Source organism: Amycolatopsis sp. NPDC041971 (assembly GCF_055588925.1).
In genome coordinates this window covers 120739-178409 of the sequence record NZ_JBVJCE010000003.1, presented here as the reverse complement: position 1 = coordinate 178409, position 57671 = coordinate 120739, and the positions used below count along the sequence as shown (strand labels likewise).

The window sequence follows — 57671 nt, the reverse complement described above, 5'->3', positions numbered from 1 at the left end:
GGCGAGCGCGCACCGCGTCAAGGTGCTGGCGGGCAACGGCAAACAGGACCAAGGGGTGCTGGCCGACGTCGTCGCCCCGCGGATGCGGTCGCTGCACGCGGCCCTTTCCGACGGCAGGCCGCCGTCGCGGGTGCTGCTGCTCGACGGCATCACCACCCCGGCGAACGTCGGGATGATCCTGCGCACGGCGACCGCCGCCGGGCTGGAGGGCGTCGTGGTGCCGCGGCGCGGGGTCGCCGCCCTCGACCCGATGGTGGTCAAGGCGTCGGCCGGGGTCGCGTTCCGCGCGCCGGTGCTGCGGTGCGGCAGCGCGCGCGAAGCGGCCGAAATGCTCACCGAAGCCGGGTACGGGATCTACGCGCTGGGCGCGTCGGCACGCAATTCGGTGTTCGACGTCGAGCTGCCGCGGCGCGCGGCCTTCGTGCTGGGCGGGGAGACGAACGGGGTCGGTGCCGAGGTCGGCGAACTGGTGACCGAGTGGGTGTCGATCCCGATGCCCGGCGAGGTCGAATCGCTCAACGTCTCGGCCGCCGCCGCGGTGCTGTCCTTCGAGCTGGTGCGCCGCGCTAAGGCTTCGGGAACAAAGCGCTGAGCTCGATCAGCGTCTCCTCGACCGACGTGTGGTGCACTCCCGCCATCCCCGCCGCCACCGCGGCGCGGACGTTGTGCGCCGCGTCGTCGACGAACACGCACCGGTCGGCGGGCAGGTCGAGCAGCCCCGCGGTGAGCAGGTAGACCTCACGTTCGGGTTTGGCCACGCCCACCTCGCCGGAGAAGACGAGCGCGTCGAAGAACGGGTCGAGTGACCGTTTGGCCTCGTCCGACGCGCCGGGAGCGTTCGACAGCAAGGCCGTTTTGATACCGCGTCCCCTGGCCGACCGCAGGTACGCGTACAGCTCGTCCGCGCCGTCGTCCGTGAGCACCCCGACGTAGTCGATGACCAGCCCTTTCAGCACCGGCCCACCGTACACAAGCGATCACCGCCCAGTTCATCCTCTCGGGCGGTCCCTGTCGCCGGTCGGCCCACCGCCGGTCCCTTACTTGCTGGGCGTGGCCGAGGGGCCGCGGAGGGGACACTCCGATGAGTTCGTACGTACTGAGGCGACTTGAACCATTCGAACCGCCGTACCGGCTCGCCGGCAGGCCGGGCAGGGCGGTGCACCGGGTGGCGCCGCCGGACAACCAGCTCGTGCTCGATCTGCCGCTGTCCGGTGAAAAGATCGTGGAGGTGCCGGAGCCACGGCCCGACACCCTGGACGGGCGGCAGGTCGGCAGGCTGCTGACCACCATCCTCGAAGCCTGCGACGGACGCCGTCCGGCGGTCCAGGTGCGGCCGATCCTCGATCCGGCGCTCCACAGCGCACTGCTCGACAGGGGCCGACGCCGTCCACCGGGCGGCTACCGGCCGAAGTCGATCCACCTGTGCCATCCGGCGGACGGCGTCATCGAGGCCTGCGCGACCGTCGAACAGAACGAACGCTGCCTCGCCTTGGCCGCACGCTTCGAGCGGACGTCGGCGGGCTGGGTGTGCACCCGCTTCCACCTGCTGAAGCCGCCGCGCCGCGTCTCCGCGCTCGCGGCCTGATGCGCGTGAAGGCCCCTTCCCTCGTTGATCCGGGGAAGGGGCCTTCACGCAGTGGGGTTCTTAGCGGCGCGGGCCCTTCTTGCCCTTCTTCTGGGAGGCGCGCTGCGCGGCACGACGCTCCCGGCGGGTTCCGCTCTGGTCACCGCCGTCGCTCGCGCCACCGTCCGAATGCGACTCGACGCCGCCGTCCTCGGACGGGCCCGACATGGTGAGCCCGGACTGCGAGCCACCGCCGAGCCCCTTGCCCCGCAAGGCGGACGGCACGGATTCGGTGTCGGTCGCCGGAGCCTGCGGCGGCGTCGGGCGGGCGTGCCGTCCGTCGCCGTTGGCGGCCTGGCCGTTCCCGGAGCCGACACCGGCGGGCAGCGCGGACGCGGACTCCGGCGACGGCGTGGCGGGCTCGGCCTGCTCGACCTGGAGGTTGAACAGGAAGCCGACGGCCTCCTCCTTCAGCGACTCCAGCATCGCGCGGAACATGTCGTAGCCCTCGCGCTGGTACTCGATGACCGGGTCGCGCTGCGCCAGGGCGCGCATGCCGATGCCCTCCTTGAGATAGTCCATCTCGTAGAGGTGCTCACGCCACTTGCGGTCGAGCACGGTGAGCATCACCTGACGCTCCAGGCTGCGCATCGCGCCTTCGCCGACCTTGGCGTCGATGTCGGCCTCACGCTCGTCGTACGCGCGGTGGGCGTCTTCGAGCAGCGCCTCACGCAGCTTCTCGGCGTCCAGGTCGTCGTCCGCGTTGAGCTCTTCCCAGCTGACCTTGACCGGGTACAGCGTCTTGAGCGCCGTCCACAGCTTCTCGTGGTCCCAGTCCTCGGCGTAGCCCGAAGAGGTCTCTTCGGTGACGTACGCGTTGATGACGTCGACCAGCATGTGCTCGATCTGCTCGCGGAGGTCCTCGCCCTCGAGGACGCGCAGGCGCTCGGCGTAGATCACCTTGCGCTGCTCGTTCATGACCTCGTCGTACTTGAGGACGTTCTTGCGGATCTCCATGTTCTGCTGCTCGACCTGCGTCTGAGCGCTCTTGATCGCCTTGGAGACCATCTTGTGCTCGATCGGCACGTCGTCCGGCAGCCGCATGGTGGTCATGACCCGCTCGACCATCGTCGCGTTGAAGCGGCGCATGAGCTCGTCACCGAGCGAAAGGTAGAACCGGGACTCGCCCGGGTCGCCCTGACGGCCGGAACGACCGCGGAGCTGGTTGTCGATGCGGCGGGACTCGTGCCGCTCGGTGCCGAGCACGTACAGCCCGCCCGCCTCGCGAACCTCGTCGGCCTCGGCCTTGGTCTCCGCCTGGATCTGTTCGAGCACCTTCGGCCAGGCGGCCTCGTACTCCTCGGAGTGCTCCACCGGGTCGAGACCGCGGGCGCGCAGCACCTCGTCGGCGATGATGTCCGGGTTGCCGCCGAGCACGATGTCGGTACCGCGGCCCGCCATGTTGGTGGCGACGGTGACCGCGCCCTTGCGCCCCGCGCGGGCGACGATCAGCGCCTCCCGGTCGTGGTGCTTGGCGTTGAGGACCTCGTGCGGAACACCCAGCTTGAGCAGCAGCTTCGACAGGTGCTCGGACTTCTCGACACTCGTGGTGCCGACCAGCACCGGCTGGCCCTTCTCGTGCCGCTCGGCGATGTCCTCGGCGACGGCCTCGAACTTGGCCTGCTCGGTCTTGTAGATCAGGTCGGCCTGGTCGGCGCGGACCATCGGCTTGTTGGTCGGGATCGGCACCACACCCAGCTTGTAGGTCTGGTGGAACTCGGCCGCCTCGGTCTCGGCGGTACCGGTCATACCCGACAGCTTGTCGTAGAGCCGGAAGTAGTTCTGCAGCGTGATCGTGGCGAGCGTCTGGTTCTCGGCCTTGATCTCGACGCCTTCCTTGGCCTCGATCGCCTGGTGCATGCCCTCGTTGTAGCGGCGGCCGTGCAGGATGCGGCCGGTGAACTCGTCGACGATGAGGACTTCGCCGTCACGGACGATGTAGTCCTTGTCGCGCTTGTAGAGCTCCTTGACCTTCAGCGCGTTGTTCAGGTAGCCGACCAGCGGCGTGTTCGCGGCCTCGTAGAGGTTGTCGATACCGAGCTGGTCCTCGACGAACGCGACACCCTTCTCGGTGACACCGACGGTGCGCTTGCGGATGTCCACCTCGTAGTGGATGTCCGGCTTCATCAGCGGGGTCATCCGGGCGAACTCGACGTACCAGCGCGAGGACTGGTCGGCCGGGCCGGAGATGATCAGCGGCGTCCTGGCCTCGTCGATGAGGATGGAGTCCACCTCGTCGACGATCGCGAAGTTGTGGCCGCGCTGCACGCAGTCTTCGAGGCTCCACGCCATGTTGTCGCGGAGGTAGTCGAAGCCGAACTCGTTGTTCGTGCCGTGCGTGATGTCGGCGGCGTACTGCTGACGGCGGACCTCGGGCGTCTGGTCGGCCAGGATGATCCCGACCTCGAGACCGAGGAAGCGGTGGATGCGGCCCATCCACTCGGCGTCACGTTTGGCGAGGTAGTCGTTCACCGTGATGACGTGCACGCCGTTGCCGGACAGCCCGTTCAGGTACGCGGGAAGCACCTGGGTCAGGGTCTTGCCCTCACCGGTCTTCATCTCCGAGACCTGGCCGAGGTGCAGCGCGGCGCCGCCCATCAACTGGACGTCGTAGGGGCGCTGGCCGAGCACGCGCCAGGCCGCCTCCCTCGCCACCGCGAAGGCCTCCGGCAGGAGGTCGTCGAGGGACTCGCCGTCCGCGTGCCGTTTACGGAACTCGTCGGTCTTGGCCCGCAAAGCGGTGTCCGAAAGTTCCTTGACGTCGTCTTCGAGGGTGTTGATGTGATCGGCGATGTGTCGCAGCCGCTTCACCATTTTGCCCTCGCCCGCGCGGAGCAGGCGGTTCAGCACCATCCGGTCGACCTCACTAGCTGATTGTGATCGCACCCGAGCCGGTCCCGGGCAATCTCGTACGCGGTGATGCCGGGTAACGCACCACCGTCCGCCCCCATCGTAGGGAACACCTCGGTGTTCGCGCACGCACCGTCGGTCGGTACCTGACCGGACGGGGGCGTATCCCGCCTGATCCGGACACGACGGCGGCCCGCACAGGGCGCGTGCGGGCCACCGTCGTGGACGTAGGGGCCGGCTAACTCAGCCGGATGACGCCGTAGTCGAAGCCTCGCCTCCGGTAGACGACGCTCGGGCACCCGGCGTCGGAGTCGTTGAACAGATAGAAGTCGTGACCGACCAGTTCCATCTCATAGAGAGCCTGGTCGACCGTCATGGGTTCCGCGTCGTGTTTCTTCTCGCGGACGATGCGACCGGGCTGGTGTTCGGTCACCCCGTCATCCCAGCGCTGCTGGGGCATCTCGAAATCTTCACCGCTCTCGGCAGCGAAACCGTTGGCCGGCGGTCCGGCCTCAGGCGCTTCGAGTACAGCGGTTCCCGCCAGCTGCCGGGTATCGGTGGTCATGCCACCGGCGGCCGCCATCGAAGTCGCCTCGGCGACGGATTCCGGGCGGCTGCGGCCGTAGTGCACGCGCCGGCGGTCGTGTGTCTTCCGCAACCTGTTTTCGAGCTTGTTCAGTGCGGAATCCAGCGCTGCGTAGAAGTCGCCGGCACACGCTTCGGCGCGTACGGCGGGGCCTCGGCCCTTCCCGGTGATTTCGACGCGCTGGCAGTTCTTCGACTGCCGGCGATTGGGCTCGTGGAAGAGCTCCACGTCGTAACGGATGACCTTCTTGTCGTAGCGCTCTAGCCGGGCCAGCTTTTCGCTGACGAGTGCCCGATAGTGATCAGGCACCTCTACGTTGCGGCCCTTAACGACGATGTCCATACACGACCTCCCTCGCTGAAATGACTGCGAGCTGTAGATGTGTTCACCAGGGCGCCGGTAAAGCGGGGACGAAGCCCGGGATCGCGGGCGATGAGAGAACTCGGCATACGGTCACGACGTCTCGTGTCGGATGTCCGAGCGCGGACTCAGCGCGGCTCCGGCGCCAGGGACATGGGCTGGTCACCTCCCTGCCTGCCGGGATTGCTGATAGCGCTGCACGTTAGCTTCAACACGCCGCGAGCAACAGCCCCCGAGCCGGGGGATGTCAGGACGTGAGACCTCGTCACCGCATGCGACGACGACCGTGCGGCGATCGGCACGATCCGGCCTGTCGGGCGCCGTCCCCGTGCTTTGTTTTCACGCGGACGGCGCAAACCTTCGGACAGGAAAAAGCCGAGGGTGCCCGGGGCGCCGCAGTCGGGTGAAACCGCCGCCACCCCCGTGGAGTGGCGGGCCGGCGAAGCGTTCCCCGGAAGGTCCCTCATATCCCGTCAACGCCCATGTACCCATTCCCGTTCCCGAGCATTCATCACTCTTGTAGGTGACGCCGCGATCACCCGGCGGCGGCCAGTGCGAGCACCGCGGAAACATGAATTCCGTTTACCCCCAAAAGGCGCACACAAGCGGCGGCGGTCGCTCCGGTGGTGATCACGTCGTCAAGAAGAACGACCTTCTCCGGGCAGTCCCCGGGGAGGAGGCGAATGCGACCGTCGAGGTTGGCCGCCCGCTCGGCGCGGGTGAGCCCCACGGCGTCGCGGACCCCGGCCCCGAGTTTGAGCACCGGCGCCACCGTCGCCGATCTTCCTTCGCTCGCATGCACTTTCACGCATTCCTCGGCGACGCGCTGGACGTGGGGTCCACCTCGGATACGCGAAGCGTGCCGTCTCGACGGGACAGGGACGAGACAAGGGCCTCGTGGTTCGCCTGGCAGCTGCCGCAGGGCGTCGGCGACCGCCCGCCCGAGGGACGGCGCGAGATCGCGGCGGCCGCGTTCCTTGTAGGCGAGGATCAGGCGACGGGCTTCGTCGGCGTAGCGGGCCAGGGTGTAGACGGGTACGAGACCCGCCGTCGGACCCCGGGTGATCTCGCTGAGCGAACCCCAGACGGTCTGACAGGTCGCGCAACAGGGCGCGCCCGGCACTCCGCAGGACGCGCAGCGGGCGGGGATGAGGAGATCGAGGATCTTGGACATGGGGCGAGTGTCGGCCGGGGCTCCGACAGTTCCGGGGCCCGCTGTGGCGTGACAGGTCCGGTTTGGTCACTTTTCGTCCTGAAGGGGCCAGTCATGACCGCAGTTCTGGAGAAGACCGCGCCTGTTGTGGCGATGCTTCTCTACACCCCTTCGCACTCCCGGCCCTCGGTCCGTGAAGGCCTCTTTGCCCACCCTCAAGGTCAGGGCCCCGGCAAAGTCTCATAGCCGCTGGTCGAGTGGGTGTTGCGGTGACAGAGGCGGGCTCGTCACAGTCGCCTGACATCTTTCTCGACTGTCCACATAGAACACCTCCACGGCTACGGTGCCCGATTTGGGCGTTTTTCGACCGGGTCGTGAGTGACAAAGAGGGTTCTAGCCCTAAATTTCACTCACGACCCAGTCGAAAAACGTACATAAATGCATCAAATGGACATTCAGCGGCCGAATGGTGTCCTTTGTGGACACTTGACGCTTAAGGCACCCTGTCATCCGCTCTCGTAGGAAGTCCAATTCGGATCACCGAAAGCGCCACCGACCAGCGGCTATGCGACTTTGCCGGGACCCCGACCCTCAAGGTGCCAACTGGGCCTTCACGGACTTCCGGCACCCAAGGATGGCTAGCGCCACTAGAAAATCTAGCGATACCAAAGGTCCCTTGCTCCCGCCGGAGAGCGTGAAGGATGAGGTGGCACGTCGCGAAAGTGGCTTCCGCGACGTGCTGCCCACCCGAAGTACCGCAAAGCGACCACCACGCCTGCCCAGTACATGAAGGCCCCCTTCCTTGCGCCTGGCGCAAGGAAGGGGGCCTTCATGTACTTCCGGAGAAACGCTCAACCCGGGTAGAACGGGTCCGCGTCGGTGACGGTGTGCGCCTGCGGCCGCCAGACCTCGCCCAGTTCGGACGCGACCCACAGCCCACCCGCGTCCGCGACCAGGTTCTGCCTGCTCGGGGCCGCGGTGACGCCGTGCACCGGCGGGGTCAGGTTCGAGCCGCTGAAGGGGTCCATCCGCTGCCCGTCCAGCGGCACCTTGACCACCGGCAGGGTGCTCGACGACGTCGCGGCGATCAGGTGGTCCTGGGTCGCCCAGTCGACGTCGACGACGTCCTTGAGGTCGCGTTCCTGCAGTTTCCGCGGCGCCCGCAGCGCCACCGAATCCGCCGTCCGCACGATCGAGGCGACCACCAGCTGCCCGTTGACGACCGCGGCCAGCCGTGAGCCGTCGCGCGAAAGCCGCAGTTCGGTGATCTGGCCGAGGCCGGTGAGCATGGTCGCGTCGACGCCGGCCTTCACCCAGCGGCCGTCGGCGGCCAGGGTGACCCTGGCGACGGTGTTGTGGTCGACGACCGTCCAGACCTCGCCCGAAACCCCGCCGCCGCGCGCGACCGGCCGCCAGGTCGGGCGGCTCAGGCTGCCGCCGAACAGGTCCACCGAACCGAGTTCGTGCCCCAGGTCGCCGACCCGCAGCCACTGCCTGCCGTCGCGTTCTTCGACCACCGCGAGCCGTTTGCCGTCGACGGACTGCGCGGCGCTGACGACCTTGTACCCGCCGTTGCCCGCGGGCCCGCCGACCGGTGCCCCGTCGCCGAGCGACCGCACCCGCCCGTTCACGGTCATCAGGCCCAGCAGCTCCGAGTTGGGCGCGATGTCCACGTTGTAGTTGGGCAGTTCGCTGGAGCGCCAGTATTCGTGTTCGGGCACCAGCGGGGTGCCGTCGGCGAGCAGCCGGATCCGGCTCAGCGTCACCGTCTGCAGCGAAAGGACGATCTGCGCGGCGATCAGGTTCCGGTCCGCGAGGCTGGCGCCGCCGACGCCGGTCAGGTTGATGTCCAGGGTCCCGTCGTCCGTGCTGCGGACGTTGGACTCGGTGGTGACCTGGTCGCCGAGGAGGTCCTTGACCGCGCCCTTCAACCCTTCCGACGGTCCCTGCAGCACCAGGTCCATCACCCGGCCGGGCAACCCGGCCTGCGGTTTCGCCGCGACGTACCGGAGGTCGGGGACGAAGGCGCCGGAGTCGGGCGAGTAGAAACTGATCGGCACCCGGAAGTAGTTGGTCGCGAAATCCTCTTCGATGACGGCGAGTTCCTGCGGCGGGTCCACGATCCGCCACTGGCCGTTCGGCTGCTTCCGCAGCTTGAACTGCTGCGAGTACTCGGCCTTCACCGGGATGAACGCGCTGTCGGGGCTCAGGTTGCCGAGTTTGAAGCCGCGGACGTTCACCATCTGCTCGTCCGGGTTCGCCGAGAGCGACGAAGTGTCGTAAACGGTGCCGAAGGTGTTGTCGATGATCGTCAGCCCCGGCGACGGCTTCCAGTTGCGGCGGGCTTCTTCGTCGAGGTAGACCCGCGCGTCGGCGTTCGCCGTGCCCGGCGTCGCGGAGTTGCGGATGAACTGGCGGGTGACGGTCAGCGGGTCGATCCCCGCCGCCGGTTCGGCGACGTCCGCCGGTGCCTGGCCGGGTTTTTCCCCGGGCACGGCGACGGGCTGGGATTCGAGCGGGATGTTCGCGCAGCCCGCAACCAGCAGGAACGCCGCGAGCAGGGGTAGCAGCCGCTTCACCGGCCCACCTCCTCGGGCTCGGCGAGGATCGCGTCGGGCGCGGGCCGGACTTCGAGCAGTCCGGACGACCCGTGCGGATCGGTCCCCTGGTGATCGGGCGGTGGCAGGACCAGCGGGCTCTCCCCCATCGGCGTGTCCTGTTGCCTCGGCAGCACGAGCCGGAAGCAGGCACCATCGCCGGTCTCGCCCCACGCGTCGAGCAGCCCGCCGTGCAACCGGGCGTCCTCCTGGCTGATCGCGAGGCCGAGCCCGGTGCCTCCGGTCCGGCGGTTGCGGGACGGGTCGGCCCGCCAGAACCGGTTGAACACCAGTTCCGCCTCGCCGGGCCGGAGCCCGACACCGTGGTCCCGCACCGTGATGGCGACCGCGGTCTCGTTGACCGCCAGTGTCAGCACCACCGGGTTCCCTTCGCTGTGGTCCACCGCGTTGGCCAGCAGGTTGCGCAGGATCCGCTCGACGCGGCGCGCGTCGACCTCGGCGAGCGCCTCCTCGTCCGGCAGGATCAGCTCGACCGAACTGCCCGCGTTGCCCGCGATCACCCGGACCTGTTCCACGGCCCTGGTCGCGATCGGCCGGACGTCGATCAGCTCGGCCGAAAGCTCCTCGACGCCGGCGTCGAGCCTGCTGATCTCCAGCAGGTCGCCGAGCAGCGCCTCGAACCGGTCGAGTTCGTCGACCAGCAGTTCGGTGGATCGGGCGAGCCCGGCCGGGAACTGCTCGCGCGACGCGTGCAGTACGTCGGCGGCCATCCGGACGGTGGTCAACGGAGTGCGCAGTTCGTGCGAGACGTCGGAAGTGAACCGGCGCTGCAACCCGCCGAACTCCTCCAGCTGGCGGATCTGCCGCTGGATGCTCGCGGCCATCTCGTTGTAGGACACGGCGAGTTTGGCGAGATCGTCCTCGCCGAGCACGGCGAGCCGCTGGTCGAGCTCGCCGCCGGCGAACTGCTCGGCCGCCGCGGCGGCCTGCCGGACCGGCCGGACCACCTGTCTGGTGACCAAGTTCGTGATCCCGGCCAGCAGGAGAAGCAGTACGAGACCGCCGACGAGCAGCGTGTTCTGCACGGTCGAGACGGTGTTCTGCTCGCTGGTCAGCGGGTACAGCAGGTAGAGCTGGAGCGGGTTGATCACCGTGGTCACCGGCGCGCCGACGATCAGGTACGTCGTCTTGCCGCCGTCGGCCTCGGTGACCGTGTGCATCAGGAAGCTGACCTGCTCGGTCTCCACGAACTGGCGCAGCCGCACCGGCACGTTGTCGTACGGGCCCGCGGCGGCGGGCCTGCTCGACTGGTCGCGCCCGCCCGCGGCCAGCACCGGTTCGAAGGTGCCCGCGGCGGATCCGGCGGCGTCCTGCGCCGTCGTGGTACTGGTGATCTTCTTCAGCGCGTTGTTCAGCCGCGCCGTCATCGCTTCGGAGGATTCGGTGCCGACGCCGACCAGTTCACTGGCCGCGGTCTCGACGACCGCCCTGGTCTGCGCGATCGCCGCGTTCTGCTTGGTCTCGAGCAGCCGTTCGGTGATCTGGTTCTGCAGCACCATGCCCAGTACGAACACCACGGCCGACGACAGCGCCAGCGTGGAGACGGTGACCCGGAACTGCAGCGAATGCCGCCACAGTTCGTTGAACGAGACGATCTTGCGGCGCACGAAAACCACGATGCGCCGAAGGTGGCGCATCGTGGTTTGGGCAAGCCTTCGCAAGCGTCCGCTCATGGGGTGATCACGGCGGGCCTGCCTTGTACCCGACACCGCGAACGGTCAACACCACCTCGGGGTGTTCCGGGTCCTTCTCCACCTTCGAGCGCAGCCGCTGGACGTGCACGTTCACCAGACGGGTGTCGGCGGCGTGGCGGTAACCCCACACCTGCTCGAGGAGCACCTCGCGGGTGAACACCTGCCGCGGCTTGCGGGCGAGCGCGACCAGGAGGTCGAACTCCAGCGGGGTCAGCGGGATGGCCTTGCCCTCCCGCGTCACCTCGTGGCCGGGGACGTCGATCGCCAGGTCGCCGATCGTCAGCGACTCGGCGGGCTCGGCCTCGGTGCGGCGCATCCGAGCGCGGACGCGGGCCACGAGTTCCTTCGGTTTGAAGGGCTTGACCACGTAGTCGTCGGCCCCCGACTCGAGCCCGAGGACGATGTCCACGGTGTCGCTCTTGGCGGTGAGCATGACGATCGGCACGCCGGATTCGGCCCGGATCGCCTTGCAGACGTCGATGCCGTTCATCCCGGGCAGCATGAGGTCGAGGAGGACCAGGTCGGGTTTCAGCTCACGAAGCGCGGGCAGCGCACGAGAGCCGTCGGCGACGACGGCTGTGTCGAACCCCTCCCCACGCAGCACGATGGTGAGCATCTCCGCGAGAGCAGGGTCGTCATCGACGACCAGAACGCGTGCCTTCATAAACCTATGTTCGCACTAGTTTCCCCGCGCAGGCGCGCGACCCGGCGATGTGACCACCAGAAAGATCATCGAATCGGGCAAATTGCTCCATCCGAGTAGGGTCTTCGGGCCCTGGAGCCCTGGTAGCGGAGCTGAAGATGTACCTCGCAAAGCGACCACACGCGTGAACCCGCACCGGCCGAAAGCCCGCTATCGCGGTGGCAGGGCGCCTGACCCGCCGCCGTGACAGGGATTACCGAGCAGCGCCCTGCCGACGTCGATCGGAGGCGGGTTCACCAAGAGATGCTCAGAGCGCGCCGGAGCCGGGTGAACGGCCGTGGGGAGTCGATCGCGAAGACACCGGTCAGGACGTCGTCGCGGTGATAGGTCGCGACGAACCGCTTCGAGGTGACGTCGCCTTCCACGATCCGCACGTCTTCCGTGGCCACTCCGGCGCATTGGAGCCGCCGTCCGTACTGATCGGACCAAAAGTAACCGTGTCGTGCGAAATGCGTGACGGTCGAACCGGCGAGCAGGTTCGCGACCGCGACGCGCGGTTGTTCGCCCGCCGCCGTCCAGTGTTCGGCCCGGACCCGCCTGCCCCGCAGACGGCAGCGGTACCTGGCGACGTCACCCACCGCGATCACTCGGGGATCCGCTGTGACACAGCCGGAATCGACCAGCACCCCGTCGTCGACGGCGATCCCGGAACCGGTCAGCCAGTCGGTGGCGGGCCGCGCCCCCACTCCGGCGACGACGAGATCGGCGCGGATCTCCCTTCCGTCGGCGAGGCGTACACCGGTGACGCGACCGGTCCCGGTGAATCCGGCGACGGGAACGCCGGTGATCAGCCGGACGTCGTTTTCGGCGTGCAGTTCCCCGCAGACCGCGCCCATCCGCGCGCCGATGACGGAGGCGAGCGGCACGGGAAGCGCCTCGATCACGGTGACTTCGTGGCCGAGCAGGCGGCACGCGGACGCGACCTCCGCGCCGATGAATCCCGCGCCGATGACGGTCACCGAAGAAGACCCCGCCGCGAGATCGCGTTTCAGCGAGACGGCGTCGTCGAGCGTCCGCAAAGTGTGCACGCCGTCCAGATCCCTTGCCGCGCCTAGGATTCTGGCCGCCGCGCCGGTCGCGATGACGTAACCGTCGGCGGCGATCGTGGTGCCGTCGCCGAGCGTCACGCCTTCGCGGCCGAGTTTCCGGGCGCGGACGCCGAGGTGCCATTCGGCGGCCAGCGCGTCGAGGTCGTCCTGTTCGGCGAGCGCGAGGTCATCGGCGGAAGCCTTGCCCAGCAGGAACTCCTTCGACAACGGCGGCCGGTCGTACGGCGGTTCGGCGCCGATCATCACCAGCCGCCCGTCGAAACCCTGACCGCGCAACTCCTGTGCCGAACGAAGTCCCGCCAGCGAGGTGCCGACGACGGCGACCGTTCTCAAGCCACTTCCCGGCGCGCCTCGATGTCGACGTAGATCACGTCGTCGGCGACCACGACCGGATAGGTGCGCACGGCGTTCTTGGCGGGCAGGCGGTCCGGGGCGCCGGTCCGCAGATCGAACCGCGCGGCGTGCAGCGGGCATTCGACGAAACAGCCCTCGATCCAGCCGTCGGCGAGCGACGCGTCCTGGTGGCTGCAGGTGTCGTCGAGGGCGTAATAACCGTCCTCGGAGTGGAAGACCGAGACGGGCACAGGGCCATCCAAGCGGAGGGCTTCGCCTTCGGGCAGTTCGGAAACGGAGCAGGCACGGAGCATCGGGGCCTCCGGGGAACGGACCGGCGGTTGTTGATGTTGCGTATTACGAGACGAGACGTGCTCTGCGCAACAATCACCCCTGAGGGGCCGACGCGTCAAGGGATTCGCCCACTCAGCCGAGCGGATTCGGGCGAACCGGCTACTGTTGCGCCATGCGGAACCAGGACGCGGGGAACGCAACGCCCAGTCAGGTACAGTCCGTCGACCGCGCGATCAGCGTGCTGGAACTGCTGGCGCGCAACGGGGAAACGGGGATCACCGAGATCGCGGGCGAGCTCGGCGTGCACAAGTCGACGGCGTCGCGCCTGTTGAGCGTCCTGGAGAACCGAGGCCTCGTCGAGCAGCTCGGCGAACGCGGCAAATACGCGATCGGCTTCGGCATCGTCCGGCTCGCCGGCGCCGCCGCCGGCCGGATGGATCTGGCGAAGATCGGCAGGAAGACCTGCCTGAGCCTGGCGGAGACCCTCGGCGAGACGGTCAACATCGCGATCGCCGACGACGGGGTCGCGATCAACATCAGCCAGGCCCGCGGCTCGGCCGCGATCTCCACGCAGAACTGGACCGGCCAGCGCACGCCGCTGCACGCGACGTCCAGCGGAAAGGTGCTGCTCGCGTACCTGGGCGACGCCGAGCGCAAACGTTTGCTCCGGCGGAAACTCGAACGGTTCACGCCGCGGACGACGACCGATCCGGAGCAGCTGACCGCGGAACTCGAGCGGGTCGCCGAGGACGGGTACGCGGCCTGCTTCGAGGAGCTGGAGCTGGGGATGCACGCGGTCGCGGTGCCGGTGCACGGCCCCGGCGGCGAGGTCGTCGCGGCGATGAGCGCTTCGGGTCCGTCGTACCGGCTCTCGAAACAGCGGGTGCGGCAGATCGTGCGACCGCTCACGGAGGCGGCGGCGGATCTTTCGGCCCAGTTGGGTCACTTCGCGGATTGACGCGACCTGCCCTGTCACGCCCTTACGCGCGCTAGGAACGGTCCTTTCCTTGCGAAATTTGCCAGGAAAGGACCGTTCCTAGCACGCGGGGTTGACAAAGGCGACCGTTTCGGCTCTTGACAGCGAACCGGCACGTGCCGCACTTTGTTGCTGAGGACGGAACAACGTGCCTCATCCGCAACAACGCCTGTCACTCCGATGCCCGCGTGTCCTTTGTGGACTCTCCAGGGCAGGCAGGAGGTACCCCGCACCATGCCCTCAGGACCCCGCGTCGTCGTGATCGGCGCCGGCATCGTCGGCTGCGCGCTCGCCGATGAGCTCACCGAACGTGGTTGGACCGACCTCATCGTGCTGGACCAGGGCGACCTGTTCACCACCGGCGGGTCGAGTTCGCACGCGCCCGGGCTGGTCTTCCAGACCAGCGCCTGCCGCACGATGACCTCGTTCGCCCAGTACACCGTCACCAAATACGGCGCGCTCGAACTCGACGGGAAGCCGTGCTTCCGGCCCGTCGGCGGGCTGGAAGTGGCCACGACGCCGGAGCGGCTCGCCGACCTCGAGCGACGGCACGGCTGGGCGACCGCGTCGGGCGTCGAAAGCAGGCTGATCGAACCGGCCGAATGCGCCGCGCTGCATCCTCTGCTCGATCCGGCCAAGGTGCTCGGCGGGTTCCACATCCCCTCCGACGGGCTGGCCGAACCCCTGCGGGCGGCCGAGGCGCAGGCCCGCCGCGCGATCGGGCGCGGGGCGAAGTTCCTCGCGCGCCAGAAGGTCGTCGGAATCGAACGCTCAGGCGGCCGGGTCACCGGCGTCACCACCGGGACGGGGAGCTTCCGCGCGGACATCGTGCTCTCGTGCGCCGGGATGTGGGGCCCGTTGCTCGGCGACCTGGTGGACCTCGCGATCCCGCTGGTCCCGATGGCGCATCAGTACGCACGCACCAGCCCGCTGCCGTCACTCGCCGGGGTGACCGAGGCGGCCACCCGGCCGATCCTGCGGCACCAGGACGCCGACCTCTACTTCCGCGAACACGTCGACCGGATCGGCATCGGCGCGTACGGGCACCGGCCGATGCCATTGCCCGCCGAAGAGATCGGAGCGGGCGAGGGCATGCCGTCGGAACTGGCGTTCACCCCCGAGGACTTCGAGCCGTCCTGGGCCGCCGCCGTCGACCTGCTGCCATCGCTGGGTGAGACCAAGGTCGAGGAAGGCATCAACGGCCTGTTCTCCTTCACCCCGGACGGCATGCCGCTGCTGGGCGAGCATCCGGACCTCGACGGGTTCTGGGTCGCCGAAGCCGTCTGGATCACGCATTCGGCCGGGGTCGCGCGGGCCGTGGCGGGGTGGCTGGTCGACGGTCGGCCCGACGCGGATCTGCACGGCTGCGACCTCGCCCGGTTCGAGCGGGTGCAGCTGGCCACGGACTACGTCATGGCGCGTAGCTGCCAGAGCTTCGTCGAGGTCTACGACGTCGTCCATCCCTTGCAGCCCATGGAAGAACCGCGGCCGCTGCGGACAAGTCCCTTCTACGAGAGGCAAGCGGAACTCGGTGCGTACTTCCTCGAAGCGAGCGGCTGGGAACGGCCGCACTGGTACGAGGCGAACTCGGATCTCCCGGAGGTCGATCTCATCCCGGAGCGCAACGACTGGGCCGCGCGGTACTGGTCGCCGATCGGCGGTGCCGAAGCACTGGTCGCACGGCAGCGGGTGGCGATGTTCGACATGACGTCGCTGAAACGCGTCGAGGTCACCGGGCCTGGCGCGTTGCCGTTCCTGCAGACGATGACCACGAACCAGCTCGACAAGAAGCCCGGTTCGGTCACCTACACGCTGTTGCTCGACGAGGACGGCGGCGTGCGCGGCGACCTGACCGTCGCCCGGCTCGGCGCGGAGCGGTTCCAGGCCGGGCTCAACAGCCCGATCGACATCGACCGGCTGCGGAGGCATCTCCCCGGCGACGGCGCCGCGCAGATCCACGAGACGACTCCGGGCACCTGCTGCATCGGCCTGTGGGGCCCGCTCGCCAGAGCGGTACTGCAACCACTGTCCACAACGGACTTCTCGCACAAGGCGATGGGGTACTTCAAGACGAAGCAGGCGTATGTCGGCCAGGTGCCGGTGACCGCGATGCGACTGTCCTATGTGGGCGAACTCGGCTGGGAGCTGTACACGAGCGCGGACCTCGGCCGACGGCTGTGGGACACGCTCTGGGAAGCCGGGCAGGCATACGGGATCATCGCCGCCGGACGGGACGCCTTCTCCAGCATGCGCTTGGAGAAGGGATATCGGCTGTGGGGCACGGACGTCACCGCCGAACACGATCCGTACGAGGCCGGGCTCGGTTTCGCCGTGCGGATGGACAAGGGGTACTTCATCGGGCGCGACGCGCTGGCGGGCCGCTCGGCGGACACGATCACCAGGAAGCTGACCTGTCTCACCGTCGACGATCCGTACTCCGTCGTACTCGGCAAGGAACCGGTGTACGCCGACGGCCGTCCCGCCGGATACGTCACCAGTGCCGCGTACGGCTACACCGTCGGCAAGAACATCGCGTACGCCTGGCTTCCGGTGGAGTTCGCCCAGCCGGGCAGGCCAGTGGAGATCGAGTACTTCGGCGAGCGGATCCCCGCGGTCGTGGCGCGTGAACCGCTGTTCGACGCCGACATGAGCCGGATCAGGAGCGCCGCATGAGTCATTACGACGTCATCGTCATCGGCCTCGGCGGGATGGGCAGCGCGGCCGCGTACCGGCTCGCCCGGCGAGGACAGCGAGTGCTGGGCATCGACCGGTTCGCACCGGTGCACAACCTCGGGTCCAGCCACGGCGGCTCGCGGATCACCCGGCAGGCGTACTTCGAGGATCCCGCGTACGTCCCGCTCCTGCTGCGGGCGCACGAACTGTGGGACGGCGTCGAACGCGACTCCGGCCGGAAGATCTTCACCCGCTGCGGCGGGATCATGCTCGGCGGCCCCGATTCGCGGACGGTGGCGGGCAGCCTGGCCAGCGCCCGGAAGTGGGGCCTGCCGCACGAACTGCTGGACGCGGCGGAGATCCGTCGCCGGTTCCCGACGATGACTCCGGCGGACCACGAAATCGCGTTGTACGAGGAGAACGCGGGGTTCGTGGTGCCGGAAGGCAGTGTGGCGGCCCATCTCCAGCTCGCCGCACGGGCCGGCGCAGAGCTGCACCATGAGGAGCGGGTCCTTTCGTGGCGGCAGACTTCCACCGGTGTCCGGGTCGGGACGTCGCAGAACTTCTACACGGCGGAACAGCTGGTGATCTGCCCCGGCGCGTGGGCGCCGGAACTGCTCGCCGGACTCGGGATCGGTTTCACCATCGAACGCCAGGTCCAGTACTGGTTCGCACCGTCGGGAGAGGTGGAGCCGTTCCGCGCCGGACGTCATCCGATCTACGTCTGGGAAGGCGAGAACGGCCGCCAGTTCTACGGATTCCCCTCGCACGACGACGCCGGGAGCGTGAAGGTCGCGTTCTTCCGCGGCGGCGAGACGTGCACGCCGGAGACCATCGACCGGACGGTGCACGCCGAGGAGGTCGACGAGGTTTCAAGTTTCGCCGGGCGGAAGATGCCGTCGCTGCCCGGCGCGTTCCTGCGCGCGGCGACCTGCATGTACACGAACACCCCCGACGAGCATTTCGTCATCTCCCGCCATCCCACCCGCGAACGCGTGGTGGTCGCCTGCGGCTTCTCCGGGCACGGCTTCAAGTTCGTCCCGGTGGTCGGCGAAATCCTTGCCGACCTGGTCGTGGACGGCACGACCGAGCATCCGGTCGCCCTGTTCGATCCCGCCCGGTTCGCCGGAGTCCCGAGATGACGAGTCTCATCCCGACGCTGGGCGGCGGCTATTACACCGATCCCATGATCTTCGCGGCCGAGCAGGAGAAGATCTTCGAGCGCAAGTGGTTCTGCGCGGTCAGGGCGACGGATCTGCCGTCGGCGGGTGACTTCAGGACTGTCCGGATCGGACGGGAGAGCGTGATCGTCAGCCGGGGGCGGGACGGCGGCCTGCGGGCGTTCCTCAACGTCTGCCGCCATCGCGGCGCGCGGCTGTGCACCGAGGAGTCGGGCACGGTGAAACGCGCGTTCCAGTGCCCGTACCACGCGTGGACCTACGGGCTCGACGGGAAGCTGATCGCGGCGCCGAACCTGGCGAAGCTCCCCGGCATCGACCGCGCCGAGTACGGACTGCACGCCGTGCGGCTGCGGGAATGGCTGGGCTACGCGTGGGTCTGCCTCGCCGCGGACCCGCCGTCGTTCGAGGCCGACGTCGAGGGCGCGGTGCGGGAACGGCTGGGCGATCTGGAATCGATCGAGCGCTACGGCCTCGACCGGCTCTCGGTCGGCCGCCGGATCACCTACGACGTCAAGGCGAACTGGAAGCTGATCGTCGAGAACTTCATGGAGTGCTACCACTGCGCGACCATCCATCCGGAGCTGACCGAGGTGCTGCCGGAATTCGCCGGCGGGTACGCGGCGCAGTACTACGTCGGGCACGGCGCCGAATTCGGCGAGGACGTCGACGGGTTCACCATCGACGGCGGTTCGGGTTTCGACCGGCTCGACGGCGTCGCGACCGAACAGGACAGGCGGTACTACGCGATCACCATCCGGCCGCAGGTGTTCGTGAACCTGGTGCCGGACCACGTGATCTTCCACCGGTTGTACCCGCTCGCGCCGGACCGGACGGTCGTCGAATGCGACTGGCTCTATTCCGAGGAGGTGGTGGCCTCGGGCCGGGACGTGTCACGCTCGGTGGAGTTGTTCCATCGCGTCAACGAGCAGGACTTCGGCGCTTGCGAACGCTGCCAGCCCGCGATGGCGTCCCGTGCCTACCGCGGCGGCGGGGTGCTGATGCCGTCCGAGCACCACATCGGCGAGTTCCACTCCTGGCTACTCACGCATTTAGAGGACGAAACGCGGTAGTTGCGCACACAAGGACCGCATCCAGAGGACTAATTGCGAGGCAGGTGAGTGGCGATTCGTGCTCTGACCCGAATCGCCGCTCACGACCATCGCGCCTGACCAGGGCCCAAGGCGTCCCTCGTCGCATCAATAAGCGCGAAGGAGGGAGGTGGCCAGCGCGGCGGTCTCGACACCGGCGACGCCGTCGAGAACGTGCCAAGGCGCGAGCCAGCCCGTCGCGGCGAGTTCGTCGTAAACCACCGAGCACCGTTTCTGAAGCGCGTCGTCGGTCTCGAAGGAATCCCGCGCGCGGTCGGCGTCGCTCTCCGCGCGGCGCTGCGCGCGACCGGCGGCGACGTCCGCGGTGACCCGGAGCAGCAGATGCGCGGCTGGCACCGGCAGGCCGAACCGGTCGATCTCGAGTTCCTTGAGCCAGCGCACGAACTCGCCGTCCGCACCCTGGTGGAGCCGGGCGGCACCGTACGCCGCGTTCGACGCGACATACCTGTCGAGCAGTACGACGTCGTGTTCGCCGAGACGAGCGCGGATCTCGTCGGCCGCGCCCCGCCGGTCGAGCGCGTAGAGCATCGCCATGCCGTAGACGGAATCGGCGAGGTCGCCGTGGCCGCGGTGCAGCGCTTCCTTCACGAGGTCGGCGTGCACGCTTTCGCCGTAACGCGGAAAAGCGATGGACGCGACGCTCGCCCCGGCCGCGTTCAGCGCGCCGGTCAGCGCGTCGGCGAGGGTGCGCTTGCCGGCGCCGTCCAGACCTTCGATCACCACGAGTCGTCCCACGGGCCCAGAATATGACCAGCACCGCGAAGTGGTTCGCTCGAGGGCGGGGCATGGCTGGAAAGCGCCGTGGTCGACCGGCGGGCCAGACGGGGTCAGCACACGTCCGGCCCACCGGTCCGCTAGGGGACGCGCCTCTTCGAGTGCAGGAAGAAGCCGGCGACACCGATGAGGAGCAGGCCGCCGAAGATCAGCAGCGGCACGAAGCCGGTGTCCTGCGCGTCGGGCGCGGGGCCGCCGTCGCCGCGGGGCATCACCTGGGCGTTGTAACCGCCGGCCTTGCCCTCCTGGGCGTACGGCGAGTTCGCGAGCAGGTCGCCGTACCGGCCGGAGACCGTCTTCTGGTACTCCGCGAGAGTGACCGAAGCACCGGCCGCGGAACCACTGACGCCCGAGTCGAGCAACGTCACCCGGCCGTCGCGCAGCGCGTACCAGGCGTCGACCTGGGGTTCGTGGAGCAGTGCCGCGCCGGCGGGCAGCCGCCGGGCCAGTGCGCTTTCCCGGTCACCCGAAGCGATGTTGCCGACGCGCCAGGCGCCGTCGTCGCCACGGACCGACCAGATGGTCGCGGTCTGCCCGTCGGACGCCGTCACCGGGACCGCCACGTAGGCGAGCCGTCCGGCGACCGTGCCGTCACCGGCGACGAAGTCCCTCGAAAGCTCGTAAACCGGGAAGGATTCGTCGATGACGCTGACCGACGGCGTTTGACTCGCATCACTCGTCCGAGTGAAGAAGCGACCGATTTCGACACGCAGCGTGGGGTCGTCCGCAACCGCCTTCGCGGCCGCGAGATCTTCACTCGACAGATGGTCCGCGCGCGCTCCGGGCGCCGAGACCAGCAGCGCGACCGCGACCAGCCCGGCAAGCCCGAGGAAACGCCGCGCGCTCATCGCCGGATCCCGGAGAGCGTGTGGGTCCAGGTGAAGGACTTGTTGCCGGCGTAGAAGTCGTAGGTCGACCAGTGGTGGCGGCTCCCGGTGGGCAGTGGATCCCCCCACGAGATCCACTTCCGGCCGGCGTCGGCGCCATAGAGCACGTGCATGTGACCGCCGCCCGCGGCCCAGCCGACCCGCGTCTGGACCGGCTTGCCCGCACCGGTCTGCGCCTGGACGGCCGCGTAGGAGATAGGGCCCTTGACGTAGTCCCCCGGAGCGGAGAAGCCGAGCTTGCCGAAGGCGCGCCGGACGTCGCCCAGCGTTCCCGGCTTGTCGGCGCACTCCCGGCGTCGCTCGTCGTGGGCGATCCGGCAGAATTCGTTCTGAGTGAGGGTCACGCCGTGGTGTGCCGCGACGGTGTTGCCGGAAGCCACCCAGCACCACTGGGACTTTTCCTGCACCTGCATGGCGACGGGGTTCCGCTGGGCGGGCGGTGAGGGCAGCGCGCTCGCCGGGGTCTGTACCGCGAGCCACGCCACGAGACTCGCGGCGCCCGCGGCGCAGACCCTCCTCGAGAACTCAGGCACGACGGGCCTCCTGGTCACCATGGCGAACCAATGTGGTCACAACGGTGAACAGCAGGCTCACACAGAGCAAGATGGGCACCCGGCGGAACGGACCGTTCCGGGGCGTTTCCACACCCCGGAACGGTCACTCTTCCGGGGTCAACCACCCCGAACGGGGGACGTAGTGTTCACAGTGCGCTGCTACCGTGAACGTTCCGCGGTGTTCACGCTCAGCGCACACACTGGTCTGGTGAAGGGACGAGCGGTGACACGAGACGGTGCTGATGCGTCCTCGGCGGGAAGGCTTGCCTCGGACGTGGACACCCCGACGATCATCGACGGCACGCGTCGTCAACCGTTCGAATCCCTGCCGAAAGAGCTCGTCGAGGCTCTGCGCAGCGGCGAGTTCCACCACGCCCTGCGCCAGGCGATCGCCTATCGCGGCCTCTCGCTGGCCCGGCTCCGGGCCCACCTCGGGCTCCGCGGCGTCCAAATCGGACAGTCGACGCTGAGCTACTGGCAGCGCGGATTGCGCCAGCCGGAGGTACCCAAGGCACTCCCGGCGGTCCGCGCGCTGGAATCGGTGCTGCAACTGCCCCCCGACGCGCTCGTCGTACTGATCGGGCCGCGGACGGCGCGGGCTCGCGGGCACCAGATGGCCGCTTCGTTCCACGACATCCGGTCCGGCGACATGGGCTCGATCGTCGACCAGCTGCTGGCCGAACTGGGCGCGTACCCGTCCTCCAACCGCTACAACGCCGACCTCGAAATGCTCGCGGTACACGACACGATCACCTTCGACGCCGCGCACCGGCAGGTCGGCCTCCAGACCCGGCTGGTGTGCCGGGCACGGCGGCACGGCCCGGACCGGTACGTCACCGTCTACAACGGCGACCCCGGCTGCAATATCGGCGACGTCGACCTGATCACCGCCGAGGGCTGCCGCGTCGGCCGGATCCGGCGCAACGCCGAGGCCGAGACGATGGCCACCGAACTGCTCTTCGACCGGAAGCTCGCCGAGGGCGAGATCCACGTGTTCTGCTTCGAGGTCCGCGACGATTCCGGCACCGCGTCGCCCGGCTACTTCCGGATGTTGCGGGACCAGTGCTCGAGCTATCTGGTGCAGCTCAAGTTCGCGCTCGGCGCGCTGCCCGCCCGCTGCACGCGGCAGTTCCGGACCCGCGACGACGCCGTGCCCGTCGAGTCCGAGGAGTTGCCGCTCGACATGGGCGGCGTGACGAGCGGTTTCTTCAGCGACGCCGGGCCGGGGCTGGCCGGCATCGAGGTCGAGTGGCGCTAGCGCGTGCCATGAACGGTCCGTTACTTGCGAATTTCGCAAGTAACGGACCGTTCATGGCAGCCGTCAGTACCGGTAGTGGTCGGTCTTGAACGGACCTTCGACGTCCACGTCGATGTACTCGGCCTGCTCCTTGGTCAGCTTCGTGAGCTCACCGCCGAGCGCGTCGAGGTGGATCTTCGCGACCTTCTCGTCGAGCTTCTTCGGGAGACGGAAGACCTCCTTGTCGTACTCCTCGTGCTTGGTGAACAGCTCGATCTGCGCGATCACCTGGTTGGAGAAGCTGTTCGACATCACGAACGACGGGTGCCCGGTCGCGTTGCCCAGGTTCAGCAGACGGCCCTCGGACAACACGATGATGCTCTTGCCGTCCGGGAAGACCCACTCGTCGACCTGCGGCTTGATGTTGATCCGCCGGATGCCCGGGTAGCGCTGCAGGCCCGCCATGTCGAGTTCGTTGTCGAAGTGGCCGATGTTGCCCAGGATCGCCTGGTGCTTCATCTGAGCCATGTGCTCGACGAGCACGACGTCCTTGTTGCCGGTCGTCGTGATGATCATGTCGGCCTCGCCGAGGACGTTCTCCAGCTTCTTGACCTGGTAGCCGTCCATCGCCGCCTGCAGCGCGCAGATCGGGTCGATCTCGGTGACGATCACCCGCGCGCCCTGGCCGCGCAGCGATTCCGCCGCGCCCTTGCCGACGTCGCCGTAACCGCAGACGACCGCGACCTTGCCGCCGATGAGGACGTCGGTGCCGCGGTTGATGCCGTCGATCAGCGAGTGCCGGATGCCGTAGCGGTTGTCGAACTTCGACTTGGTCACCGCGTCGTTCACGTTGATCGCCGGGAACAGCAGCTCGCCTGCCGCGGCGAGCTGGTAGAGCCGCAGCACGCCGGTGGTGGTCTCCTCGGTGACCCCGCGGATGCCTTCGCCGATCTTGGTCCACTTGCCGGTGTCGGCCGCGACCGAAGCGCTCAGCAGCTGGAGGAACACGCGGAACTCGTCCGAGGTGTTCTCGTCCGGCGCGGGGACGACGCCTGCCTTCTCGAACTCGGTTCCCTTGTGCACCAGCATGGTGGCGTCGCCACCGTCGTCGAGGATCATGTTGGGACCCTCTCCGTCCCAGGTCAGCATCCGCTCGGTGCACCACCAGTACTCCTCCAGCGACTCGCCCTTCCAGGCGAACACCGGAACGCCCTTGGGCTCCTCGGGAGTGCCGTGCGGGCCGACGACGATCGCCGCGGCCGCGTGGTCCTGGGTGGAGAAGATGTTGCAGGAGGCCCAGCGCACCTCGGCACCCAGTGCGACGAGGGTTTCGATCAGGACCGCGGTCTGTACCGTCATGTGCAGCGAGCCCGCAACCCGGGCTCCCCGCAAGGGATACACCTCGGCGTATTCGCGGCGCAGCGCCATCAGGCCCGGCATCTCGTGCTCGGCGAGGCGGATCTCCTTGCGGCCGAATTCGGCGGCCTCGAGATCGGCGACGGCGAACTCGATGCCGTTGCGGGTCTCGTGCCGCTTGGCAACGCTTTCGGGGGTCATATGCGCGCTTCCTCCAAGGTTGGATGACATCGGAACAGTACCGTTGTCGGCTCAGTCCCCACTGAACGGTTTGGAGGCCTTCACCGTGGTCATGCCGGGTCCCGACACCCGCGTCGTCGAAATACGCGTACCCGGGCTAGTGGGCACGAGCGGTGAAAGCCTGCTGGATTCGACGTCGGTGGTCGACGTCGCGGGCGACGGGATCGGCAGGCTGATCCGGCCGTCGGACCGGCTGCGCCGTCCCGCTCCCGGTCCGGTACTGCCCGCGCTCGGCCGTTCGATCCCGCGCATCCTCGAAGGCTACCTGTGGAGCGGGATGACCTCCGGTGGCGCCGCGAAGGCGACCTGGGCGCTGCTGTTCCCGTTCTCGCTGGCGAACGTCGCGCATTGGATGCTGCCGCCGGTCCCGGAGGGCAGGCGGTCCGCGGCGGTGCTCGGCGCGGTTTGCCGGGGGCTGCTGCGGGTGGCCTCGCTGCTGCTGACGATGTTGCTGATCAGCCAGCTCGCGGTGGTCTCGCTCGACCTGTTCGCCGCGCAGTGCCTCGCCCCCGGTTCGACCTGCCTCGCAGGGGCGCCGTCGTTCCTGCGGGACTTCGCACCGCTGCGGATCGCGATCGGGGTGCTTCCGCTGCTGGTGCTGATCTTCGTGCTCGACCGGATCCCGTCCTCGGACTGGCGGTCGCGGAACAGGCTGCACCGCGCCCACAGTTCGAGCCCGCTGCAACCGCAGGATCTGCCGCGGACGCCGGGCCTGCGCACGCTGCACACCGTCGCCGCCTTGACCTGTGTCGCGCTCCCGTTGCTCGGCGGGCCGTTCCGGCTGCCGACGGCGACGTTCGACCTGATCGTCTGGATCTGCGCGCTGGCGCTCGTCTTCGCCGCGCTGGTGGCCTCGACGGTCGGTTTCTCGGCCGGGCCGGTGATCCGGGGCGGGGTGATCGCGGTCGCCGTCGTCCTGGTCGGGATCGCCGTCGTGCGCCGGACACCGCTGCCCGCGGGTCTGCCGGGCGGCGGGCTCGGCGGAGCGGACGGGACGGTCGAGGCGCTGGGCGCGGCGATGGTCGCGGTGACCGTGCTGTTCGCGCTGGTGCTCGCCCCGGCGGCCCTGCTCGGCCGGCCGGCCTGGAAGCAGCTGCCGCACCGGTTGCGGCCCTGGCTCGGAGGCTGGGCGGCGGCGCCGGTCGTCGCGCTGGCAGGCCTGCTCGGCGGCGGTTTCGGCGCGGGACTCGCGGTCGCGCTGCGGCAGCTGGTCGGCGCGACCGATCTCCGGCTGCCCGACACCTATTCGCTGGTGACCGTGCTGTGGGGCGCCGGGCTCGCGCTCGCCGTCGTACTCGGCGTGCTGGGCTTCGCGGTGGCCGTCCCGCTGCGCCGGTTGCGCCGCGGCGTCCCGAAGATCGTCGCGCTGATGGAGATCGACAAGGCACAGGAAGAGGAAGCCGCGGGGGCTTGGGCCCGCGCTTCGTGGGAACGCAAGCATCTGCACCATCTCGCGCTCACGGTGGCGCTGGCGATGGCGGCGGGCGGCGGCGCGCTCCTGGTGCTGCGCTTCGGTTTCGGCCCGCTGCCCGACTGGTTCAAACCGATTTCGGCGATCGGCGTGTTCGCGCTGGGCGCGATGGCGGCGGGACTGCTGCGTGTCGTGTTCGCCGCCGCGACGACCCCCAAGCGCAGCCGTCACCTCGGCGCGCTGGCGGATCTCGTGTGCTTCTGGCCGCGTGCCGCCCATCCGACCGTGCCGCCGAGTTACGCGCTCAGGGTCGTCCCGGAACTCGCGGACCGGGTCAAGGAGCATCTGGCCGATCCGGGCACGCGCGTCGTGCTGTCCGGGTACAACCTCGGCAGCCTGCTGACCGTGCTCGCCGCGGCGCGGGTGATCGCCGATCTGCCGCCGGAAGACCGCGACCGCGTCGGACTGCTGACCGCGGGCTCACCCCTGCAATGGGGCTATCAGCGCGCCTTCCCCGCGATGCTGCCCCAGGAGCAGCTCGCCGGGTTGTACGCGGATCTCGACGGGCGCTGGCGGGCGCTGTGCCGCGGCACGGACATCTTCGGCGGCGGCGTCACGACGTGGCGGCATCGCGTGGTGTCCGGAAAACTGCTGGGCGACGGCTACCTGCCCGGCGGCGGAACGGGGCCGCTGGCCGCCAAGGCCGACGAGCAGGGCGTCCTGGTGCTCGGCGGCGACCACTGGCTGCCCGACCCGATGCGCGGGCCGACCGGACGGCACCGCTGGGCGCCGGGCGTCCTCAAGCACACGGACTACGTCGTCGACGCCGAATGGGACAACGCCGTCGCGATGGCCGCCGGTCTCGGCCGTCCCCGCCCGACGAACTCCAGGGGTGAGCAAGGCTCGCTGTTCGGGGACTTCCCGCAAATGCGCTGAAGGCCCCCTTCACGAGGAAGAGGGCCTTCAGACATCGGCTAGCTTCAGTTGGTCTTGCGACGCACGCGCAGCAGGACCAGGACACCGGCACCGGCCAGCACCAGCAGGCCACCGGCCCACAGCAGCCAGGCGTTGTCGAAACCGGTGTCCGCGAGGCCGCCACCGTTGCCGCCGTTACCGCCGACGTTCGGGGCGGGCACCGCGGTGCCCGACGGAGCGGAGGTCTCGGACGGCTTGTCCGTGGTGGTCGGAGCGGTCGTCGGCGGCTTGGCCGTCGAGGTCTTCGTCGGCTCGGTGGGCTTCGGCTGCTCGGTCGGCTTGGTCTTCTTCTCGCCACAGGCGAACCAGTGGCTGATGTCGGCCTGCTTGCCGCCACCGTTCATCGGCGAGCGCAGCTTCTCCCACGGCGGGGTCTCGGCGAGACCGCGCTTGCCGGGCTCGTAGATGTTGTAGCCGTCGCCGCCCTTGACCACGATCGCGGTGACGGTGACACCTTCGCCGACCGCGGTGATGTTGAGGTACTTGTCCTTCTCCGTGCCACCGGTGAAGGTCAGGTCCTTCGTCGAGATCTCGGTGCCCGGCAGCTTCGCCTTTTCACAGGTGCTGACGTTCTTCGGGGTCGGGATGGCGCGGGGGTCGTCGGTGTGGCACGCCAGCGCGGTGCCCGTGACGCCGAGCAGGGCGGCGGTGGCCAGCGCGACGACGGTGGCGGCGGAGCGGACACGCCGTCCGGTGATGATCTGCATTCAGAGCTCTCCTGTACCGATCGGGGGACAAACGAGCAAAGCGTGGTGCCTCTTTGGAGGGATGAAGGTCAACTCGCGGTAGGGCTGCACGAGTCCCGTTCACCCATCAGGGGGAGACAGGGACCGGACGCTATCGCACACCGATTTCACACGGAAACCGGGGCCCCCGACAAAGCGGCCCACCATCCACAAAGGAATGGTGGGCCGCCGAAACGAGAATGATCAGTCCGAAACGGACGTGGGGACCTCGCCCTTGTTCTGCTTGCCGAGCAGCGAATTGCGACGGCTGTAGGCGAAGTAGATGACGACGCCCAGTGCCATCCAGGCCAGGAAGCGCAGCCACGTCAGCACGGTCAGGTTCAGCATCAGCCAGATACAGGCGACGATCGCCAGGATCGGGACCAGGGGGACCCACGGCACCCGGAAGGCACGGGGCAGATCGGGCCGGGTCTTGCGCAGCACCAGCACGCCCGCGGAGACCAGAACGAAAGCGAACAGTGTCCCGACGTTGACCATCTCCTCGAGTTTGTCCGCCGGGAAGAACGTCGCGGCGACCGCGACCAGTCCGCCGACGACGATGGTCGCCCGCTTCGGCGTGCCGTGCTCCCCGGTCCTCGAGAGGCTGCGCGGCATCAGGCCGTCACGCGACATCGCGAAGATGATCCTGATCTGGCCGAGCATCAGCACCATGACGACGGTCGTCAGACCGGCGAGGGCACCGACGGAGATGATGTTGGCCGCCCAGTCGACGCCGTTGGCCGCGAACGCGGACGCGAGCGTCTTCTTGCCGCCGTCACCCGCCGAAGTGGCGAGTTCCTTGTAGTTCACCATGCCGACGACCACGAGCGACACGGCCACGTACAGCACCGTGACGATGGCGAGCGAGCCGAAAATGCCGCGGGGCACGGCCTTCTGCGGATTGCGGGTCTCCTCGGCCGTGGTCGCGACGATGTCGAACCCGATGAACGCGAAGAACACCAGCGACGCCGCGGCCAGCAGGCCGAAGACGCCGAACGAACTACTGCCGCCCCCGGCGACCAGCGAGAACAGCGACTGGTCGACCCCGGTGGACGCCGATTCCCCGGCGGACTGGCCCTCCGGGATGAACGGGGTGTAGTTCGAACCCTTGATGTAGAAGATGCCGAGCACGATCACGAACAGCACCACGGCGACCTTGATCCCGGTGATCACCATGGAGAAACGCGACGACAGTTTCGTGCCGACCGCGAGCAGCGTGGCCAGTACGAGCACCACGAGCAAGGCGCCCCAGTCGATCGGGATCGGGCCGAGTTCGAACGTCGTCTTCGTGCCCTTGCCGAAGATGTAGGAGAGCACGGTTTCGAGGTAGGCGGACCAGCCCTTCGACACCGCGGCCGCGCCGACGGCGAGCTCCAGGATGAGGTCCCAGCCGATGATCCACGCCATGAACTCGCCGAACGTGGCGTAGGAGAACGTGTACGCGCTCCCTGCCACCGGGACGGTCGACGCGAATTCGGCGTAACAGAGGGCGGCCAGCGCGCAGGCGATGGCCGCGAACACGAACGCGAGCGAGACCGACGGCCCCGCGAAGTCACCCGCCGTGCGCGCGGTGAGGGTGAAGATCCCGGCACCGATGACGACGGCGACACCGAAGACGGTCAGATCCCACGCGCTCAGGTTCCGCCTGAGCTTCGACCCCGGCTCGTCGGTGTCCGCGATGGACTGTTCGATGGTTTTCGTACGCCACAGACCGTTTCCGGGCACCCTTGACCTCCTACACCTGACTGCGGTTCAAGGGACCCTATCGCCCGGCGGTGACGGCAGCGCGGTGGGAGAGCAACGAAGTACCGGGAGGTCGGGGCGGTGATCGGCGGTGTACGGACAGTTGCCCCGGACCGCACACGCGTGACTGGAGCCGGATCACGCGTGTCTCCGGCCGGATGTGGGAGTTCGGCCCCCGATCACGCGAGTTCGGTCTCCAAGCACGCGAGTTCGGTCTCCAGTCACGCGAGTTCGGCTTACCCATGCGAGGAAAGGTCCTTTCCTCGCGAATTTCGCGAGGAAAGGACCTTTCATGACACGGAAACGTGCGAAAGCGACAGGGGCAAGGCTCAGGCCAGCGCGCGGTCCAAGTCCGGCTCCAGGTAGATCAGCGTCGCCGTCGGCACCTTCGCGCGAACACGCGCTTCGGCGTCGTCGATGGCCTGTGCGATGTCAGCGGTGTCCAGCCCGGGTACCAGCGCGAGCTTCGCGGCCACCAGCATCTCGTCCGGGCCGATGTACAGCGTGCGGATGTGGATGACCCGCTCGACCTTCCCGGCGGCGAGTTCGTCGACGATCGCGTCGAGGTCGGTCTCGGAGGCGCCTTCGCCGATCAACAGGCTCTTCATCTCGATGATCAGGATGATCGCGATGATGCCGAGCAGCACGCCGATCGTGACGGTGCCGATGCCGTCCCACACCGGGTTCCCGGTGACGACCGACAGCCCGACACCGGCGAGCGCGAACACCAGGCCGAACAGCGCGCCCGCGTCCTCCAGCAGGACCACCGGCAGCTCAGGCGTCTTGGCCTGGCGGATGAACGCCCACCAGCCCGCGTCGCCCTTGATCTTCTTGGACTCCTGGATCGCGGTGTAGAAGGAGTAGCACTCCAGCCCGATCGCGACCACGAGGATGCCCACGGCCACCCACGGCGAGGTCAGCGCCTCCGGCTCGCTGATCTTGTGGATGCCCTCGTACAGCGCGAACACCGAGCCGAGGCTGAAGAGCATCAGCGCGACGATGAACGAGTAGAAGTACCGGTCCCGCCCGAAGCCGAACGGGTGGGTGCGGGTCGCCTTGCGCTGCGAGGTCTTCTGCCCGAGCAGCAGGAGACCCTGGTTCGAGGTGTCCGCGAGCGAGTGCACGGACTCGGCGAGCATCGAGGACGATCCCGTGATGAGGAAGCCGGTGAATTTCGCGACCGCGATACCGGCGTTCGCCACGAGCGCGGCGATGATCGCCTTGGTTCCGCCACCTGCAGACACGTGCAACTCCCCAATGGTGTCCCGATATGCCGGGTTCGAAGGCTAGCAGTGCAGATGAGCCCGTACACGGCGGGCGGGACAGGTCACAGAATTGTCGGGCCTCCTCGCTAGTCTCGCCCCTCTCATGACCTGGGGAGGTGCCCGTGCCGCGATTCGGCGTGCTCGGACCGTTGATGATCGAAAGCCCGGCCGGGCGGCGGACGACGCCGCGCGGCGATCACCAGCGTGCCCTGCTGGCCGTCCTGCTGCTGAACGCGAACTCGCCCGTCCCGGTCGACGCCCTGGTCGAGGCCCTCTGGCCGGAGACGCCGCCGAAGTCGTACTCCTCGAATCTGCACACGTACGTCTCCCGTCTGCGGGCCCGCTTCGAGGGGCTGGAGATCGAGCGGGATCCGCATGGTTACCGGCTGGTGGTCGAGCCCGGCGACCTCGATCTGCTGTCCTTCCGCGAAGCGGTCGCGGCGGGGAAGGCCGCGGCGCGGGCCGGCGATCCCGCGGCGGCCGCCGGGCACTACCGCCGGGCGCTGGCGGAATGGCGCGGGCCGGTCCTTTCCGGACTGCACCTCCCCCGGCTCGACGCCGACGTCGCCCGGCTCGAGTCGGAGCGTCTCGCCGCTTTCGAAGACTGTGTCGACGCCGAACTGTCCGACGGCAGGCACGGCGAGCTCACCGGCGAACTCCAGGCGATGATCACCGAACATCCCCTGCGCGAGCGGCTGGCCGCGCAGCTGATGATCGCGTTGCACCGCGCCGGGCGGCAGGCCGATTCGCTGGCCGTCCACCGCGATCTGCGCGCCACCCTCGTCGAGGAGCTGGGTGTGGAACCCGGCGCCGAGGTCCGCCGTGTGCACGCCGCCGTGTTGCGCGGGGAGGATCCGGCGCCGTCGGCCAAGCCGGCGCCGGTCTTCCCGATCTGCCAGCTGCCGCCGGACATCGCGGATCTCGCGGGCCGCGAGAACGAGATCGCGAAACTCTCCGGGCTGCTAGGCGACGCCGCGGGGGTCCCGGTCGCGGTGATCACCGGCCAGCCCGGCGCGGGCAAGTCCACTCTCGCGGTCAGCACCGCGCACAGGCTCCGCCGGTCCTTCCCCGACGGGCAGCTGTTCGTCCCGCTGGCCGGCGCCTCCACCCCTCGCGACCTCGCCGCCGTCCTCGGCGACCTGTTGCGCGCGCTGGGCGTCACCGGCCCGGCCATCCCGGACGATGTCGAGGCCAGGGCCGCGGTGTATCGCGGCCGACTCGCCGATCGGCGGGTCCTCGTGGTGCTCGACGACGCCGCGAGCCCCGATCAGGTCCGCGCGCTGCTGCCGGGAACCCCGGGCAGCGCCGTCCTGATCACCAGCAGGCGGCGGCTTTCCGGGCTGGCCGGGGCGGATCGCCTCCACCTCGCACCGCTGTCCGGTACCGAGGCGATGGCTCTGCTGGCGCGGCTGGCCGGGCCGGACCGGGTGGCCGCCGAACGCGCGGACGCGGAGCGGATCGCCAAGGCCTGCGGCAATCTCCCGCTGGCGCTGCGGATCGCCGGCAGCAGGCTCGCCATGCGGCCGGGTCTGCCGCTCGGAAAGCTCGCCGGGAAACTGGAGGACGAGGTTTCGCGCCTCGACGAACTCCGGGTCAGCGATCTCCAGGTGCGCGGCAGTATCGCGTTGAGTTACCAGGCGCTGAGCCCGGCGGCGCGGCGCGCGTTCCGGTTGATCGGCCGCTGCCGCACCCTCGACCTTCCCGCGTGGGCGGTGTCGGCCCTCATTCACAACACCGCCGACAACACCGCCGACAGCGCCGACGAGGCCATCGACGAACTCGTCGAGGCCAGCCTGCTCGAAGCCACCGGTCTCGACCCGACGGGTGAGCAGCGGTTCCGCGTGCACGACCTGGTGCGCGTGTTCGCCACGGAACTCGGCCGGGAGCTGGAGACCCGCGCCGAGCGGGTGGCCACCGTCGCGAAGGTGTCGGACGCGGCGCTGTGCCTCGCCGACACGGCGGCCCGCCGCCTGCCGAGGACGGTACCGATGCCGCTGTCGGATCACGATGTCCCCGTGCAACCCCTGGCGGACGAGCTGGTCGAGCGGCTGCTGCGCGATCCCGGCACCTGGTTCTCGGTGGAGCGGGCCAACCTGGTCGCCGCCGTCTCGTCGTTGTGCGCCGTCGGCTGGCGGCGAAAAGCGTTGCGGATACTGGAAAGACTGAGCACGTACCTCTACTTGCACAGTCACTACACCGATATGCGGACGGCGTACGAGACGTTGCGCGACGCCGCCCGTGAGGCGGGTGACAGACACATCGTGGTCATCGCCGAGGCGAATTTGGCGGTGTTGCTGCATGTTCGCGGCGAGTACGAACGCGCCGTCGAGGGTCACCGCGCTTGTTCGAAGGAATTGGCGGAGCTGGGCGACCTGTCCACGCGAGCGTGGGTGGAGACCAATCTGGCGCACAGCCTGGTCGGGCTCGGCCGGGCCGGGGAATCGCTGCACGCCGCGACCCAGGCCCGCGAACTGTCCACTGTGGAGGATTCCGGAACCCATGCCAGGCGGGCGGAATCCGCCGCCCTGCACAGACTGGGCAAGATCTCCGAAGCGCTGGAGATCGATCGCCGAATCCTCGCCCAGGCGCGCGAAAGCGGCGACGAGCGCCAGCTCGGTGTCGCTCTGCAAGGACTTTCGTGGTCGCTGATGCTCGACGGGCACCCGGAGGAGGCCTTGGAGACGATCGAGGACTCGGTCCGGGTCCTGCGCCGGACAACGGCTAAATCGGCACTGGCGAAGTCGTTGCGCACCCAGGGCGCGATCCTCGCGGGCGCCGGACGGCGTGACGGCGCGGTGAAGGCCTACGAGAACGCGCGGCGGCTGGCCGGAGCCCTCGAGGAACGGCCGAGGGAGCTTTCCTGCACGCGGGCGATCGCCGCGAGCTGGATCGGCGACGGCCGGGCCGATCGCGCGATCCCTGTATTGCGCCGTTGTCTCGACGAATTCCGTGCCATGGGCGGGAAACCCGCGACAGGCCTCACCCTGCACGTGCTGCGCAGGGCGTACGAGGCCGTCGGGGAAACGAAGGCGGCCGAGGCGGCGGGCGAAGAGGCGAAGCGATTGGAAGTCCCCCACGACGCCAACGCTTCGACCCTCGTCCGGTTGCTGTTGTCGCTCACCGAACCCGCCCCGGCCTGACCGAGCGGTGCCCGACCCCTCAGACGGGCACCACCCGGAAATCACCATCGGTCCGGAATCACCGAGCGGCGAGCCGCGGTGCACGCCGTCCGGCGGAGAACCAGGCCGGCGTGATCACCAGCGCGGCGGTGAGCAGCGAGACGAGCACGGTCACGGCGGCGGGTCCGAGCGCGGTGGGACGCGCGGAGACCGGCACCCGGTAAGCGCGTCCGCTCGTCGCGTCGGGATGGGAAGTCACTACTGCTGCTCCTCGGCTGTCGACGTCCGGGACGAGCCGACGCCAAGCGCCGGGTCACCCCTTCGGGCGATAGTTGCGGAAGCCGCCACACGGAACGCACACAGTTAGCCCAAGCCCGCCCGCGTTTAGTCCTCTGGATGCGGTCCTTGCGCGTGCAAGGACCGCATCCAGAGGACTAAACGCGAAGGGTCAGCAGGTGCCGGCGGTGGCGCGGAACACCTGGGTGCGCTCGCCGGAAAGCGGCCGCACGCGGACGGCGGGGTCGGCGGCCGGGAGCCACACCGACTGGCCCCGGCGGAGTTCGACCTGCTCACCGTCGTCGGCCGTGACCAGCAGGCCACCGGCGGTGCACAGCAGGATCTGCGGGCCGACGTCGTGGACGGCGACCTCGTCGCCGTCCCCGGCCTCCCATTCGATCCGCGACAGCTCGAATTCCGGCGCGTCGGTGCGGTACACCGAGAGACGATCCTCGCGCTCGCCGCTCTGGACTGGCATCTCGCCGCACGCGAAGTCGACGACGCGGAGCAGCTCCGGCACGTCGACGTGCTTGGGGGTCAGTCCGCAGCGCAGGATGTTGTCCGAGTTCGCCAGGATCTCGACGGCGGTGCCGTGCAGGTACAGGTGCAGGTTGCCGGCGGGCAGATAGATCGCCTCACCCGCGCTGAGGGTGAGCCGGTTCAGCAGCAGCGCCGCGAGCACTCCCGCGTCCCGCGGATGCGCTTCGCCGAGACCGAGAATGGTCCGGCATTCGATGTCGAACTCGCCGCGTTCCTGGATGTGCTTCACACACGAATCGAGGACTTCGGGCAGCAGTTCGTCGAGCGCGGCCTGCGGCAGCGTGATCCAGGTGGTGAACAGCGCGCGCAGCCCGGCCGGATCCGGCTGGGCTTCCAGCAGCACCGCGTACTTCGCCAGCCCGGGCGTTTCGATCGCCTTCAGCAGCGACATCGTGCGTTCCGGGTCGCGGAAGCCCGCGAGCGCGTGGAACTCGGTCAGCGCGCAGACGAGTTCCGGCTTCGCCGTCGGATCCGGGTAGTTGCGGTTCGAGGCGTCGCGCGGGATCCCTGCCGACTCCTCGCGCGCGTACCCTTCCGCCGCCTGCGCGGCCGACGGGTGGGCCTGCATGGAAAGCGGCTCTTCGGCGGCGAGGATTTTCAGCAGGAACGGCAGCCTGCCGCCCCAGCGCTCGGCGCAGGTCGTGCCGAGCTGGCCGACCGGATCGGCTTCGACGAGCTCCAGCAGGCTCCGCTCGGTGCCGTCCGGGCCGATGACGTGGGACGGGTCGCCGGGGTGGGCGCCCATCCACAGCTCCGCCTCCGGATGCGGCGCCGGCACCGGTCGCCCCAGCAGCTCGGGGATCGTCGTTCTCGATCCCCACGCGTAGGGCCGCACGGCATTGCGCAGCAGCTCCACTGTCACCTCAACTCCTCGCCGGGCACGGGTGGTGCCGGCCCTCATTGCTTACGTCGCGCTCGGGACTCACGCCGTCGCGGGCGTATACCTCCCGGCGCCGCCGATGCTGCCGACGGCCAGCCCCAGATAGACCGCGGCCAGCTCGAAACGCAGCGCGAGAACGGCCGCACGCACGATCTCGTCGGTTTCGATCTCTTCGGCCGGGGCGATCACCTCCGCACCGGGCAGCAGGTCTTCCGCCTGATAACGGGCCGCGTCCGCGGCCGGTCCCGTCCGAACCGAGAGGAGCAGCACCCTCGGCGTCGAAGCGTTCCCCTCTTCCGGGTCCGCGAAGATATCGCGATCCCGGCCGCCGGACAACGCCGCCCGCCGCAATGCGGGCCTGGCCAGTGCCTGGCGGTAGTCCTCCGCGTCACAGACGACGGCGGCGTGCGCGGCGAACGCGTGGGCGGCGTGCTCACCGACGGCGACCGCGACCGGGTCCAGCCCCCACAGCAGGGGTTGCCGGCCTGCCATCTTCAGCGCCATCGCCTTGGCCGGGTTCGCGAACGAATCCCTGGCCAGGTAGTCCTTCTCGGCTTCCGCGTCGAGATGGTCGGCGAGCTGCTCCAAGTCGGCCACCAGCAGGCCGAGCGCGTTCGCGGTGAGCAGGGCCGCGGCGAGCCCGCGCGGGAAAGCCATCTCCGGCGGCACCGGGAGCCTCGGCGCGAGCAGCAGCCCCTTGCCCGCGACGGAGGCCGCGACCGGGCCTTCGGCGGGCGCGGACAGCACGACCGTCGCCCCGAACCGGGCGGCACGTTCCAGGGACGCGGCCAGCTCGCGGTCACCGGCGTCGTCGGTGTGCGCGAAGACGACGTCGAGCGCGCCGATCCAGCTCGGCACCACCTCGGCGACGACCACCGGCACCGGGCAAGCCGGGGCCAGGAGCGCGGCGACCATCCGGGTCAGCGTCCGGCTGATCCCCGGCCGGTCGATCAGCACGAGCGAACGCGGGCGCCCGACGTCGAGGCGATCACTCAGCTCGAGTTCGGCCGCGGCTTCGGCGGCCGCCCGGACCTGGGCGCCCGCCATCGCGGCGGCACGGAGGAGCCCCGCGGTGTCGGCCTCGGCCAGCCTCGCGGGATCGTCGAGCAGGGAATCGTCAGGGACCGTCGGCATGATCGCCATCCGGGGTCGTCGGCTCGGTGGCTTCGTCCAGCAACAGTACCGGGATTCCATCACGGACCGGATACACCCGACCGCACTCGGTGCAGGTGAGCGCGTCGGCCTCCGGGTCCGCCGACGTCCCAGGACGCAGCGGCGCGTGATCAGGGGACGGGCAGGCCAAGATGTCCAGCAACTGTGCGTCGAACGTGACGGCCATGGTTACTCCCTACCTGTGGGACGTCTCTATGGGTGTTTTCACGACGCATTCGTTACCCACGGACTATCGCCAATACGTCGTCGGTCAGCGCCCGGACGGCGTCGGCGTCGGCGGCCTCGACGTTCAGGCGGAGCAGCGGCTCGGTGTTGGACGGGCGCAGGTTGAACCAGCCGCCGCCGGGAAGCTGCACGGTGAGCCCGTCCAGTTCGTCGATTTCGACGCCGTCGCGGGCGCCGAACGCGTCCTTGACCGCCATCATGCGCGCGACCTGGTCGTCGACCGTCGAGTTGATCTCACCGGAGGCCGCGTAACGCGAGTACTCCGCCGTCAGCTCGGACAGCGGGCCCGTCTGCTCGCCGAGGGCGGCGAGGACGTGCAGCGCGGCCAGCATGCCGGTGTCGGCGCGCCAGAAGTCGCGGAAGTAGTAGTGGGCGGAGTGCTCGCCGCCGAAGATCGCGCCGGTCTTGGCCATCTCGGCCTTGATGAACGAGTGCCCGACCCGGGTGCGCACCGGCTTGCCGCCGTGCTCGGCGACGATCTCCGGGACCCCCTTCGACGTGATCAGGTTGTGGATGATGGTGCCACCCGGCTCCTTCTCCAGCTCCCGGATCGCGACCAGCGCGGTGATGGCGCTCGGCGACACCGGCTCGCCGCGCTCGTCGACGACGAAACAGCGGTCCGCGTCGCCGTCGAAGGCGAGACCCGCGTCGGCGCCTTCTTCGCGCACCTTCGCCTGGAGGTCGACGATGTTCTTCGGGTCGAGCGGGTTGGCCTCGTGGTTCGGGAAGTTGCCGTCGAGCTCGAAGTACATCGGCACGACCTCGATGGGCAGGCCCGCGAAGACCGTCGGGACGGTGTGGCCGCCCATGCCGTTGCCGGCGTCGACGACGACCTTCAGCGGGCGGCTGCCGGACAGGTCGACGAGTTTGCGCAGGTACGCCGCGTAGTCCGCGAGGACGTCCTTCTCGGTCACCGAACCACGCTGGCCCACGAACGCGGGCACGCCCTGCTCGACGGTGTCGCGGAGCTCCGCGAGGCCGGAGTCCTGTCCGACCGGGGCGGCACCGGAGCGGCACAGCTTGATGCCGTTGTACTTCGCCGGGTTGTGGCTGGCGGTGAACATGGCGCCGGGCAGGTTGAGCGATCCGGACGCGAAGTACAGCTGGTCGGTGCTGGCGAGGCCGATCGACACGACGTCGAGGCCCTGCGAGGTCACGCCGTCGGAGAAGGCGGCGGACAGCTCGGGCGAGGAGTCGCGCATGTCGTGGCCGATGACGATCGCGTCCGACTCGGGTTTGATCAACAGGGCGAAGGCCGAACCGAGGTCGCGGACGAGTGCCGCGTCCAGCTGCTCACCGACCACGCCGCGAATGTCGTAGGCCTTCACGATGCCCGAAAGGTCTGGCACGCCTGCTCCCCGCCGATAGTCTCGTTACAACGCCCTCTGGCGCGTTCGAAAGCCTACCGGCGGGCCCCTGCGTCAGGCTCGGCCGGGCAGGACGCGCAGGTGGCCGCGCCTGCCCGAGGGTCCCTCGGGTTCGGGCTCGGGCGCGGGCTTGTCGGACCGGCCCGCTTCACGCACGGCCTCGGCCAGCGCGGTCAGCTCGTCCGCGGACGGGTCTGGAGCGGCGAAGGCCCCTTCGTGCCGGACGACTTCCCAGCCCTTGGGCACGGTCAGCCGGAGGGCGTGGGCTTCGCAGAGGTCATAGGAGTGCGGTTCGCTCGCGGTGGCCAGTGGCCCGACGACGGCTGTCGAATCGCTGTAGGCATACGTGAGCGTGGCGACAGCGGGTTCGAGACAACCCGTTCGCGAACACTTTCGTACGCTCCGCACGATCGAGAACGATAGCGCGTCGCGAGCCGGGCGTACCGGCGACACGCGCTTTGATTCGCCGAGCGCGTACCCTTCGGTTCGTGGCGACGGCTCGTGATTCCCGACAGCGACGGCGGATGCGCCGGGACCGGCACGGCCGGGGCCTGCGCGGAGCGCTGTATCCGTCGACCCTTCCCGCCGCCGCGAGCAGGGCGGAAAGGTTCGACGCGCTGGTTTTGGACGCGCTCGAACCGATCGAAGCGCGGTGGCGGCACGAACTGACGAAGCTCGACGTCGCCGTCGACGACGTCCCCGAAGTTCGCTCGGATGGCGCACCGACCGGAGTGGACGGCGTGTTGCACGACGGCGCCGTCCCGCTGTCGCGGCTCGTGCCCGCCGGCGTCGACCGAGCCGGCCTCCCCACCCGGGCCCGCATCGTCCTCTACCGCCGCCCCCTCGAAGCGCGCGCGAAAGACCCGGCCGAACTCGCCGAACTCGTCCACGACGTCCTCGTCGAACAGGTCGCGGGCTACCTGGGCGTCGAACCCGACGTCATCGAAGGCGAATAACCCCCGCCCCTCTCTTCGCCCAGCCACCCACCCCCGCGCTCCCCAGCCCCAGCCCAGCCCCCGCCCTTCCCGGGGGGCGTCCCCAGCCCAGCGTATCGCAGAGGAGCGACTGGACCTGCGGAAATGGCGCTGGAGCGCCGAGTTGTCCACAAGGGGAAATGGCTGTGGACAACTCCGGGGAAAGCGGTCGGGCGTTGAAGGCGGGATGTCGCCAATGTGGCATTGGAGACATCTGCGTCAGGGGCCCGCAGGGCGAAGCGGAAGCGGGAGCAACAGGCAACCGCGGCCCCACAACGTCCAGTCCTCAAGAAGCCGTGGGTCGCCGCCGCGTAGGGACGGCGGTCAGCAGCGTGAACAGCACCGCCGCCACCTGCGCCAGCAGCAGCAGGTTCCGCGTGGTGCCCTGGTGCTCCACCACCACCTCCGAAGGCGTAGGCGGCACCGAGACCGCCACTTGATGCCCCCAAGCCCGCACGATCGGCACGGCTTTGCCGTCCACGCTCGCCTGCCAGCCCGCCTCGAACTCCGCGGCCAGCACGAGCAGCCGACCGGTCGGTCCCTCCGAGACGCGCACCCGCACGTCCGGCAGCCCGGCCTGCACCGGAGCCACGCCGGGCGACGCGCCGGGCGCGCCCTTCCCGGTCACCGCGGCCTGCGCCAGTTCCGGGGAGATCAACGCCACCTGTCCGCCCGCGGGCACCAGGTGAAGCACCGGACGCCCGTCCGAGGTCGGCGCCGCCGGAGCGACCAGGTCACGGGCGAGTTCGACGAAAGCACCGCCGTCGGCACCGCTCGGCAGAACGACATACGAGACCCCCGAGGCCAAAGCCGCCGCGAAGGCCTGGTTGACCGCGTCCGGCGAGCCCTGGAGAAGGTCTCGGCGCCACGACGCCAGCCGATCGGCGCTGCCGGGCGTCGGCGCGAGTTCGTCGTCGCCGTAGAACGGCAACCGCCCACCGGTCTGCCGCACCGGCTCGGCCGGGGAACCCACCACCAGCACCGAACGCCCGCTCGAAGCCAGCTCCGCGGAAATCTCCGGAGCGAGCGAAGGACGCTCACCCGCCCGCAAAGGTCCTTCCCGTCCGGCGACGACCGCACCGGTCGCCAGCGCGAGCAGCACCAGCACCCCGGCCACCGCCGTGACCTTCGCCAGCCACGGCGCGGGGTCGACACCGGACCCACCCCGCTGCCAGGTCGCCAGCACCGTCCACAGCAATCCCGCGCCGATCACCAGCAGCGGCACCCCGGCGTACCCGGTCGCGTGCGCGCCGCCCGACATCGGCGTCACCGCCACGAACCGCACCGCCACGAGGCCGAGCACACCCAGCACGACGACCGCGACGCCGCCGCCCGCGCCCTTCGACGGCCGGACGACCAGCGCGACGATCGCGGCCGCGACCAGTGCCACCCCGATCGGCCACGCGCCGGGACCGCCCGGGTCCAGTCCGGCCAGATCGGCCCCGGACGCGGCCGTGGCACCGCCGCCGAGCCCGTGCAGCAGCAGTTCCGGATGCCGCAGCAGCACACTCGGCCACGGCAGCAGCAACGCCAGCGGCAGGAAGACCACGATGCCGACCGACGCGATCCGCCGCGCGAGCCCGGTCGGCGACGGCAGCACCACGAACCCGATCACCAGCCCGACCACCGCCAGCGCGTGTGCCAGCGGTGAGAAGGCGCCGATCAGCGCCAGGCCGATCGCGCTCAGCGCGGAGACGTGCAGCCATCGCGAGTCGGCGCGGACCAGCAGTCCGACGATGCCCGCGATCACCAGTGGCAGCAGCAGGTGCACGACGACGACGTCGAACCGCCCCTGTGCGACCGAAGCCGTGGCCGCGGGAAGCACGCCGTACGCCGCCGCGACGACGGCACGCACCCAGCGACGCACGCGAAGGTGCCGAGTGGCCACATACGCGCTCAGCGCGGCGAGCGGGATGTCACCGATCAGCAGGATCGCGACCAGCGCCGCGGGTCCGCCGATCGGCGTGAAGATCGCGCCGAGGATGCCCAGTACCGGCAGCGTCGCGGGGGCGGGGCTCGCCGTCCCGCCCGCGACCGCGTGCCACGGCGCGAGATACGACGACCAGATCTCGCCGAGCCCACCGACCGGCAGCAGCTTCCCGCCGAAGAGATCCAACCCGAGCCTCGAACCGTTGACCACGAAGGCCAGCGCCGTCAGCACGACGAGCATGAGCACCGGCGGCGCGAACACGGTCGCGCCGAGCACCCGCTTCCGGTCGACCTCGACGAACACGAGTTCCGGTTCCGGCCGCCGCCGCGGCACGGGCGACGGTTTCGGCCCCTCCGCCACGGGCTTTTCGGGAACGGCGACAGCGACGACCGCGCTGGGCCGCCGCAGGCCCGTCCCCCGCGAGCCGACCCCGCGCATCGCGCCCGCGGGCAGCGCGCCGGGGCCGACGGGACGGTCTTGCCCGGCCTTCAACGCCTCCGGCGGGATCCAGGCGCCTTCCTGATCCGCGCTTTCCGGCACCGTCCCGAGTGCGAAGTCCCGTTCCACACCGCGCCGGACGAGACCGACGACACCGGCGCGAACGGCGTTGCGCAGCCGAGTCGTCCGCCCGGTGAACAGACCGCGGACACTGCCGGTCTTCCGGCGTTCGGCGCGGGCCGCGCGCAGCCCGCCGCGACCACGCAGCAGGTACCAGGTCGCCGCGAGTTCCGCGCCCGCCTCGCCGGTGCGCCGCAGCAGCAGGAACGCCAGCGCCCGCAACACCGCGAAGACCGGAATTCGAAAAAGACCGAACCAAAAGGACGGTGGGGAGCAATTGACGAGGAACACCCGGAGCCCGTGCGCGCGATTCGCCGTCGCCAGGGAAAGGCGAAGGGCATCCGGTTCCCGCTGCCCGGTGCTGAGCGCGCGGGCGTGCCGGAGCCGCGCCTGCGGCACCGAAAGCACGCGGCCGCCCGCCGCGTTGGCCCGCCAGCCGAAGTCGAGATCCTCGCGCAGCAACGCGAATCCGGGGTCGTAGCCACCGAGGTCATGCCAGACTTCCCGGCGCACCAGCGATCCCGCGCTCGGCACGGCGAGCACCGCGGTGTCGGTCTCATCGGGTGAGATCTGCTGCCGATGGCCGATGGCGTCCGTCGACAGACCGGCTTCGACGATGAGCCTCGGGTCGCTCCAGTCCACCGCGAGCGGACCGAGCACCGTCGCCGCGGGCTCGTTTTCGGCCGCTGCCAACAGATTTTTGAGACAGTCGGGTTCCGGCGCACAGTCGTCGTGCAGCAGCCAGAGCCACCCACCGGGATCACCCCAGCGTTCGACGGCGTGCTCGACGGCCTCTCCTACGGCGGCTCCGAAGCCGACATCACTGGAAAGGGTGAGAATTCCGTCCAAGACCGGCGCTTCGCCGACCGAAGCCGCGTCGGCGAGGATTTGCGCGGTCCGGTCAGTGGAACCGGTGTCGACGGCGAGGATGTGCCGCGGCCGGACGCCGCCGCGCCGCAGCGCGGAAAGCGCCAGTGGCAACCAGTTCTCGCCGTTGTGACAGACCACAATGGCCAGTACGGGGACCGTGCGCGGCACAGGTGACGCGGCAGTGCGAGACAACGGGCACTCCAGATGTGGCGGCGAAGTCGGGTGCCGCCACCCTACGACGCGACCTTGTCACCCGTTGGTGGCCCCACTGGGTGGAAGCGGGCAGAAGCGATCTCCGGCACAGAGGGCCACCGGAGATCGCCGTCACACAGCTCGCTTTTTCAGTTTCCTACGCTCACGTTCGGAGAGCCCGCCCCAAATACCGAACCGCTCGTCATGCGCGAGGGCGTACTCGAGGCACTCGTCCTTGACCTCGCAACCGAGGCAGATCCGCTTGGCTTCGCGGGTGGAGCCGCCCTTCTCCGGGAAGAACGCCTCCGGGTCCGTCTGCGCGCAGAGGGCCCGTTCCTGCCAGTCCTGCTCTTCCGCGGAGGCATCGTCGAAAAGCTCGGTGAGATCGCCCAGTTGCTGCTCCGGGACCTCACCCCAACCCACGACTTGCCCCCATTCCTTTCCATCTGCTTCCAACCGCACGTCCGCCTCCTCGCTGTCCACGCACTCCCCAGGCTGGCGGTGTTGAAACACCATCCGCCGCCCCCTTCCAGCGACGAATGACATCACTGTGATTACACCCGTGTAGTGCGGTCAGGTCAAGCGGAGTAGCGAGTTCGGGGGATACCCGCGCCCCATCGCGCAAGGGGACACGCCGAGAACTTCACATCGGGCATACGGAAGACTGGAGGGGTGCAGAGATCAGCAGTGCGGCCAAGCCCGATCTTCCTCGGCATCCTCGCGGTCACCGTCCTGGGCGGTGTACTGGCGGCTTTCGGTGACACGACCACGATTTCCAGTCAGAAGTACGACCCGCTCATCATCATCGGCGTCGTCCTGCTCGTCGCGGGCGGGTGGGTCGCCTCACTGACGCTCCACGAGTTCGGCCACGCGCTCGTGGCGTTCCGCGGCGGCGACCACAGCGTCGCCCACAAGGGTTATCTGTCCATGGACGTCCGGAAATACACGGATCCGGCGCTGTCCATCATCCTGCCGTTGGTATTCCTCTTCATCGGCGGCATCCCGCTGCCGGGTGGCGCGGTCTGGATCGAACACGGGCGCCTGCGGTCACGCGGGATCCAGTCATGGGTGTCGCTCGCCGGGCCGCTGAGCAACCTCGCCGCCGGCGTGGTGCTGACGCTTCTCGTCGCGCTGGTGCCGATGACGTCCGGTCTCGTGATCGGGCTCTCGTTCCTGGCACTGCTTCAGATCGTCACGTTCATCCTGAACATCCTGCCGATCCCCGGCCTCGACGGCTGGGGCGCGATCGAGCCGTACCTTTCGCCCGGCGCGCGCGAGTTCGGCGCGAAGGCCCGGCCGTGGGCGCCGCTCGTGCTGTTCGCCGTGCTGTTCCTCGTACCCGGAGCCAGCTCGTTGCTGTGGGAGGGGTCCTACGCGGTCTTCGACTCCGTGGGAGGGTTCACTCGCGCCGCCCAATACGGACAAGACGCGTTCATGTTCTGGAGGTGAGCGGTCACTTGCCTTCGGGGTGCTCGGTGAACCATTCGTGCGCCCGCTTCCAGACGCGTTTGAGGCCGGACCGCTCGCCGAGGTAGTCGCCTGCCATGCCGACCACCGGAAGCTTCCCGAGCGCACGGTGGAAAAGGCGGCCGCGAGGCCGCTTCTCGAGTTCGCCGACGATGCCGAGCAGTCCCCGGCCGAGGCGCCACAACGTGCTCGCGGCCGCCTTCAGGGTGATCTTGCCGTGCTTCTTCTTCGCGTCGTCGAGTTCTTCGGTGAGCTTCGCCGCTTCGTCGTCTTCGGCCGCCTTGTCATGTTCGGCGTGTTTGCCCGCCGCGAGCACGGGATCGATGTCGCGTTCGAAGAGCACCCACGCGATCAACCGGACCCGGGCGCCGACGTCGGTCACGCCGTACTCCCCCGCGATCGCGCACAGCAACACCCCCTGCGACGCCGAGCCGAGCGCGTCCTGCACGGGCAGCCGGTCGGCGAGGGCACCGCCGAGACCGGGGATCGCGGTGATCAGCGCGGTGAACCGGCCGACCCGGTTCACCCACCAGTCGGTCCGCTGGTAGTTCGACATCTCGGCCCACGCCGCGGTGCCGGGCACCTTGACCGAGGTGATCCCGTTGAGCAGCTTGTCCTTCAGTCCTGATTCGACGCCGTCCAGGTCCTCGTGGCGACGCCCCCTGGCCTGCAAACCGAACGGATCCGCGTCACGCAGCGCGTCGACCATCGGCCCGCAGGCACGGACGAACGGCCGTAGCACCGCCACGACTTGGCGGTCCGAAATCGCTTCACCCACTGCTGACTCCCTTCGAGGACTTCACGGCCTTCGCCGCACTGCCCAGACCGCCACCCAGTGCCAGCGCTCCCGGCAACGCCCCGCCGCCGATCAGCAGCAGTGCGCGCCAGTCCTGTATGAGCACCAGATCACCACCGGGTCCGGTCACACCCATCCCGAGTACGACTAGTACCCAGACGAGCAGCGGAATCACCGAAAAGGAGGGCCGTACCACTTTCGCGGTCGTCCGCACCAGCAACGGGGTGGTGATCACCGCGAGCACCACGGTCACCGGCATCGGGAAGTCACCGAGCTTCGGCAGCACGATCCCGTCGAGCCGGAGCGGCAGGAAGAACAGTTCGAGCAGCCCGAGCAAGAAGGCGTCAAAGGTCAGCAGGGCGAACAGCAGACGCTGCCGCGAAGTGAGCGGCGGTGACGGCGAAGACGGCGAAGACGGCGAAGACGGCGAAGACGGCACTGTCACTTCGCGAGTCCCCCGAACAGATCGGCCGCGGCGCCTTCGGCCGGTCCGTGGGCGAGCACGAAGTACTCGTTCGGGGTGATCGGCTGCGCGACGTCGTTGCTCAGCGCGAAGTGGTCGGCGAGAGCCGGCGGGGCGGGCACGCTGACCTGGGTCTCGTGTGCCCGCAGCGCGGCGGCCTTCGCCGGGAGGTGCGCGCCGACGTCGAGAACGGTCGTGATGGTCTCGTCCGGCGTCACCGGCAGTTCGCCGTCTTCCGGGACCTGGAAGGACGAGTGTCCGCGCAGCGCGGCGAGCCCGGCCGCGACCGCGTCACGAGAAGAAACAGTGTGGAAGACCCGCTCGACCGACTCGGCCTTCGGCGCCGCGGCCATGGTGACCTCGTGCGCGCGGATGTGGTCGGGATGCCCGTAACCCCCGAAAGCGTCATAGGTGACGACGACCTGGGGCCGGACCTTGTCCAGGATCTCCGCGAGCTGAGCCGCCTGCTCCTCGAGGTCACCGCCGGAGAACGCGCGCGGATGGGCCGCGGACGGCGTCCCGGCCATCCCCGAATCACGCCAGCGGCCGATGCCGCCGAGATACCGGTGCCGGGAGACGCCCAGCGCCGCGCAGGCCGACGCCAGCTCGCCCGCGCGGTAGCCGCCGAGCTGATCGGAAGCCCACGAACCGAGCCCGTCGAGGGAAGGCGGGATGATTTCGCCTTCCTCACCGAGAGTGCAAGTGACGACGGTCACTTCGGCGCCTTCTGCCGCGTAGTACGCGATGGTGCCGCCGGTGGTGATGCTTTCGTCGTCCGGATGGGCGTGCACCAGGAGCAATTTGGGCCGATCGGAGATCACGGCTTGAAGACTAATTCGAACACGGCGCGCTTTCCTTTATAGGGTGTCGGGAACGGAAGCTCCGAGCACCGACCTTAGTCGGGCGACTCTCGGTTATCCTCGCGCACGTCCGAGGCACTCTTTACCGCCGAGGGCGCGTTGACACCGTCACGGGCTTTGCGCCGTGACCATATGTACCCCCACGAAGGGCATCTTGGTGAGCACTGAAGCAGCATCGTCGGACCTCGGCGGCGTGTCGGGTTCGGTTCTGTCCATCTCCGACCTGAGCGTCTCGTTCCCGACCGACGACGGCGTGGTCGACGCCGTCAAGGGCATCGGATTCGACGTCAAGCCGGGCGAGATCGTCGCGGTGGTCGGGGAGTCCGGTTCCGGCAAATCGGTGACCTCGATGTCGGTGCTCGGGCTGCTCCCGAAGACGAGCCGGATCGCCGGCGAGCTTCGCCTCGGCGACCGTAACCTGGCCGACCTCAAGGAGAAGGAGCTCCAGAAGATCCGCGGCAACCAGGTCGCGATGATCTTCCAGGAGCCGATGACCGCGTTGAACCCGGTCTACACGGTCGGCTGGCAGCTGCGTGAGGCGCTCCGCTCACACCAGGACATCTCGAAGGAAGCCGCCGACAAACGCGCCATCGAGCTGCTGGAGATGGTCGGCATCCCGAACCCGCCGCTGCGCTTCAAGCAGTACCCGCACCAGCTCTCGGGCGGTCTGCGGCAGCGTGTCGTCATCGCGATGGCGATCTCGTGCGACCCGAAGGTGATCATCGCCGACGAGCCGACCACGGCTCTCGACGTCACCGTGCAGGCGGAGATCCTCGGCCTGCTGCGCAAGCTGCGCGACACCCTCAACACCGCGATCGTGCTGATCACGCACGACATGGGCGTCGTCGCCGACCTCGCCGACCGCGTGGTCGTGATGTACCAGGGCAACATCGTCGAGCAGGCGCCGGTGCGCGATCTGTTCGCGTCGCCGCAGGTGGAGTACACCCGCAAGCTGCTCGCCGCCGTTCCCGTGCTCGGCCAGCGCCCCGAAGGGCGCCGCCTGCTCGACGACTCCGGCATCTCCCCCGACAGCGACGAGGCCTCGAAGATCGCCGAAGAGATCCGGCTCGAGGACGCCGAACTCGCCGCGGTGATCGAGGAGAACGCGCCCGCGCTCGAGATCAAGAACCTCGTGCTGGAGTACCCGGGCCGCCGCGGCCAGGCGAAGAACCGCGCGGTGGACGACGTCTCGCTGAGCATCGCCAAGGGCGAGATCGTCGGCCTGGTCGGCGAGTCCGGTTCCGGCAAGTCGACGGTCGGCCGCTGCGCGATCCGCCTGCTGACCCCGACCGCGGGCACCGTGTCGATCGCGGGCAAGGACATCACGAACATGTCCAACAAGGACCTGCGCCCGCTGCGCCGCTACTTCTCGATCGTGTTCCAGGATCCGGCGTCCACGCTGGACCCGAAGATGACCATCGGCGAATCGATCGCCGAGCCGATGGTGCTGCACAAGTTCCTGCAGGGCAAGGCCCTGAACGCGCGCGTGGCGTCCCTTTTGGACAAGGTCGAGCTCGGCGGCCACTACCGCAACCGGTACCCGCACGAGCTGTCCGGCGGCCAGCGCCAGCGCGTCGCGATCGCGCGGGCGCTCTCGCTCGACCCGGCGCTGCTGATCGCGGACGAGCCGACCTCGGCGCTGGACGTGTCGGTGCAGGCCCGCGTGCTGGACCTGTTCCTCGACCTGCAGCGCTCGCTGCAGTTCGCCTGCCTGTTCATCAGCCACGACCTCGCCGTCGTCGACCTGCTGGCCGACCGCGTCGCGGTGATGCAGTACGGCAAGCTGGTCGAGGTCGGCACGCGTGACCAGGTGCTGCACTCGCCGCGCGAGGACTACACCCGTCGTCTGCTGTCGGCCGCTCCGGTCGCGAACCCGGTGCTGCAGGCCGAACGGCGTGCGGCCTGGCAGGCGGGCAAGCTGGCCCCGGTGGCCGACTGACCTCAGGTAAGTAAGTACGTGAAGGCCCCCTGCACTGCGCTCGACGCAGTGCAGGGGGCCTTCACGTACTTGGGCGGCACCGCGTGTCTGGAGCCGGATCATGCGTGTGTGCAGCCGGATGACGCGTGTCTCCGGACGGATGTGCGAGTTCGGCTCCCAGACACGTGAGTTCCGGCTTCAGACACGCGAGTTCCGGCTCCAGACGCGCGAGTTCGGCGCAGCCTCCCGGTCGTGAAACGCGTGAAGGTCCCTTTCCCTCGGCTGAGCCGAGGGAAAGGGACCTTCACGCGCTAAAGAAGCTTTACGCCTTCATGCGGCGCTGGCGCGGGTCGAAGGCGTCCCGCAGACCGTCACCGATGAAGTTGATCGTCAGCGAGATCAGCACCAGCACGACGAACGGGCCGAAGAACAGCGCCGGCCGGTTCTGCAGCTGGGCGTAGTTCTCGAGGATGACACGGCCGAGCGAGGTGTCCGGCAGCTGCACCCCCAGTCCGATGAAGGACAGCGCCGCCTCGATCAGCACGGCCTGCGCGATCGCGAGGGTCGCGTTGACCGTGATGAGGCCGACCATGTTCGGCACCAGGTGCTTGAACACGATGTGGAACGTCCCGGCGCCGGACGCGCGGGCGGCGTCCACGAACTCACGCTGGGACAGCGACATCGACTCGGCCCTGGCGATACGGGCGATCGGCATCCAGCCGAAGGCCGCCAGCACCATCGCGACGATGTACCAGCTACCACCGCCGAACACCTTCGCCAGGATGGCGGCCGCGGCGATCTGCGGGACGATCAGGAACAGGTCCGTCACCCGCGAGATGGCCGAGTCGGTGAAGCCGCGCAGGTACCCCGCCATGGCACCGAAAACGGTTCCGATGGTGGTGGCGACGAGCGACACGATGAGCGCGATCAGCAGCGAGTACTGGGTGCCGCGCAGGATCTGCGACACCATTTCCTTGCCGACCTGCGTCGTGCCGAGCGGGTAGTCCCCGCTGGGCTTGGCGAAGGACGGGAAGGAGCTGTCCTCGTAGCTGTAGGGCCAGAAGATCGGCATGATGATGACGGTCAGCACGAGCAGCAGCAGGATCGCCGTGCAGATCATCGCCAGCTTGTGCCGGAGGAACTTGCGCAGGACCAGCTTGCCCTGGCTCCGGGGCTCGGGCAGTGCCTCGTCCGGAAGCTTGCCATCGGCGGACTTGGAGCCTTCCGCCGCGATAAGGGAGTTCAAGTCAGCCAACGCGAATCCTCGGGTCCAGGATGCCGTACATCAGGTCGGCGATCAGGTTGGCGACGATGATGCTGCTGGCGATGAGCACCAGCCACCCCATCATCACCTGCGTATCGCTCTTGGTCACGGCTTCGACGAGCAGCTTGCCCATGCCATTCCAGTTGAACACCGTCTCGGTGATGATCGCGCCCGAGAGCACGGCACCGAAGTTGACGGAGAACAGGGTGGTCACCGGGATGAGCGCGTTCCGGAAGGCGTGGCGGAAGATGACCCGGCCGTTGGCGAGTCCCTTCGCGCGCGCCGTCCGCACGTAGTCCGCGTTCAGCGTCTCCAGCATCGAAGCGCGCTGGAACCGGCTGTACGCGGCGAAGCTGATCGCCATGATGGACAGTGTCGGCAGCAGATACGCGCCGACGTAACTGGCCAGGAAACCGCCTGGGCCGTCGAAATTCAGTGATTCCGGGCTGGTGGTGCGGATCCACGGGTTACCGAGCACATCGGACAGTCCCAGATCCCGGACCCAGCCGTTGAACTGGATCGCGTAGCCCTTCAGCACGATGGCGACACAGAAGATCGGCATCGAGAACAGCAGGAAGGCCAGCGTGGTGGCGATGTAGTCGATGATCGAGTACTGCTTGACCGCCGCGACCACACCGACGAGGACGCCGAGGACGAGCGCGAGGATCTCGGCTCCGACGACGAGCTTCAGGGTGACCTCGAACGCGGCCATGACCTTCGGGAACACCGGAGCCTGCGCGTTGCCCTGGGCGATGGAAACGCCCCATTCGCCGGTGACGAAGTTGCCGAGCCAAGTGAAGTACCGGGGCACGATGCTCTGGTCCAGCCCGAGCTGCGAGGCCATCTGGGCGATGGCTTCCTTGCTCATGGCCGGGTTGCTCTTCATCTCGGCGAGCGGGTCGCCGGTGCCGGCGACCATGATGAAACACAGGAAAGTCCCGACCAACAGGACGGGAATCGATATCGCCAGACGGCGAAGAATGTAGATCACCAGGTTCAACGAACTGCTCCTCATCCGGGCCTGGTCGCCGAAGTGCTGGACCGCTGCCCGGTTGTCCACCGTAGTGGCGGTAACCCTACGGTCAACAGCTACTTCCGGCGGGTACGAGGGCCCGGCTTGTGGCCGGGCCCCCGTACCACCAGGATCGCTTAAGCGAGTGGTGAAAAAGCGGGGCGGAAGCCCTACTTCTTCTGCTCCCACTCACCGACGTTCCACAGGACACCGTTGTACGACTGCATGTATGTGCGGTCGATGCCCTTGAACGCCCACATGGACGGGGTCTGGAACAGCGGCAGCGTCGCGTACTCGTCCGCGATCGCCTGGTCGGCCTTCTGGTAGTTCTCCACCTGAGAAGACTCTTCGGTGGCCTTCACGGCCGCCTCGAAGGAGGAGTCGATCGTCGGGTTCGACAGGCCCTGGTAGTTCTGGCTGCTGTCGTCGACACGGGTGATGTAGATCGACTTCGCCTCGGCCTTGAACGGCTGCTGCGACCATCCGAAGAGCGCGGCGTCGTAGTCGCTGGCCGCCAAGCGGCCACCCTTCAGGAAGTTGGCGTCCTGGTCGTCCGTGATCTCGATACCGGCGGCCTTGGCCTGCGAGATGATGATCTCGACGGTCTGCTGACGGCGGGCGTTCTGGTTGTGCGAGATCTTGAACGACGCGCGCTGGCCGTTCTTGGCGAAGATGCCGTCGCCACCCTTGACCCAGCCGGCGTCGGTCAGCGTCTTGGCCGCGGCCTCGGCGCCCAGACCGGCCTTGCTGCTGTACAGGTCCTTGAAGCCCTGCTCGCCCGGCATGAACACGACACTGTTCAGCGGGGTCGCGTCGGCCTGGACCTCTTTGAGCAGCTTGTCGGTGATCTCCTGGCGGTTGACGACCTCGAAGAACGCCTTGCGCAGGTCCTTGTCCTTGAACATGCGCTTGTAGTTGAGGTCGATGTGCTCGAAGGTCAGCTGCGAAGCCGAACCGTAGGTGACACCCTGAGCCGCGAGGCCCTTCATGGTGCCGGCCGCGGTGGCGTCGGGCTGGGTCGAAGCGGCGATGTCGATCTCACCGTTCTGCAGCGCGGTCGCCATGGCCTTGGTGTCCTCCATCGCCTTCACGACGATCCTGGAGGGGCCACCCTTGCCGCCGATCCAATTCGGGTTCTTCTCGAGCGTGACGGCCTTCTGGTTGGCGTCGAACGCGGTGATCTTGTACGGGCCGGAGGCGGGCATGATGTCCGCCTTGAAGCCCTTCCACTCGTTGGTCCAGAAGTCGCCGGCCTTCTTCAGCTGGGCCGCGTCACTGGTCGGGGTCAGCTTGGTGATGTCGGCGACGCCCGTCTTCGCCTCGAGGATGTGCGCCGGCATCATGGCCGGCGGGCCGAAGAGACCCTTGTAGTCGAGGTAAGGCTCGGTGTACTTGGTCTCGAAGGTCAGGTCGTCCTTGCAGGTCGCCTCGTTGATCAGCTGGTAGCCGGTCGTCGAAGCGGCAAGGAAGGCCTGCTTGCCGTCGGCGGCCTTGGCCTTGCCGCTGTGGGAAAGCCAGGCCAGGTAGAAGTCGTCACAGTCCCAGGACTGGCCGTCGGACCACTTGACGTTCGGCTTGATCTTGTAGACGACGGTCTGCGGCGACTTGGAGGTGACCTCCCAGGAGTCGAGCACGTCGTTGTTCAGCAAGACCTTGTTGTTGCCGTCGAGCGCCAGGGAGCCGGCGAGCACGGAAGTCAGGACGTAGTTGTTGTACGACGTGTTGGTGTCGGGCGTGTCGTTGTTGTAGCCCGAGTACCCGTCGTCGATGCCCACCGTGACGGTGCCTTCGTACCCCGGGGTGTCCGCGAGCTTGAAGTTTTCGCCGTTCTGCGCCTTGCCGACCGCCATGCTCTTGATGTCGGTCGACGACCCGTTCTGGTCGGAACTGCCGCTGTCGCCACCGCTGCATGCGCTCAGCACGAGCGCGGAGGCCGCGACCAGCGACCAGGCGGAGACTGCCTTGGACTTCCTCATGAAGTGTGCCCTCCTAGCACTGGGTTCCTGAGATCGGAACAGGACCCCACACCGCTCCGGTGAGATTGCCCGGAGCCTATGACACGCCAAGCAACACTCATTTGGCGCACTGCGGGTGCACGCTAGAAAGGAAATGCACGAACAGTCACCAGTTACGGGGGGATCGTGACCAAAGGGTAACTTGCGGCTGACTTCGAGAAATACAGTGGTCACCTTGAGGAATCAGTCCGCCACTCGAACGTGCCGGGAAAGGTCACCCGCCAGGGGCGGACTCGGACTCGAAACGGCTACTTCGGACCCCTCGTCCAGTTCACCGCGGACCCGAAAGGGCCCACCATAGGAGGACCAGCGGTTACTCCGGAAATACCAGAGCCGATGGCGAGGGTATCGGCCAGCTGGAACAACGGAATGGCGACATTCCGGCGCCACAATTCCGGCTCCAGGGCCGAAAGCGTGTCGGCGACCGGGGTGGCGCCGGTCAGCGCGGCGTCGATCGACGGCTGCAGGGCCGGGTCGCAGAAGCCCAGCGGGTTCCCCGGGACGACGGCCTTGGTCTTGTCGATGAGCTGATCGGGACGGCAGCCGAAGGTGGACGCCAGCGCCGAAGCGACGTCCGCACCCCCGGTGACCTGGCCGATCACCGCGATGTCGATGCCGACGTTGCCCGCCCCTTCCGGGGTCGTCTGCTGGATCCCGTCGAGCACCGGCATGGCCAGCAGCGTCGAGAACAGCTCCCTCGGCTGCGGTGCGATCGCGTTGACCTCGATCCCCGCGGCCACCAGTTGCGCCGTCAGCTCCTTGGCGATCGTCGCGTACGGCTCCTGTTTGGCGGGCGAGGCCACGACCAGCGAAAGGTTCTTCCCGTTCTTGCGCCAGGTTCCCGCTTCCTTGGTGTATCCGGCGGATTTGAGCAGTTCCTCGCCCTTGACCGGATCGGCCGCCGACGGCGGTCCCGGTGCCGGGATCGTGGGCTGGAAGCCGGGGGCCGACGGGACGCGGACCTGGGCGTCGGCCCGGAGCTTGTCCGACGGGCCGCCGTCGGTCGCCTCGGTGATCAGCTTGCCGCGGTCGATCAGGGCGGTGACGCCTTCGCGCACCTTCGGATCCGACAGCGTCGAACTCACCGGCCGCAGCAGGATCTGCGCGACCGTGGGGCGGGCGACCGTGTGCAGCCGCACCGCGGAGCCGAGTTCCCCGAGCCGTTTGAGGCCGGTGCCGTCGGTCCTGGTCATCGCGAACTGGTCGTTGCCGCTGCGCAGGGCGGCCAGTGTGCCGTCCTGATCGGCCGCACGCAGCACGATCCGGTCGAGGGCGGAGGGTTTCTCCCAATAACGCTCGTTGCGCTCCAGAGTGACCTCTCCGCGCGCGGTGTCGAGGCCCTTGATCGAGTACGGCCCGGCGACGGCGGGGAACGTCGTCGCCAGCGCGCCCTGCCAGCCGTTGGGGGCGTCCTTGAGCAGATGGGCGGGCAGGAGGTTGGCGAAGAGCGTCTGCCAGCCCGGGTACGGCTTGGCGAAGGTGACCTCGACCCGCTTGCCGCCTTCACGCGACTGGATGTCCGAGATCAGCCGGTAGCCGGCGGCGCCGATGACGCCGGGCTGGTCGCGCATGGCCTCGCGGAGGTACGCGAAGTCCTCGGCGGCGATCGGCGCGCTGTCGGACCAGGAGGCGTCCGGGCGGATCGCGTACGCGACCGTGAACGGCTGCTGCGACACGACCTCGGCGGACTTCATGAGGTTCTTGTCCAGCTCGAAACTGCCGTCGTCCTTGGGACGGAACACCGACGGGAGCAGCAGCTGCGAGAGCGCCGACGTCACCTGTGAGGCGTCGGCGAGGTTGTGCGGGTTGTAGCCACCCAGGACGTCGTCCACACCCACCACGACCTGCGAAGGCGCCTTCGTGGTCGACGTGCTCACCGGGGAGGCCGAGGAGCTGACCACGGGCGGCGGTGGGGTGTTGCTGCAGGCGGCGAGGAGCACGGCCGCGCACGCCAGCATGGGCGCCGCTGTGTTCGCTACCCGCACGCCTGGATCCTCCCGGTTTCGTCCTCGCCCGTCGCCATAGAGCTATCACGCCGGGCATGGCCTCGGCAGCGAGATTCCCATATCGGCCCGGCCGTCGCCCGACCGGATACCGCCTCCTCAGGTGGACGTCCGGGAGGCTCCGAAGGTTCCTGTCCGGGCCTAAGCATTTCGTCCGCGCCGGGAGCGCGTTCCTTCGGCAATGGGTTCCGCAAACCCGGAACATTCCGGAACGCCCCCTCGGAATGTTCGCCACCGCACGATTGACGGCCGAAACGAGTGCGCACTCGAGTCCTATCCGGACGCATTCGGGATCTTTTGTTTCGCACCGGTCCGGGTCCGCGTTCTCGACGGGTTCACACGGCAGGCCACCGGTCCGTTCCGGCGATGTGAACACCGTCCGAAAAGCAGCTCGCTTTCCCTCGGAAATTGTCGGGAAGGACCTTTCCTTAACCGGGAACGCCCGATCGAATACGGTGCGTGACCGCTTTCAAGGCCAAAAAAGCCGGAGGGCGCCTACTCACGGTGAGTGAGCAGGCGCCCTCCGGCGGATGCCTGGTGGTTACCCGCGGTTCTTGTTGCGGTTGCGCTCCTTGGCGCGCTGGTTGACGTCCAGCGTGACCTTGCGGATGCGGACGACGTCGGGGGCGACCTCGACGCACTCGTCGACGGAGCAGAACTCCAGCGCCTCCTCCAGGCCCATCTTGCGCGGGCGGGCCAGCGTCTCCATCACGTCGGCGGAGGACTGACGCATGTTGGTCAGCTTCTTCTCCTTGGTGATGTTGATGTCGAGGTCCTCGGCACGCGGGTTCTCGCCGACGACCATGCCCTCGTACACCTCGGCGCCCGGCTCCACGAAGAAGGTGCCGCGGTCGGCCAGCTGGATCATCGCGTACGCGGTGATGGGGCCGGAGCGATCGGCGACCAGGGAACCGGAGTGACGAGTGCGGATCTCGCCCGCCCACGGGAAGTAACCCTCGAACACGTGGTTCGCGATACCGGTGCCGCGGGTCTCGGTGAGGAAGTCGGTGCGGAAGCCGATCAGGCCGCGCGCCGGGAGGACGTAGTCGAGCTTGATGCGGCCCGAGCCGTGCCCGCCCATGTGCTCCATCCGGCCCTTACGGGCGGCCAGCAGCTGCGTGATGCCGCCGAGGTGCTCTTCGGGGGCGTCGATCGACAGGCGCTCGAACGGCTCGTGCAGCTTGCCGTCGATCATCCGGGTGACCACCTGCGGCTTGCCGACGGTCAGCTCGAAGCCTTCACGGCGCATCTGCTCGACGAGGATCGCCAGCGCCAGCTCGCCACGGCCCTGGACTTCCCAGGTGTCGGGGCGCTCGGTCGGCAGCACCTTGATGCTGACGTTACCGATCAGCTCCTGGTCCAGCCGGGCCTTGACCAGCCGCGCGGTGACCTTGTCGCCACCGCTGCGGCCCGCCAGCGGCGAGGTGTTGACACCGATGGTCATCGAGATCGCGGGCTCGTCGACGGCGATCCGGGGCAGCGCCTCGGGGTTCTCGACGTCGGCGAGGGTGTCGCCGATGGTGATCTCGGGGATGCCGGCGATGGCGACCAGTTCGCCCGCGCTGGCCTCGGTCGCCGGGACGCGGGTGAGCGCCTCGGTGATCAGCAGTTCGGAGATCCGGACGTTCTGGATGGTGCCGTCCTCGCGCATCCAGGCCACGGTCTGACCCTTGCGCAGGTTGCCCGAGTGGATGCGGATCAGCGCGATCCGGCCGAGGAAGTTCGACGCGTCGAGGTTGGTGACCAGTGCGCGCAGCGGGCCTTCCTTGTCCGCGAAGGGCGGCGGCACGTGGCGCAGCAGGGTCTCGAACAGCGGGTCGAGATTCTCGCTCTCGGGCACCGCGCCGTCGGCGGGCTGCTCGAGGCTCGCCTTGCCCGCACGAGCGGAGGCGAAGACGACCGGGAGGTCGAGGATCGCGTCGAGGTCGGCGTCCTCGATGTCACCGGCCAGGTCGAGCAGAAGGTCGTGGGTCTCCTCGACGACCTCGGAGATCCGGGCGTCGGGGCGGTCGGTCTTGTTGACCACGAGGATCACCGGCAGACCGGCCTCGAGGGTCTTGCGCAGCACGAACCGGGTTTGCGGCAGCGGCCCCTCGCTGGCGTCCACCAGCAGGACGACGCCGTCGACCATGGCCAGCCCGCGCTCGACCTCGCCACCGAAGTCCGCGTGGCCGGGGGTGTCGATGACGTTGATCGTCACCGGGCCGTTCTCGGTCTCGCGGTGGATGGAGGTGTTCTTCGCGAGGATCGTGATGCCCTTTTCCCGTTCGAGCTCCCCGGAGTCCATTACGCGGTCGACGAGTTCGGCGCGTTCCTCGAAGGCCCCGGACTGCCGGAGCATCGCGTCGACGAGGGTCGTCTTGCCGTGGTCGACGTGGGCGACGATGGCGACGTTGCGCAGGTCGGGCCGGGTCTTGCCGGACGAGCGACCGGCATCGACTGCGGTGGCGCTGGCTGCGGGCACGCGAAGGCTCCAAAGGTTTCAAGTTCGGGTGTGGTGCCCGCGCCGCCCCGAGCGCTCACTGAGTTCTCATTGACGTTCTCATTGACGCGATCGGGTAACGTCGGCCGACTTTGGCCATACGCGGACCACACCAGGGTACCTGTAGCCGAACTGTGAGCACCCCCACGCCCCAGATCGTTAAGGCTCACCTAACGTGGGCGTGTGGCCGACGTCGTCCGATGAGGAGTGCGAGTGGGCAAGAAACTACCCGACGACCCGCGCAAACTCGTGCGCAAATGGATGAAGTCCGGCAAGGTCAAGAAGAAATGCTGCAGGTCGAAGTCGCGGTGCGGCAAATGCCCCGTTCTCGCACTGAAGAAGGCGAAAACGAAGATCGCGAAAGCGGCTTAGCCGATCGTCCTCAGCGCACCACCGCCTCGTTGATCGCCCGCAGTTCTTCAGCGGTGCGGGTCGGGGAGAACTCGATCACCTCGTAGGTGGCCATGTGCTTGATCGAGAAGGGGTCGGTCGCGAGGATCGCGTCCAGCTTTCCCCTGGCCATGGGCCTGGTGATGAGGACGCCGCCGATGCGCGGGTTGCGCCTGCCGGAGGCGAGGAAATGACCGTGCCCGTACTGTTCGGTCAGCCACTCGGCGTGATCCGGGAGCACGTAGTCGATTTCTTCGATAGGGGCGGTATAGGTCAGCAGTACGACGAACATGAGAAGACGGTAAACCCGGATCTCCAGTGTGACGAGCGTACTGCGCCAGCCGATATGAATTGTTGACGCTATATGCCCTTAATGAGTGACTCGCCCCTACTTTTCACTCCGCAAGCAGTCCTCTGGATGCGGTGGTTCGACGTCGAACCACCGCATCCAGAGGAATGCTTGTGTGGGGTGGGGAGGAGCGGGGGCAGGTGCGAGCAGAAAGACCAATGGTGGGAGACACCCCACA

Annotated in this window: 46 protein-coding genes (1 of these 46 running past the window's edge); 13 read left to right on the top strand and 33 right to left on the bottom strand. The window is 68.6% G+C overall.

Translation table 11 applies throughout. The features are described from left to right. On the top strand, positions 1 to 592 hold the 3' portion of the coding sequence (locus tag ACZ6DT_RS09090) for a TrmH family RNA methyltransferase (protein WP_465591005.1). The gene continues 188 nt to the left of window position 1, outside the view; the window shows 592 of its 780 coding nt (coding positions 189-780); its start codon lies off the left edge, out of view; it ends in the stop codon at positions 590 to 592. Here ACZ6DT_RS09090 and ACZ6DT_RS09085 read toward each other — a convergent pair. Next, positions 567 to 971: an HAD family hydrolase gene (locus tag ACZ6DT_RS09085; RefSeq protein ID WP_465591003.1), complete on the bottom strand. Its 405-nt coding sequence runs from the start codon at positions 969 to 971 to the stop codon at positions 567 to 569. The genes ACZ6DT_RS09090 and ACZ6DT_RS09085 overlap by 26 nt on opposite strands. Before the next feature lie 110 nt (positions 972 to 1081). Here ACZ6DT_RS09085 and ACZ6DT_RS09080 point away from each other — a divergent pair, with 110 nt between their 5' ends. After that, positions 1082 to 1585, top strand: a complete 504-nt coding sequence (locus ACZ6DT_RS09080; protein WP_465591000.1) for an Rv3235 family protein — start codon at positions 1082 to 1084, stop codon at positions 1583 to 1585. Positions 1586 to 1645: 60 nt separating this feature from the next. Here the strand turns inward: ACZ6DT_RS09080 and secA are convergent, their stop codons facing one another. The 8 genes from secA to ACZ6DT_RS09040 form a co-directional block, all read right to left on the bottom strand. Further along, entirely contained in the window at positions 1646 to 4477 is a 2832-nt protein-coding gene (secA, locus tag ACZ6DT_RS09075; protein ID WP_465590997.1) for a preprotein translocase subunit SecA, read from the bottom strand. 235 nt (positions 4478 to 4712) lie between these two features. Beyond that, complete coding sequence (hpf, locus tag ACZ6DT_RS09070) at positions 4713 to 5402, bottom strand: ribosome hibernation-promoting factor, HPF/YfiA family (RefSeq protein ID WP_465590994.1); 690 nt, start codon at positions 5400 to 5402, stop codon at positions 4713 to 4715. 553 nt (positions 5403 to 5955) lie between these two features. Then, positions 5956 to 6594 carry a ComF family protein gene (locus tag ACZ6DT_RS09065; RefSeq protein WP_465590991.1) on the bottom strand — a complete coding sequence of 213 codons (639 nt, stop codon included), beginning with the start codon at positions 6592 to 6594 and terminating at the stop codon, positions 5956 to 5958. A gap of 830 nt (positions 6595 to 7424) precedes the next feature. Then, positions 7425 to 9152, bottom strand: coding sequence for an LpqB family beta-propeller domain-containing protein (locus ACZ6DT_RS09060; protein WP_465590989.1), 1728 nt, complete (start codon positions 9150 to 9152; stop codon positions 7425 to 7427). Further along, entirely contained in the window at positions 9149 to 10828 is a 1680-nt protein-coding gene (mtrB, locus tag ACZ6DT_RS09055; protein ID WP_465590986.1) for an MtrAB system histidine kinase MtrB, read from the bottom strand. Before mtrB ends, ACZ6DT_RS09060 begins: the two co-directional genes overlap by 4 nt. A 43-nt stretch (positions 10829 to 10871) precedes the next feature. Beyond that, the gene (gene mtrA, locus ACZ6DT_RS09050; protein WP_005150760.1) at positions 10872 to 11549 is read right to left on the bottom strand and encodes an MtrAB system response regulator MtrA; all 678 of its coding nucleotides are present in this window, start codon (positions 11547 to 11549) and stop codon (positions 10872 to 10874) included. A gap of 272 nt (positions 11550 to 11821) precedes the next feature. Continuing rightward, positions 11822 to 12970 (bottom strand): NAD(P)/FAD-dependent oxidoreductase, encoded by a 1149-nt coding sequence (locus ACZ6DT_RS09045; protein ID WP_465590983.1) that lies wholly within the window; start codon positions 12968 to 12970, stop codon positions 11822 to 11824. Beyond that, a complete protein-coding gene (locus ACZ6DT_RS09040; RefSeq protein WP_465590980.1) occupies positions 12967 to 13284 on the bottom strand; it encodes a bifunctional 3-phenylpropionate/cinnamic acid dioxygenase ferredoxin subunit in 318 nt (105 codons plus the stop codon). The genes ACZ6DT_RS09045 and ACZ6DT_RS09040 overlap by 4 nt, the downstream gene beginning before the upstream one ends. A gap of 152 nt (positions 13285 to 13436) precedes the next feature. Here ACZ6DT_RS09040 and ACZ6DT_RS09035 point away from each other — a divergent pair, with 152 nt between their 5' ends. The 4 genes from ACZ6DT_RS09035 to ACZ6DT_RS09020 all read left to right on the top strand — a co-directional run bounded on the left by ACZ6DT_RS09035 (position 13437) and on the right by ACZ6DT_RS09020 (position 19164). Beyond that, positions 13437 to 14222, top strand: a complete 786-nt coding sequence (locus tag ACZ6DT_RS09035; RefSeq protein WP_465590978.1) for an IclR family transcriptional regulator — start codon at positions 13437 to 13439, stop codon at positions 14220 to 14222. Positions 14223 to 14474: 252 nt separating this feature from the next. Continuing rightward, on the top strand, positions 14475 to 16913 hold the full coding sequence (locus ACZ6DT_RS09030) for a GcvT family protein (protein WP_465590975.1): 2439 nt from the start codon (positions 14475 to 14477) through the stop codon (positions 16911 to 16913). After that, complete coding sequence (gene solA, locus ACZ6DT_RS09025; RefSeq protein WP_465590972.1) at positions 16910 to 18055, top strand: N-methyl-L-tryptophan oxidase; 1146 nt, start codon at positions 16910 to 16912, stop codon at positions 18053 to 18055. Before ACZ6DT_RS09030 ends, solA begins: the two co-directional genes overlap by 4 nt. Next, entirely contained in the window at positions 18052 to 19164 is a 1113-nt protein-coding gene (locus tag ACZ6DT_RS09020) for an aromatic ring-hydroxylating oxygenase subunit alpha (RefSeq protein ID WP_465590969.1), read from the top strand. Before solA ends, ACZ6DT_RS09020 begins: the two co-directional genes overlap by 4 nt. Before the next feature lie 126 nt (positions 19165 to 19290). On the opposite strand, the gene ACZ6DT_RS09015 is transcribed toward ACZ6DT_RS09020, so the two are convergent. The 3 genes from ACZ6DT_RS09015 to ACZ6DT_RS09005 all read right to left on the bottom strand — a co-directional run bounded on the left by ACZ6DT_RS09015 (position 19291) and on the right by ACZ6DT_RS09005 (position 21397). Beyond that, entirely contained in the window at positions 19291 to 19926 is a 636-nt protein-coding gene (locus ACZ6DT_RS09015; protein ID WP_465591833.1) for a dTMP kinase, read from the bottom strand. A 131-nt stretch (positions 19927 to 20057) separates the two neighbouring features. Continuing rightward, positions 20058 to 20825 carry a hypothetical protein gene (locus ACZ6DT_RS09010; RefSeq protein WP_465590967.1) on the bottom strand — a complete coding sequence of 256 codons (768 nt, stop codon included), beginning with the start codon at positions 20823 to 20825 and terminating at the stop codon, positions 20058 to 20060. Then, a complete protein-coding gene (locus ACZ6DT_RS09005; protein ID WP_465590964.1) occupies positions 20822 to 21397 on the bottom strand; it encodes a papain-like cysteine protease family protein in 576 nt (191 codons plus the stop codon). The genes ACZ6DT_RS09010 and ACZ6DT_RS09005 overlap by 4 nt, the downstream gene beginning before the upstream one ends. Positions 21398 to 21641: 244 nt before the next feature. On the opposite strand from ACZ6DT_RS09005, the gene ACZ6DT_RS09000 reads away from it, so the two are divergent. Continuing rightward, positions 21642 to 22676 carry a hypothetical protein gene (locus ACZ6DT_RS09000; protein ID WP_465590962.1) on the top strand — a complete coding sequence of 345 codons (1035 nt, stop codon included), beginning with the start codon at positions 21642 to 21644 and terminating at the stop codon, positions 22674 to 22676. A 63-nt stretch (positions 22677 to 22739) separates the two neighbouring features. On the opposite strand, the gene ahcY is transcribed toward ACZ6DT_RS09000, so the two are convergent. Beyond that, positions 22740 to 24212: an adenosylhomocysteinase gene (ahcY, locus tag ACZ6DT_RS08995; RefSeq protein WP_465590959.1), complete on the bottom strand. Its 1473-nt coding sequence runs from the start codon at positions 24210 to 24212 to the stop codon at positions 22740 to 22742. 91 nt (positions 24213 to 24303) lie between these two features. On the opposite strand from ahcY, the gene ACZ6DT_RS08990 reads away from it, so the two are divergent. Then, positions 24304 to 26598, top strand: coding sequence for a hypothetical protein (locus ACZ6DT_RS08990; protein WP_465590956.1), 2295 nt, complete (start codon positions 24304 to 24306; stop codon positions 26596 to 26598). A 44-nt stretch (positions 26599 to 26642) separates the two neighbouring features. Here ACZ6DT_RS08990 and ACZ6DT_RS08985 read toward each other — a convergent pair whose 3' ends face one another. The 3 genes from ACZ6DT_RS08985 to ACZ6DT_RS08975 form a co-directional block, all read right to left on the bottom strand. Continuing rightward, positions 26643 to 27344 carry an LPXTG cell wall anchor domain-containing protein gene (locus ACZ6DT_RS08985; RefSeq protein WP_465590953.1) on the bottom strand — a complete coding sequence of 234 codons (702 nt, stop codon included), beginning with the start codon at positions 27342 to 27344 and terminating at the stop codon, positions 26643 to 26645. 222 nt (positions 27345 to 27566) lie between these two features. Continuing rightward, positions 27567 to 29087 (bottom strand): amino acid permease, encoded by a 1521-nt coding sequence (locus tag ACZ6DT_RS08980; protein WP_465590950.1) that lies wholly within the window; start codon positions 29085 to 29087, stop codon positions 27567 to 27569. A 347-nt stretch (positions 29088 to 29434) separates the two neighbouring features. Next, positions 29435 to 30349 (bottom strand): cation diffusion facilitator family transporter, encoded by a 915-nt coding sequence (locus tag ACZ6DT_RS08975; protein WP_465590947.1) that lies wholly within the window; start codon positions 30347 to 30349, stop codon positions 29435 to 29437. Positions 30350 to 30492: 143 nt separating this feature from the next. Here ACZ6DT_RS08975 and ACZ6DT_RS08970 point away from each other — a divergent pair, with 143 nt between their 5' ends. After that, the gene (locus ACZ6DT_RS08970) at positions 30493 to 33510 is read left to right on the top strand and encodes an AfsR/SARP family transcriptional regulator (RefSeq protein ID WP_465590944.1); all 3018 of its coding nucleotides are present in this window, start codon (positions 30493 to 30495) and stop codon (positions 33508 to 33510) included. A 58-nt stretch (positions 33511 to 33568) separates the two neighbouring features. Here the strand turns inward: ACZ6DT_RS08970 and ACZ6DT_RS08965 are convergent, their stop codons facing one another. The 6 genes from ACZ6DT_RS08965 to ACZ6DT_RS08940 all read right to left on the bottom strand — a co-directional run bounded on the left by ACZ6DT_RS08965 (position 33569) and on the right by ACZ6DT_RS08940 (position 38358). Then, positions 33569 to 33748 carry a hypothetical protein gene (locus ACZ6DT_RS08965; protein ID WP_465590941.1) on the bottom strand — a complete coding sequence of 60 codons (180 nt, stop codon included), beginning with the start codon at positions 33746 to 33748 and terminating at the stop codon, positions 33569 to 33571. 189 nt (positions 33749 to 33937) lie between these two features. After that, a complete protein-coding gene (gene manA, locus ACZ6DT_RS08960) occupies positions 33938 to 35161 on the bottom strand; it encodes a mannose-6-phosphate isomerase, class I (RefSeq protein WP_465591830.1) in 1224 nt (407 codons plus the stop codon). A 66-nt stretch (positions 35162 to 35227) separates the two neighbouring features. Continuing rightward, positions 35228 to 36319, bottom strand: coding sequence for a hypothetical protein (locus ACZ6DT_RS08955; RefSeq protein ID WP_465590939.1), 1092 nt, complete (start codon positions 36317 to 36319; stop codon positions 35228 to 35230). Continuing rightward, a complete protein-coding gene (locus ACZ6DT_RS08950; protein WP_465590936.1) occupies positions 36303 to 36524 on the bottom strand; it encodes a Trm112 family protein in 222 nt (73 codons plus the stop codon). Before ACZ6DT_RS08950 ends, ACZ6DT_RS08955 begins: the two co-directional genes overlap by 17 nt. A 52-nt stretch (positions 36525 to 36576) precedes the next feature. Further along, positions 36577 to 37932 carry a phosphomannomutase/phosphoglucomutase gene (locus ACZ6DT_RS08945; RefSeq protein ID WP_465590933.1) on the bottom strand — a complete coding sequence of 452 codons (1356 nt, stop codon included), beginning with the start codon at positions 37930 to 37932 and terminating at the stop codon, positions 36577 to 36579. 72 nt (positions 37933 to 38004) lie between these two features. Beyond that, entirely contained in the window at positions 38005 to 38358 is a 354-nt protein-coding gene (locus ACZ6DT_RS08940) for a DUF3499 domain-containing protein (protein ID WP_073848429.1), read from the bottom strand. Between the two features lie 116 nt (positions 38359 to 38474). On the opposite strand from ACZ6DT_RS08940, the gene ACZ6DT_RS08935 reads away from it, so the two are divergent. Beyond that, the gene (locus ACZ6DT_RS08935) at positions 38475 to 38906 is read left to right on the top strand and encodes a metallopeptidase family protein (protein WP_125792884.1); all 432 of its coding nucleotides are present in this window, start codon (positions 38475 to 38477) and stop codon (positions 38904 to 38906) included. Positions 38907 to 39210: 304 nt separating this feature from the next. Here ACZ6DT_RS08935 and ACZ6DT_RS08930 read toward each other — a convergent pair whose 3' ends face one another. Then, positions 39211 to 42474, bottom strand: a complete 3264-nt coding sequence (locus ACZ6DT_RS08930) for a glycosyltransferase (RefSeq protein WP_465590930.1) — start codon at positions 42472 to 42474, stop codon at positions 39211 to 39213. A 132-nt stretch (positions 42475 to 42606) separates the two neighbouring features. Continuing rightward, a complete protein-coding gene (locus ACZ6DT_RS08925; RefSeq protein WP_465590927.1) occupies positions 42607 to 42990 on the bottom strand; it encodes a WhiB family transcriptional regulator in 384 nt (127 codons plus the stop codon). A 171-nt stretch (positions 42991 to 43161) separates the two neighbouring features. Here ACZ6DT_RS08925 and ACZ6DT_RS08920 point away from each other — a divergent pair, with 171 nt between their 5' ends. Further along, a complete protein-coding gene (locus tag ACZ6DT_RS08920; RefSeq protein WP_465591827.1) occupies positions 43162 to 43923 on the top strand; it encodes a site-2 protease family protein in 762 nt (253 codons plus the stop codon). Positions 43924 to 43927: 4 nt separating this feature from the next. Here ACZ6DT_RS08920 and ACZ6DT_RS08915 read toward each other — a convergent pair whose 3' ends face one another. The 3 genes from ACZ6DT_RS08915 to mshB are packed head-to-tail and all read right to left on the bottom strand — an operon-like array spanning position 43928 to position 46021. Then, entirely contained in the window at positions 43928 to 44719 is a 792-nt protein-coding gene (locus ACZ6DT_RS08915; protein ID WP_465590925.1) for a hypothetical protein, read from the bottom strand. After that, positions 44712 to 45182: a hypothetical protein gene (locus ACZ6DT_RS08910; RefSeq protein ID WP_465590923.1), complete on the bottom strand. Its 471-nt coding sequence runs from the start codon at positions 45180 to 45182 to the stop codon at positions 44712 to 44714. Before ACZ6DT_RS08910 ends, ACZ6DT_RS08915 begins: the two co-directional genes overlap by 8 nt. Beyond that, positions 45179 to 46021 (bottom strand): N-acetyl-1-D-myo-inositol-2-amino-2-deoxy-alpha-D-glucopyranoside deacetylase, encoded by an 843-nt coding sequence (mshB, locus tag ACZ6DT_RS08905; protein ID WP_465590920.1) that lies wholly within the window; start codon positions 46019 to 46021, stop codon positions 45179 to 45181. Before mshB ends, ACZ6DT_RS08910 begins: the two co-directional genes overlap by 4 nt. Before the next feature lie 196 nt (positions 46022 to 46217). On the opposite strand from mshB, the gene ACZ6DT_RS08900 reads away from it, so the two are divergent. Further along, positions 46218 to 47999 carry an ABC transporter ATP-binding protein gene (locus tag ACZ6DT_RS08900; RefSeq protein WP_465590917.1) on the top strand — a complete coding sequence of 594 codons (1782 nt, stop codon included), beginning with the start codon at positions 46218 to 46220 and terminating at the stop codon, positions 47997 to 47999. A 301-nt stretch (positions 48000 to 48300) separates the two neighbouring features. Here ACZ6DT_RS08900 and ACZ6DT_RS08895 read toward each other — a convergent pair whose 3' ends face one another. From ACZ6DT_RS08895 to typA, 5 genes are all read right to left on the bottom strand, one after another. Beyond that, positions 48301 to 49233, bottom strand: coding sequence for an ABC transporter permease (locus ACZ6DT_RS08895; RefSeq protein ID WP_465590914.1), 933 nt, complete (start codon positions 49231 to 49233; stop codon positions 48301 to 48303). Continuing rightward, positions 49226 to 50242, bottom strand: coding sequence for an ABC transporter permease (locus ACZ6DT_RS08890; RefSeq protein WP_465591824.1), 1017 nt, complete (start codon positions 50240 to 50242; stop codon positions 49226 to 49228). The genes ACZ6DT_RS08895 and ACZ6DT_RS08890 overlap by 8 nt, the downstream gene beginning before the upstream one ends. A gap of 182 nt (positions 50243 to 50424) precedes the next feature. After that, positions 50425 to 52230 (bottom strand): ABC transporter family substrate-binding protein, encoded by a 1806-nt coding sequence (locus ACZ6DT_RS08885; protein ID WP_465590911.1) that lies wholly within the window; start codon positions 52228 to 52230, stop codon positions 50425 to 50427. Between the two features lie 287 nt (positions 52231 to 52517). Continuing rightward, positions 52518 to 54227, bottom strand: a complete 1710-nt coding sequence (locus ACZ6DT_RS08880; RefSeq protein ID WP_465591822.1) for an ABC transporter family substrate-binding protein — start codon at positions 54225 to 54227, stop codon at positions 52518 to 52520. A 586-nt stretch (positions 54228 to 54813) separates the two neighbouring features. Next, positions 54814 to 56736, bottom strand: a complete 1923-nt coding sequence (gene typA / locus ACZ6DT_RS08875) for a translational GTPase TypA (RefSeq protein WP_465590908.1) — start codon at positions 56734 to 56736, stop codon at positions 54814 to 54816. A 231-nt stretch (positions 56737 to 56967) separates the two neighbouring features. Here typA and ACZ6DT_RS08870 point away from each other — a divergent pair, with 231 nt between their 5' ends. Continuing rightward, the gene (locus tag ACZ6DT_RS08870) at positions 56968 to 57126 is read left to right on the top strand and encodes a hypothetical protein (RefSeq protein WP_168214406.1); all 159 of its coding nucleotides are present in this window, start codon (positions 56968 to 56970) and stop codon (positions 57124 to 57126) included. 10 nt (positions 57127 to 57136) lie between these two features. Here ACZ6DT_RS08870 and ACZ6DT_RS08865 read toward each other — a convergent pair whose 3' ends face one another. After that, positions 57137 to 57436 (bottom strand): YciI family protein, encoded by a 300-nt coding sequence (locus tag ACZ6DT_RS08865; protein WP_465590905.1) that lies wholly within the window; start codon positions 57434 to 57436, stop codon positions 57137 to 57139. Between the last annotated feature and the right edge of the window lie 235 nt (positions 57437 to 57671).

Coding starts and splice junctions, on each gene's coding strand:
- ACZ6DT_RS09080 (WP_465591000.1), top strand. CDS start 1,082: ATGAGTTCGTACGTACTGAGGCGACTTGAACCATTCGAACCGCCGTAC.
- secA (WP_465590997.1), bottom strand. CDS start 4,477: ATGGTGCTGAACCGCCTGCTCCGCGCGGGCGAGGGCAAAATGGTGAAG.
- hpf (WP_465590994.1), bottom strand. CDS start 5,402: ATGGACATCGTCGTTAAGGGCCGCAACGTAGAGGTGCCTGATCACTAT.
- ACZ6DT_RS09065 (WP_465590991.1), bottom strand. CDS start 6,594: ATGTCCAAGATCCTCGATCTCCTCATCCCCGCCCGCTGCGCGTCCTGC.
- mtrB (WP_465590986.1), bottom strand. CDS start 10,828: ATGCGCCACCTTCGGCGCATCGTGGTTTTCGTGCGCCGCAAGATCGTC.
- mtrA (WP_005150760.1), bottom strand. CDS start 11,549: ATGAAGGCACGCGTTCTGGTCGTCGATGACGACCCTGCTCTCGCGGAG.
- ACZ6DT_RS09040 (WP_465590980.1), bottom strand. CDS start 13,284: ATGCTCCGTGCCTGCTCCGTTTCCGAACTGCCCGAAGGCGAAGCCCTC.
- ACZ6DT_RS09035 (WP_465590978.1), top strand. CDS start 13,437: ATGCGGAACCAGGACGCGGGGAACGCAACGCCCAGTCAGGTACAGTCC.
- ACZ6DT_RS09030 (WP_465590975.1), top strand. CDS start 14,475: ATGCCCTCAGGACCCCGCGTCGTCGTGATCGGCGCCGGCATCGTCGGC.
- solA (WP_465590972.1), top strand. CDS start 16,910: ATGAGTCATTACGACGTCATCGTCATCGGCCTCGGCGGGATGGGCAGC.
- ACZ6DT_RS09020 (WP_465590969.1), top strand. CDS start 18,052: ATGACGAGTCTCATCCCGACGCTGGGCGGCGGCTATTACACCGATCCC.
- ACZ6DT_RS09010 (WP_465590967.1), bottom strand. CDS start 20,825: ATGAGCGCGCGGCGTTTCCTCGGGCTTGCCGGGCTGGTCGCGGTCGCG.
- ahcY (WP_465590959.1), bottom strand. CDS start 24,212: ATGACCCCCGAAAGCGTTGCCAAGCGGCACGAGACCCGCAACGGCATC.
- ACZ6DT_RS08990 (WP_465590956.1), top strand. CDS start 24,304: ATGCCGGGTCCCGACACCCGCGTCGTCGAAATACGCGTACCCGGGCTA.
- ACZ6DT_RS08985 (WP_465590953.1), bottom strand. CDS start 27,344: ATGCAGATCATCACCGGACGGCGTGTCCGCTCCGCCGCCACCGTCGTC.
- ACZ6DT_RS08955 (WP_465590939.1), bottom strand. CDS start 36,319: ATGCCGACGGTCCCTGACGATTCCCTGCTCGACGATCCCGCGAGGCTG.
- ACZ6DT_RS08950 (WP_465590936.1), bottom strand. CDS start 36,524: ATGGCCGTCACGTTCGACGCACAGTTGCTGGACATCTTGGCCTGCCCG.
- ACZ6DT_RS08935 (WP_125792884.1), top strand. CDS start 38,475: ATGCGCCGGGACCGGCACGGCCGGGGCCTGCGCGGAGCGCTGTATCCG.
- ACZ6DT_RS08925 (WP_465590927.1), bottom strand. CDS start 42,990: ATGGTGTTTCAACACCGCCAGCCTGGGGAGTGCGTGGACAGCGAGGAG.
- ACZ6DT_RS08885 (WP_465590911.1), bottom strand. CDS start 52,230: ATGAGGAAGTCCAAGGCAGTCTCCGCCTGGTCGCTGGTCGCGGCCTCC.
- ACZ6DT_RS08880 (WP_465591822.1), bottom strand. CDS start 54,227: ATGCTGGCGTGCGCGGCCGTGCTCCTCGCCGCCTGCAGCAACACCCCA.
- ACZ6DT_RS08865 (WP_465590905.1), bottom strand. CDS start 57,436: ATGTTCGTCGTACTGCTGACCTATACCGCCCCTATCGAAGAAATCGAC.